Consider the following 56,674-nt stretch of genomic DNA (forward strand, 5'->3'; position numbering starts at 1 on the left):
TGGGCGTCCTGATGAAGCTCGAGCTTGCGGGCCGGGTGAGCTGTCTGCCGGGCAAACGGTATATTCTGCGCGGAGGAAGCGCAAGTTAAAGAGGAATAACCTCTCCGTCATCGCTGCGCGATGCCACCTCCCCTACGGAGGGGAGGCCTTGGCATATCGGAAAGCCTCGCCTCTTCGCCAGAGGCTCCCCTACTAGGGGAGCTGTCTGCGAAGCAGACTGAGAGGTTGTACGAAGGCGGGCCTGCCCGAGCAGCAGCGGCTGATGAGGATTTATATATAGGAGAAGAACGTAATGGCAAAACTCGTCATCGTGGAGTCGCCTGCCAAGGCGAAGACCATCGGCAAATATCTGGGCAAAGACTACGAAGTTACGGCCAGCATGGGCCACATCCGCGATCTGCCCGCCTCTCAGCTGGGCATCGACATCGAGCATGACTATGCGCCGCAATACATCAGCATCAAAGGCAAGGAAAAACTCATCAAAGAGCTGAAGAGCAAGGCCAAACACTCCGACGGTGTGCTGCTGGCGACCGACCCGGACCGTGAAGGTGAAGCCATCAGCTGGCATTTGGCCAACATCCTGGGCCTCGACCCCCACGAGCCCAACCGCGTGACCTTCGATGAGATCACCAAGAAGGGCGTGAAGGAGGGTATGGCCCACCCCCGCGCCATCAACGAAGACCTCTTCAACGCCCAGCAGGCCCGCCGTGTGCTGGACCGTCTGGTGGGCTATAAGCTGAGCCCCTTCCTGTGGCGGAAAGTCCGGCGCGGTCTGTCGGCGGGCCGCGTCCAGAGCGTAGCCGTCCGCATCATCGACGACCGCGAGAAGGAAATCGAAGCCTTCAAGCCCGAGGAATACTGGAACGTGGACGCTACTCTGGGTGTGGGCCGGAAGAGCTTTACGGCCCGTCTGGCCTCCGACGACAAGGGAAAAAAGCTCCTGCCGCACTCTGAGGCCGAGGCCCGCGCCATCGAAAAGGGCCTCGAGGGGGCCGAGTACACCGTGGGCGAACTGAAAAAGGGCAAGCGCGCGAAGCAGCCCACCCCGGCCTTCATCACCAGTACCCTGCAGCAGGAGGCATCCCGCCGTCTGGGCTTCACGGCCACCCGCACCATGCGGGCTGCCCAGACGCTGTACGAAGGCGTGGACATCGCCGGCCACGGCACCATGGGCCTCATCACCTATATGCGTACCGACAGCCTCCGCATCTCCGACGAGGCTGTGGCAGCTGCCAGAGAGTACATCGCCGGGGCCTACGGCGAAAGCTATATCTGCCCCTACAAGCGCACCTGGAAGACCAAGAGCGCCACGGCAGCGCAGGACGCCCATGAGGCCATCCGTCCCTCTGTGCCGGGCCTGACCCCCGACGAGGTGGATAAGAGCATCAGCGGCGATACCGCCAAGCTCTACCGGATGATCTGGAGCCGCTTCATGGCCAGCCAGATGGCGGACTGCCAGCAGGACACCGTGTCCGTCACCGTCTATGCCGGCGGCTACCGTTTCAAGGCCAGCGGCTACACGGTCACCTTCGACGGTTTCACCGCCCTGTACGAAGAGGCCACCGACGAGAAGGAAAAGAAGGAGACCAGCCTTCCTCCCCTCGAGGAGGGTCAGGTGCTCAAGCTGCGGGAGCTGAAGAGCGAGCAGAAGTTCACCCAGCCCCCCGCCCGCTACACCGAAGCCACCCTCATCAAGGCGCTGGAGGAGAACGGCATCGGCCGCCCCTCCACCTACGCCCCCATCATCACCACCATCATCGACCGCGGCTATGTGGAGCGGGAGCAGAAGAAGCTCAAGCCTACCCTGCTGGGCCGGGCCGTGGACGGCCTGATGCTGGAGCAGTTCCCCCACATCGTGGACGTGGATTTCTCGGCAGAGATGGAGAAGAACCTCGATAAGGTCGAGAGCGGCAAGACGGACTGGCACAAGACCGTGGACGACTTCTACAAGGGCTTCGCCGCCAGCCTCGAGCAGGCCGAGAAGAACATGGAAGGCAAGAAGGTCAAGGTGCCGGACGAGCCGTCCAGCGAGGTCTGCGACCTCTGCGGCCGTCCCATGGTCATCAAGGTGGGCAAGTACGGCAAGTTCCTGGCTTGCAGCGGCTTCCCCGAGTGCCGCGGCACCAAGCGCCTCGTGAAGGACACCGGCGGCATCTGCCCCAAGTGCGGCAAGGGCCGTATGCTGGAGCGCAAGAGCGCCAAGGGCCGCATCTACTACGGTTGTGAGCGCTACCCCGACTGCGACTTCATGACCTGGGATATGCCGGTGGCCGTCAAGTGCGAGAAGTGCGGCTCCACTCTGTTCCGCAAGGGCTCCAAGCTCTACTGCGCAAAAGAGGGCTGCGACTTTGAGATGCCGGTGCCGAAGAAAGACTAAATAAGGAAAAAATAAATGAGCAACTATAAAGTTACTGTTTTAGGTGCCGGTCTGGCGGGCTGCGAAGCCGCCCTCTGGCTGGCGGGAAAAGGCGTACAGGTGGAGCTCTACGAGCAGAAGCCTGCCCACTTCTCCCCGGCCCACAAGAGCGAGGGCTTCGCGGAGCTCATCTGCTCCAACAGCCTGAAAGCTGAGCGTCTGGACTCTGCCTCCGGCCTGCTGAAAGAGGAGATGCGCCGGATGGGCAGTCAGCTCCTGAACGCTGCCGAGGTGGCCCGCGTGGCCGCAGGCGGTGCGCTGGCCGTGGACCGCGACACCTTCAGCGCCGAAGTCACCCGGATGGTGGAGGCTGCGCCGAACATCACCGTTCACCGGGAGCGGGTGGAGCACATCGACGAGAGCACCCCCATCCTCGTGGCCACCGGCCCCCTGACGGACGGTGCGCTGGCGGACGAAATTGGCCGCCTGACCGGCGATGAGCGCCTCCACTTCTACGACGCCGTGGCCCCCATCGTGACGGCGGAGAGCCTCGACTATGAGAAGGTGTTTGCCGCCTCCCGTTACGACCGGGGCGAGGCCGACTACCTCAACTGTCCCTTCAACAAGGCCGAGTATGAGGCATTCCACGCCGCACTGGCCTCGGCAGAGCGAGCCCCGCTCCATGAGTTCGACGTGGGCGCCGAGCAGGGCGCACAGCCCGACCCCGATGCCCACGGCAAAAAAGCTGATACCGTTACGGTCTACGAGGGCTGTATGCCCATCGAGATCATGGCCGCCCGGGGTGCCGACACCATGCGGTTCGGCCCCCTGCGCCCAGTGGGCCTCATCGACCCCCGCACCGGCCACCGCCCCTGGGCCAACGTCCAGCTCCGGGCCGAAAATAAGGAGCGGACCCTGTATAACATCGTGGGTTTCCAGACAAACCTGAAATGGGGCGAGCAGAAGCGGGTATTCAGCATGATACCCGGCCTCGAGAACGCCGAGTTTGTCCGGTACGGCGTCATGCACCGCAACACCTTCCTCGACGCACCCCGGGTGCTGAGCGCAGGGCTCTGCCTCAAGGAGCACCCCAACGTCTTCTTTGCAGGCCAGATCACCGGCTTCGAGGGCTATATGGAGAGCGCGGCCTGCGGCCTGCTGGCAGCGCGGAACATTTACGCCCGTCTCGAGGGCAAAGAGCTGCCCGCACCGCCCATCGACACCATGTGCGGTGCGCTCATCCAGTATCTCACCACCGAGAACAGGCACTTCCAGCCCATGGGCGCGAACATGGGCATCCTGCCCCCGCTGCCGGAGGACCAGCGTCCCCGCGACAAGCGCCTGCGTTACATGGCCGTGGCCGAACGGGCCGTGGCCAGCTTCCAGCAGTGGCTGGATGAAAATTCTCTGTAAGATGGATAACCTCTCCGTCACGTCTGCGGCGTGACGGAGAGGTTATCCCCCAAGAAGGGAGAAAAACCTATGAAGATCATCGTAGATATGATGGGTGGCGACAACGCCCCCCTGGCCGTGCTGGAAGGCGCGGCTGCTGCCGTGAAGGAATACGGCGTCCAGCTCATCGGCGTGGGCGACGAGGCCCTTGTCCGCAAGACCGCCGCCGACAACAACATCTCTCTGGACGGCATCGAACTGGTGAACTGCACTGAGGTCATTGAGATGTGCGACGAGCCGGCCAGGGCCATCCGCACGAAGAAGGATTCCTCCATCGTCGTGGGTCTGAATATGCTCAAAGAGGGCAAAGGCGACGCCTTCGTCTCCGCCGGCAGCACCGGCGCGCTCCATGTGGGCGCAAGCCTCATCGTCCGCACCCTGCGGGGCATCAAGCGCCCGGCGCTGGCCACCATGGTGCCGGCCAAGAACAAGGCGTATCTGCTGCTGGACTGCGGCGCCAATGTCGAGTGCCGCCCCGAGATGCTGGCCGCTTTCGCTGTCATGGGCAGCTGCTATGTGAACAAGGTGGAGGGCCGCACCTCCCCCAGCGTGGCGCTGGCCAACAACGGCGCAGAGGAGAGCAAGGGTACCCCGATGCTCAAAGAAGCCCATCAGCTGCTCAAGACCATTCCGGGCATCCGCTTCGTGGGCAACATCGAGCCCCGTGATGTGCCGAACGGCGACGTGGACGTGGTCGTCTGCGACGGCTTCACCGGCAACGTCATTCTCAAGCTGACCGAGGGCGTCGCCAAGATGCTGCTGGGGATGCTGAAGGGAATGTTCCTCAAGAATCTGGGCGGCAAGCTGGCCTATCTGCTGCTGAAGGACAGCGTGTCTGACCTCAAGCACCAGATGGACAGCGAGGAGTACGGCGGCGCACCTTTCCTGGGCGCAAAGCAGCCGGTCATCAAGGCTCACGGCTCCTCCAAAGCCAAGGGCATAAAGAACGCCATCCGTCAGGCTAAAATTTGTGTGGAGAACGATCTGTGCGGCACCATGCAGGCTGCGCTGGACGAACTGAACACCACCAAGGAATAACATCGCAAAAGGGAGTAAAAAAACATGAGCCATCAGTTGGAAACAATTATTGGTTACAAGTTCAAGCACCCGGAGCTGCTGGAAACGGCGCTCACCCACACCAGCTACGCCAACGAGACCCGCCCGCCCGTCAAACACAACGAGCGGCTTGAGTTTCTGGGCGACAGCGTGCTGCAGATCGTCTCGGCAGACTACCTGTTCCACGCCTATGCCGACCGCCCCGAGGGCGATCTGACCCGCATCCGCTCCAGCCTCGTCAGCGAGGGCGCACTGTTCCAGTTCGCTCAGGAGATCAATCTCGGCGATTACCTGCGTCTGGGCCGGGGCGAAGAGCACTGCGGTGGTCGCACCCGCCCCAGCGTCGTGTCGGACGCCTTTGAAGCCCTCATCGCCGCCCTCTACCTCGACGGCGGCATGGAGGTGGCAAAGAACTTTATCCTGCCCTTTATCACCGAGGGCAAGTATGCCGAGGCCGACTACAAGACCCGTCTGCAGGAGATCGTCCAGCAGAACCCCGAAGAGAAGCTGAGCTATGTGGTGGAACAGGAGACCGGCCCCGACCACAACAAGCACTTTGTGGTGGCCGTCCGGTTCAACTCGGACTGCGTGGCCCGGGGCGAGGGCCGCAGCAAGAAAATGGCGGAGCAGCATGCCGCCCGCGAGGCCCTGAAGCTGTTGGGCGTCATCAAGGAAAAGTAATATGGTGTTCAAGGAACTGGAAATTCAAGGTTTCAAGAGTTTCCCCGATAAGGTCAAGATACGCTTCGACGAGGGCGTCACCGGCGTCGTCGGCCCCAACGGCTCGGGCAAGTCCAATCTGTCGGACGCGGTGCGGTGGGTGCTGGGCGAGACCAGCTCCCGCCAGCTTCGCGCTGCCGGAAAGATGGAGGACGTCATCTTCGGCGGCACCCGCCGCCGGGGAGCCATGGGCTTTGCCATGGTGCGCCTGACGCTGGACAACAGCGCCCACACGCTGGACATCGACGCCGACGAAGCCGTCATCGGCCGCAAATACTACCGCTCCGGCGAGAGCGAGTACACCATCAACGGCCAGCTCTGCCGCCTCAAGGACATCTACGAGCTGCTGCTGGACACCGGCATCGGCCGGGACGGCTACTCCGTCATCGGACAGGGCCGCATCGCGGAGATCGTCGCCGCAAAAAGCAGCGAGCGCCGCGAAATTTTCGAGGAAGCCTGCGGCATCGCCAAGTACCGTTACCGCAAAAACGAGGCGGAGCGGCGTCTGGCCGCGGCGGCAGAGAACCTCGAGCGTCTGCGGGACATCCTCGACGAGCTGGAAGCCCGGGTCGGCCCGCTGGAAAAAGAGAGCGAGAAGGCCCAGCGCTTTCTCGAGCTCAGCGCCCGGCGGAAGACGCTGGAAGTCACCCTCTGGACCGACGGCGTCCACCGCGCCCGGGAGGCCGTCCGCCGTCAGGTGCGGGACTATGAGACCGCTCAGGCCGAGTATGAGCGGTTTGACCGGGAGGCCAGAGCCGCCGAGGCCGAGGCTGAGAAGATCCGTATGCAGGCACAGCAGCTGACCATTGCCGTCGAGCGCCTGAATGGGGATATTCGCAGCATCACAGAAGAGCTTTCCGGCAGCGACAGCCGAATCGCCGTGCTGGAAAACGACATCGCCCGCAACGAGGAGAGCGCTGCCGCACTGCGGGAGGACATCGCCGCAGGCGAGCAAGACAGCACCGAGGCTGCCGCCGCGCTGGAACGCCACCGCGCCGTGGCCCGGTCCATGGCAGCGGCAGGGGAGAAGCTGGCCGCAGAGCTGGCCGAGCTGGACGCGGAACTGCTACGTCTGACCAGCGAGAACAACGCCAGCGGCGCCCGCCGGGACATCCTGAGGGCCGAGGTGGCCGACCTGACGGCGAAGCGTACCGAGGCACAGGTGGCGAAAGCCGCCGCCGAAGCCGCCGCTCAGGCCGCGCAGGAGCAGCTGCCCACCCTCGCCGAGAACACCGAGGCCCTCGAGGCCCAGCGGGACGAGGCAAAGCAGGACCTTGCCGATACCATCGAGTACCGGAAGATGCTGGCCGAGAACGAAAAGCAGCTGGCAAATGTGAAGGCCGGCGTGGAGCTCAAGCTGAAAGGCCGTCGCACCGCCCTCAATGAGGCCGATGCCGCCGAGCAGAAGCTTGGCCGTGAACTGGACGCCGCCCGTCAGCGCCTCGGCGTGCTGAAAGAGCTGGAAAAGAACATGGACGGCTACCAGAACTCGGTCAAGACGGTCATGCGGGCCGCGTCGGCCCGCCGTCTGCGGGGCATCATCGGGCCGGTGTCGTCGATTTTGAGCGTCGAGCCGGGGCGGGAAGTCGCCATCGAAACGGCATTGGGCGGTGCGCTGCAGAACATCGTGGTGGAGAACGAAGCCGCCGCCAAGGCCGGCATCGCCCTGCTCCGCAGCGAGAACGCGGGCCGCGCCACCTTTCTGCCGCTGGACACCGTTCAGCCCGGCTTTTTCCGGGGGAGTCTTTCCGGTTCGGCCCGGCTGGCGTCCAGCCTCGTCAAGGCCGACCTCCGCTATGCGAACATCGTGTCGAATCTGCTGGGCCGCATCGTGGTGGTGGACGACATCAACGAAGCCTCCCGTGTGGCCCGGGAGCTGGGCTACCACAACAAGGTGGTCACGCTGGACGGTCAGGTCATCAACGCGGGCGGCAGCTTCACCGGCGGCAGCGTCCAGCGGTCGGCGGGCCTGTTTACCCGCAAGCAGGAGATGGAAGAGCTGCGCGTCAGGGCCGCCAGGCTCCAGAAGGACTGCCTCGCGGCGCAGGACCGCACCGACGAGCTGAAAACGCAGGTGGATGCGCTGGCCGCAGAGCTGACCGCCACCGAGAGCGAAATCATTACGGCGGCCAATGACCGCATCCGCGCCGAGGCCGAACAGAAACGCCTCGAGGCGGCTGTGGAGCAGTCGGAAGCAGCGCTCGCCGGGCGTCAGGATGAGATGGAGCGGCGGAAAGCCCAGCTGGACGCCGCCCGCGCCCGTGCCGAAGACGCCGCAAAGCAGGAAGAAGCCCTTGCCGCCGACATCGAGACGCGGACGGCCGAGCTGGAACGCATCGCCGAGGGCGACGACGCCTTCCTTGCACAGCAGCGGAGCCTCGCCGAGCGCCTGAGCGCCAAGCGGATGGAGCAGCTGGCCCGTCAGAAGGACGCCGAGCTGGCCCGCAGCCAGATCGAAGCGCTGGAAAAACAGGCCAGAGACGCTGAGAGCCGCCGCGCCGCGCTGGAAGAGAGCCTCACGGCCCTCGCCGCCCGCAGCGGGGCCTGTCAGGAAGAGATAGAGGCTATCCGCCGGGCCAAGACTGACAGCACCGCGCTCATCGCGGCAAAAGAGGCCGAGATACGCGAGGCCACCGAGAAGCGCCTGCTCTGCCAGAAGGACGAGACGGAGGCACTTGCAAAAGGCCGCGCCGCCGCCGATGAACGGGAAGAGATGGGCCGCGAGATGGCCCGTCTGGCGGAGCGGAAAGCCGCCGCCGAGGGCGAATATGACCAGATGGCTGCGAAGCTCTGGGACGAGTATCAGCTGACCCTCTCTCAGGCCGAAGAGCTCTGCGTGGAGTTCGAGAACGTGAACGTCCTCCGGGCGCAGGTGGCCGACCTGCGGGGCAAGATACGCGCTCTGGGCAACGTCAATGTCAGCGCCATCGAGGAGTATCAGGAGGTCAAGGCCCGCTACGACACCCTCCGCGCTCAGGTGGAGGACGTCGAGGGCAGCAGGAACGAGCTGACCAGGATGATCACCAGCCTGTCGGGCCAGATGAAAGACATCTTCACCGACAGCTTCCGGGCCATCAACGAGAACTTTGGCCGCGTCTTCACCGAACTGTTCGGCGGCGGCGAGGCCAGCCTTGTGCTGGAAGATGAGAGCGACGTGCTCTCCTGTGGCATCGGCATCCGGGTGGCCCCGCCGGGCAAGGTCATCAAGAATCTGGAAGCCCTGTCCGGCGGCGAGCAGGCGCTTGTGGCCATCAGCATCTATTTCGCCATTCTCGCCGTCAACCCCGCGCCCTTCTGCATCCTCGACGAGATCGAGGCCGCGCTGGATGACGCCAATGTCGTCCGCTTCGCGCAGTATCTGCGCCGGGTGAGCGACAAGACCCAGTTCATCGTCATCACCCACCGCCGCGGCACCATGGAGGCCGCCAACGTCCTCTACGGCGTCACCATGCAGGAGGACGGCGTCTCCAAACTGCTCAAACTCGATTTGGAACAGGTTGACGCGGAACTGGTTTCGTAGGTATAATAAGATGGAATTGAACCTCTCCGTCAATGCTTCACGGACAGGCTTCCCTTCGTCCAACCTCTCAGTCTGCTTCGCAGACAGCTCTCCTGGTAGGGGAGGTGGCACGGCGTCAGCCGTGACGGAGAGGTTATCCCCCAACAAAACATATTAAGGAGAGAACCCATGGGACTCTTTGGATTTGGCAAAAAAGAAAAGGACAAAATGAAAGACGGCCTCGAAAAGACCCGCACGGGCTTTTGGGGCAACATCCTGAACACCCTCACCGGCAGCAAGATCGACGACGATCTCTACGATGAGCTGGAAGAACAGCTCATCCTCGCCGACGTGGGCGGCGACGTCGCCATGAAGCTGGTGGACGCCCTCCGCGACCGCGTGCAGGAAAAGGGCCTCAAGACCGGTGAACAGGCGGCTGACGCTCTGCGCGACATCATCGCCGACGAGATGCGCCCGGAGACCGAAATGGCGCTGGACGGCCATCCCGCCGTCATCCTCGTCATCGGCGTCAACGGCGTGGGCAAGACCACCAGCATCGCAAAGCTGGCCGACTACTACACCCGTCAGGGCAAAAAGGTCATGCTGGCCGCAGGCGACACCTTCCGCGCCGCTGCCAGCGAGCAGCTGGAGATCTGGGCGGGCCGCGCCGGTGTGCCGATCGTCAAGGCCGGCGAGGGCGCAGACCCCGCCGCCGTCATCTTCGACACCGTGAAGTCTGCCACCGCCCGGGGCTATGACATGGTCATCGCCGATACGGCCGGACGTCTCCACAACAAGTCGAACCTGATGAGCGAGCTGTCCAAGATCAGCCGCAGCGTCAAGAAGGCCGCTCCCGAAGCCAGCCTCGAGACCCTGCTGGTGCTGGACGCCATCACGGGCCAGAACGCCATCAGCCAGGCAAAGGAATTCTGCAAGGCTGCTGACGCCACCGGTATCATCCTGACCAAGCTCGACGGCACGGCCAAGGGCGGCTGCGTGGTGGCCGTCAAGCAGCGCCTCGGTCTGCCGGTGCGGTTCATCGGCGTGGGCGAGGGCATCGACGACCTCATCCCCTTCACCCCGGAGGGCTTTGTGGAAGAGCTCATCCCCCGCACGGGATGGAAGCATTAAGGAGCGATCTTATGAAGATTTGTGCAGCCACCGGCAACGCCGGAAAGCTCCGCGAGCTGCGGCGCATCCTCGAGGCTCAGGGCCACGAAGTGGTCAGCCAGAAGGAGCTGGGCATCACCATCGAGCCGGACGAGACCGGCACTACCTTTGAGGCCAATGCCCTCATCAAGGCCGAGACCATCTGCAAGGCCAGCGGCCTGCCCACCATCGCCGACGATTCCGGCCTCTGCGTGGACGCGCTGGACGGCGCCCCCGGAGTCTACAGCGCCCGCTACTGCGGCCACCACGGCGACGACGAGGCCAACAACGACAAGCTCCTCGAGAACATGAAGGACGTCCCGGTGGAGCAGCGCGGCGCGAAGTTCGTGGCGGCGGTCTGCTTCATCCTGCCCACCGGCCAGCACCTCACCTGCCGGGGCGAATGCCCGGGCCGCGTCGCCTTTGAGCGGCTGGCCGGGGACTACGGCTTCGGCTACGACCCGCTCTTCATCCCCGACGAGTGCGGTGTGGGCAAGACGGACAAGCGCCCCAACTCGGAGGGCCGCAGCTATGCCCAGCTGACTCCCGACGAGAAGGACGCCATCAGTCACCGCGGAAATGCGCTGGCGGAGATGGAGAAGGAGCTGCCGGAGTTTTTGGCGGAAAATTAACCTCTCCGTCATTGCTTCGCAATGCCACCTCCCCTACCGAGGGGAGGCCTTGGCATTTCGTGAAGCTTCGCCTCTTCGCCAGAGGCTCCCCTACTAGGGGCAACAACGACGACCGCCGCCAGTGGCGGAAGCAGGGAGTCATTGTTGGGGCCGCGGCCAGCAAGACGCAAGCGGAGCGCAGCGGATGCTGGGTGCCGCAACCCGGCCTTGTCTGCGAAGCAGACTGAGAGGTTGTACGAAGAGAAAACTTAGTAGAAAACAGAAATAAGCTGCAAATTAAAGGAGAAACTATTATGCTGACGAGCAAACAGCGCGCCATTCTGCGCGGCAAGGCAAACACCATGGATCCCGTTTTTATCGTGGGCAAGGGTGAGATCGACGAGACCATGATCCAGGGTGTGAAGGACTGTCTCGACGCCCGGGAGCTCATCAAGCTCAAGGTGCTTGAGAGCAGCATGTACAACGCCCGCGAGGCTTCTGTCAAGCTGGCCGAGGCCACCGGCGCCGACTGCGTGCAGGTCATCGGCTCCAAGTTCGTGCTCTACCTCCAGAAAAAGAAGGACAGCGCCTACGCCGACCTGCTGAAGTAATGCGTATCCTGCTTTACGGCGGCTCCTTCGACCCGCCCCACTACGGCCACCTGAACAACCTCCGCGCCGCCGCTGCCCGGGTCTGCCCGGACCGCGTGGTGGTCATGCCCGCGGGCGTCTCCCCCTTCAAGCAGGGAACATCCGCCCCCGGCCCGCTCCGGGTGGAGATGTGCGGCTGCTTTGCGGAGTTAGCCCGGGAGATGGGCTTCGGCCTCGAGGTCAGCGGCTGGGAGGTGGAGCAGGCGGAGCAGGGCCGGAAGAATTACAGCGTCCTCACGCTGGAAAAGCTGGCCCGGGAGAACCCCGGCGATGAGCTGTACCTCGCCATCGGCAGCGATATGCTGCTGAGCTTCGACGGGTGGCACCGCTGGGAGGACATCCTTCGTCTGGCCCATCTGGTGGTCACGAGCCGGAATGTCGGCGACGACCCGGCTCTCCACGCCAAGGCCCGGCAGCTGGACGCTTCCGGTGCGCGCATCCTGTTCGCGCCGGTGGAGGCTCTGCCCATGGCGTCCAGTGTTCTCCGCGCCCGCCTCGCCGCCGGAGAGGAATGTGAAAACGAGCTTCCGGCCTCGGTGCGCCGGGTCATCCGGCGCGAGGGGCTGTACACCAAAGGAGACGAAGTCACAAATGAATCAGAAACAGGCAAAAGAGCTTGTGCGCAGCCGACTGAGTGACAAGCGCTATGAGCACACCCTGAACGTGAAAAAAATGGCCGTTAAGCTGGCGAAGCGCTACGGTGTCGATGAGGACAAGGCTGCACTGGCCGCCCTGCTCCACGACTCGGCCAAGGAGATCTCCAAGGACGAGATGCGAGAACTGATGCGGCAGTATCCCCAGTACGCCGAGGGCGGGGAAGAGCGGCCTGCCTCCGTCTGGCACGGCATCTGTGCGGCCATCCTCGCCCGCACCCAGTGGGGCGTGGAGGATGAGGCCATCCTTTCCGCCATCGCCTGCCACACGGCAGGCAAGGCCGGGATGTCGAAGCTGGACAAGGTGGTCTACCTGGCCGACATGACCAGCAAAGAGCGGGACTGGCCGGGCGTTGGCAAGCTGCGGAAGCTGGAAATGAAAGACCTCGACGCCGCCATGCTGGCTGCGCTGAAACAGACCAACGATTTCGTCCTCTCCCAGGGCAAGCCGCTGGACCCCCAGTCCGTTGCCGCCTATGAAGACATCCTGGCCCATCAGAAGAAAGAATGCTGATTGCGAATCGTGGGGAAGAATGGTATACTAAAGAGTACAAAACCCTGAACAGGAGTTTTTCGGCCAACAGCCGACTCCCCAAAACGCTTGGAAGGAATAAGATGGAATGAGTCAGACTCCGCGTCATATCAAGACAGACCGTTCACTCAACCGCCCGACGGAGCGGCGGGCCGAAAAGGCTCCTGCATCCCGGCCCGTGCAGCCTGCCCAGCCGGACTTCTTTGCAGAGGAAAAGCCCGCCCCCGCAGAGCCTCCCCGCCGCGCGGGCGGCAGCGGCGGCGCAAAGCCGCCCCGCCGTTCGACCCCTGCGGGCGGCAATGAGCCTCCCCGCCGCCGCAAAAAGAAGAAAAAGACCCCGCTCTGGCTCCCGCTGGCTGTGACGCTGGCGGTGCTGGCCGTCATCTCGGGCGTGGTGGTGTATGCCGTCGGCATGGTGGGCAGGGTGGAAGAGAATCTCCGTCCGGAGGAGGACGCCCCCTCCATCACCGAGGAGATACAGACCCTCGAGGAGTACAAGGGCGATGTGGTCAACATCCTCGTCTGTGGCATCGACTATGAAGAAGGCCGCAACTACTCCAACGACCCCACCTCCAACGACGGCATGACGGACATGATCCTCTACTGCCAGTTCGACATCAAGGGCGGCGCGCTGCGGATGCTGCAGATCCCCCGCAACAGCCTCGTGTGTACCAAGAGCCGCAAAGTCACCCTCTCCAACGGCAAGACCTACGCCGCCACCAACTACCAGATCAACTCCGTGGCCCTCTCCAACGGCGGCAGCGTTGCCGCTCTGGCGGAGGTCATCTACGACCAGTACAAGCTGCCCGTCGATTACTACGTGACGGTGGATATGCAGGCTCTGGTGGAGATGGTGGACAACTTCGGCGGCATCGAGGTCTATATCCCCCACGATATGTCCTTTGCGGGCAGCGCCCTCAAGCAGGGCTACCGCAATCTGAACGGCGCATCGGCGGAGTTCTTTGTCCGCTGCCGCCACGGTCAGGGCTACTCCAACTCCGACATCGACCGCCTGAACATGCAGCGCTACTTCTACGCCGGCCTGTTCAAGCGGGTGCGCAGCATGGGCATCACCGATGTGCTCAACCAGCTGCCCCTCGTCTTCAACAACTATATCCACACGGATATGGACCTGACCACCATCGCAAAGATGCTGGTGTCCTTCACCCGCATCGACAGCGCCAACATCATGCTGGCACAGACCCCCGTTTTCATGGGTGTGCCGAACGTGGGCGTGACCGATACCTTTGACGGCTACTCCTGCGTGGTGCCGGACGCCGGCTCCATCGCAGAGCTGCTCAACACCTATTTCCGCAACTATACCGGCCCGGTGAGCGCCAGCGAGCTGAACCTCGTGACCAACGACTGGCCCCATGGCACCGCCTCCACCAGCGCCAACGTCCAGTTCGTGGGCCAGCTGGATAAGGAGTCGGACGACGCCATCCTCAGCGGCGACACCGACGTGGCGGGCGCTACCACCACCGACGGTCAGCCGGCCGGACAATGATAAGGAGAAAAATCTATGGATAAGAACATCGACAGCAAGACCCTTGCCATTGAGATCGCAAAGATCCTCGACAAGAAGAAGGCTCAGGACGTGCGGGTGCTCAAGGTGGACAGCCTGACCGTCCTCACTGACTACTTCGTCATCGCCTCCGGTACCTCCACCACCCAGGTGGGCTCTCTGGCCGACGAGGTGGAGTATGAGCTTTCCCAGAGCGGCATCGAGCCCCACACCACGGAGGGTTTTGACTCCAAGAACTGGGTGCTGCTGGACTATTCCAGCGTCATCGTCCACGTCTTCGTCCCCAACACCCGCACCTACTACGATTTGGAGCACCTGTGGGCCGACGGTGAGCCCATCGACATCTCGGAGTACCTGACCCCGGATAACAGTCTGTAAGAAAACAGCTCGGATGTGGAGATAACCTCTCCGTCACGGCTGACGCCGTGCCACCTCCCCTAACGAGGGGAGGCTTTGGCATTTCGGTAAACTTAATCTCTTCGCCAGAGGCTCCCCTCGATAGGGGAGCTGTCGAGCGAAGCGAGACTGAGAGGTTATCCACCGCATTGCTGAGTTTGTCATATATCATTGGTATTGTTTTAGAAAAAGTCTGGAGCTGATTACAAAAATGAAGTATGATTACAAGGCCGTGGAGGCCAAGTGGCAGAAGGTGTGGGAGGACGAAAAGACCTTCCACGTTGAGATCGACCACAAGAAGCCCAAGTTCTATGCACTGGTGGAGTTCCCGTATCCCTCAGGCGCGGGCCTGCACGTCGGCCATCCCCGCAGCTACACTGCGCTGGATGTCGTGAGCCGCAAGCGCCGCCAGAACGGTTATAACGTGCTCTACCCGATGGGCTGGGACGCTTTCGGCCTGCCCACCGAGAACTTCGCCATGAAGAACCACATCCATCCGGCCATCGTCACCAAGAAGAATGTTGACCACTTCCGGGAGCAGCTCAAGGCACTGGGCTTTTCCTTCGACTGGGACCGTGAGATCAACACCACCGACCCCGAGTATTATAAGTGGACCCAGTGGATCTTCCTGCAGCTGTACAAGAAGGGCCTCGCCTACAAGAAGGAAATGAACGTCAACTGGTGTACCGGCTGCAAGTGCGTGCTGGCAAACGAGGAAGTCGTCAACGGCGTCTGCGAGCGCTGCGGCAGCGAGGTCGTCCACCGCGTCAAGAGCCAGTGGATGCTGAAGATCACCGCCTACGCGGACAAGCTCATCGACGGTCTGGACGGTCTGGATTACATCGAGCGCGTTGCCACCCAGCAGAAGAACTGGATCGGCCGCAGCCACGGCGCAGAGGTCAACTTCGGCACCACCGCCGGCGACACCCTGACCGTCTACACCACCCGCTGCGACACCCTGTTCGGCGCTACCTACATGGTCGTCTCTCCCGAGCACGCCATGCTCAAGGAGTGGCTGGAAAAGGGCATCATCAAGAATGCCGACGCCGTCAAGGCTTATCAGGCCGAGGCTGCCCGCAAGAGCGACTTCGAGCGCAGTGAGCTGAACAAGGAAAAGACCGGCGTTCAGCTGGAAGGCGTCATGGGCATCAACCCCGTCAACGACAAGGAGATCCCCATCTTCATCTCCGACTACGTTCTGGCTACCTACGGCACCGGTGCCATCATGGCCGTGCCTGCCCACGATACCCGCGACTGGGAGTTTGCCAAGAAGTTTGGCCTGCCCATCATCGAGGTCGTCAAGGGCAACATCCCCTCCAACCTCGACGAGGCTGCCTTCACCGACGTGGCCACCGGTACGCTGGTCAACTCCGGCTTCCTCGACGGCCTGTCTGTCACCGACGCTAAGAAAAAGATGATCGAGTGGCTGGAAGCCAACGGCAAGGGCCGGGATAAGGTCAACTACAAGCTCCGCGACTGGGTGTTCAGCCGTCAGCGCTACTGGGGCGAGCCTATCCCCATGGTCAAGTGCGAGAAGTGCGGCTGGCAGCCTCTGCCCGAGAGCAGCCTGCCTCTGACCCTGCCCGACATTACCGACTTTGAGCCGGGTCCCGACGGTGAGTCTCCGCTGGCCCGCCACACCGACTGGGTCAAGACCACCTGCCCCTGCTGCGGCGGCCCTGCGACCCGCGAGACCGACACCATGCCTCAGTGGGCCGGTTCTTCCTGGTACTTCCTGCGCTATATGGACCCCCACTGCAAGGACGCCCTCGCTTCCAAAGAGGCGCTGGAATACTGGTCTCCGGTGGACTGGTACAACGGCGGCATGGAGCATACCACCCTGCATCTGCTCTACAGCCGTTTCTGGCATAAGTTCCTGTACGACATCGGCGTCGTGCCTTCTCCGGAACCCTACCAGAAGCGCACCGCTCACGGCATGATCCTGGGCCTGAACCCCCACAGCTTCGTCAACCTGCCCGCTGAGGAGCAGGAGAAGCTGCTGAAGGAGTACGGCAGCCAGAAGGCCGCCGAGAAGGCTCTGGAAGAGAAGTACGGTGAGATGGCCCGCCACCCCATCGTCAAGATGTCCAAGTCTCTGGGCAATGTCATCAATCCCGACGAGGTCGTGGACCAGTACGGTGCTGACACCATGCGTCTGTACGAGATGTTCATGGGTGACTTCGAGCAGGCCGCACCCTGGCAGACCTCTGCCATCGCCGGCTGCAACCGCTTCCTCGACCGCGTGTGGGCTCTGTCCGACAAGCTGGTGGAGGGCGAGGGCTATCGTCCCCAGCTGGAGACTCTGCTGCACCAGACCATCAAGAAGGTGGGCGCTGACATCGAGGGCCTGAAGATGAACACCGCCATTGCACAGCTTATGACTCTGGTCAACGCCCTGTACGACAACGGCGGCGCTACCAGGGCCGAGTTCGAGACCGTCGTCCAGCTGCTGAACCCGTTCGCTCCCCACATGACCGAGGAGCTGTGGGAGAAGCTGGGCCACAGCCACGACGAGCAGCTGGCCTACTACCCCTGGCCCAAGTACGAGGAGGCCAAGTGCGTTGAGAGCACGGTTGAGATCGCAGTACAGGTCAACGGCAAGGTCAAGGCCCGTCTGAAGGTGGCCGCAGACATCACCTCTGAGGACGCCATCGCCGCCGCAAAGGCTGACCCGGCTGTCGCCGAGGCTCTGTCCGGCAAGACCGTGGTCAAGGAGATCTACGTCAAGGGCCGTCTGGTCAATCTGGCCGTCAAGGGCTAAAGTTTTTTCAAAAAAACTTTCTGAAAAAGGTTGACGAACGCATGAAAATGCGCTATACTGTCTACTGTTAGTTACCATGTAACAACGAAATTCCTGCCTCACGGTCCAAGGGAGGGAATAAGATGTCGGAAATTCGTGTTAAAGAGGGCGAGTCGCTGGAGAGCGCACTGCGTCGCTTCAAGCGTAGCACTGCCCGCAGCGGTGTGCTCGCAGAGGTCCGTAAGCGCGAGGCTTACGAGAAGCCGTCTGTTAAGCGCAAGAAGAAGTCCGAAGCAGCCCGCAAGCGTAAGTTCAAGTAATTAACTGCTTGGAATCGCATTGTTGCTTTAGATTTCAAACGCGTTGCTAACGCCGATGTAGGGGAGCCTGTATTGCAGGCTCCCCTATTTTCATTGCAGGGAGAAATACTATGCTCATCACCCCCGAATATGTGTTCAAGGATGTTACCCACATCACCCCGGAGTTTCTGGCGGGCAAGGGCATCCGCGCCCTCGTGCTGGACATCGACAACACCCTGACAGCTGACCGCAGCCAGGAGCTGCCGGACGAAGTGGCCGGGTGGCTGGCTCAGATAAAGGAAGCCGGCATCGGCCTCACCATCGTCTCCAACGGTGCGGAGAAGCGCGTCCGGCCCTTCGCCGAGAAACTGGGCCTCGCGTACCTCTACCGTTCCGCCAAGCCTCTGCCCTTCGCGCTGATGGTAGCCCGCCGCCGGATGGGCGTGAAGCGGAAGCAGATGGCCATGGTGGGCGACCAGCTCTACGCCGACCGGATGGCGGCGGCCCTCTACGGCATCCCGGGCCTGATGGTCATTCCCCGCGGCCCCGACCTCGGCGCGCAGGTGGTGCTCAAGCGCAAGTGGGAAAAGCGCCACTGGCAGGAGTATTATGACCGGGGAGGGAAGACGCTGTGAGCGAGTGGCATATCCGGTTCGGCACTGCCGGCACCAGCGACAGCTTCGAGGCGAAGGGCTACAAGTCCAGCCTCGACATCCCCGCCTACACGGCAGAGATGGGACTGGACGCTTTCGAGTACCAGTGCGGCCACGGCGTCCGCCTCGGGGTGGACAAGGCCGGGAAGATGGCCGCAGACGCCGCAGAGCGGGGCATCCTGTTCAGCGTCCACGCACCTTATTATATCAGTATGTCCAGCCTCGAGGAAGAAAAGCGGCTGGGCAGCGTCCGCTATCTGCTCCAGAGTGCCGAGGTCTGCCGCGCGCTTGGCGGAAAACGCATCATCTTCCACTCGGGCAGCTGCGGCAAACAGAACCGCGAAGCCGCCCTCGAAAAGGCGCTGGACACCATGCGCCGTGCCGTGGAAGCGCTGGACGAAGCCGGTTACGGCGATATGACTCTCTGCCCGGAGACCATGGGCAAAATCGGCCAGCTGGGTACGCTGGACGAAGTATTGGCCCTCTGCGGGGTGGACAAGCGCATCACGCCCTGCATCGACTTCGGCCACCTGAACGCCCGGACCTTGGGCGGCATCCAGTCCAGGGCCGACTACGCCGCCATCCTCGACCGGATGGATGAGGTGCTGGGCGACGAGCGCGCCCGGCGGTTCCACGTTCACTTCTCCCGCATCGAGTTCTCTGCCGGCGGCGAGAAGCGCCACTGGACCTTTGCTGAGACCCAGTTCGGCCCGGAGCCCCAGCCCCTGATGGAGCTGCTGGCAGAGCGCCGCCTCGAGCCGGTCGTCATCTGCGAGAGCGCCGGTACGCAGGCCGAGGACGCACAGGCGATGCAGAGGATGTACGAGGCGGCGAGGGGGGAGCAACCTCTCCGTCAGCGCTGACGCGCTGCCATTGTCCGGGTTGCGGTACCCAGCATCCGCTTCGCTTTGCTTGCGTATTGCTGACCGCGGCCCCAACAACTCCTCCCTGTTTCCGCCACCGGCGGCGGTCGTCGTCGTTGCTCTACCGAGGGGAGGCTTTGGCATATCGGAAAACTTCGCCTCTTCGCCAGAGGCTCCCCTACCAGGGGAGCTGTCTGCGGAGCAGACTGAGAGGTTGTACGAAGGAAAACTTACCTTGTGTTCCACACTTTTTGTCATTTTCATCGTCTTTTTTACCGAAACCCCTTGCCAAATGGCGCGGGATTGGGTAAAATAAATAGAGATATGCGTAATGCATCTGAGACATTAAACTAATGGAGGAATTCCTATGATTTCTGCAGGCGAGTTTCGCAATGGCGTGACCTTTGAGCAGGACGGCCAGGTTCTTCAGGTCGTTGAGTTCCAGCACGTCAAGCCCGGCAAGGGCGCTGCCTTTGTCCGCACCAAGACCAAGAACGTCATCACCGGCTCTGTGGTCGAGACCAGCTACAACCCGACCGCTAAGTTCCCTCAGGCTTTCATCGAGCGCAAGGACGTGACCTACAGCTATGAGGATGGCGATCTGTACCACTTCATGGACAACGAGACTTACGATGACATCCCCGTCAACGCAAGCGACGTCCCCGAGAACTTCAAGTTCTGCAAAGAGAACGAGCTGTGCAAGCTGCTGAGCTACAAGGGCAAGGTCTTCAGCGTCGAGATCCCCAACTTCATCGAGCTGGAAGTCACCCAGACCGAGCCGGGTGTCAAGGGCAACACTGCCACCAACACCCTGAAGCCCGCTACCGTCGAGACCGGTGCTGAGATCCGCGTCCCCCTGTTCATCAACGAGGGCGACCACATCCGCATCGATACCCGCACCGGCGAGTATATGGAGCGCGTCTAATTTTCTGACGACGATAAGACCGGGCAGCGGGTGACCGTTTGCCCGGTTTTTTCTTAAAAAGAAGAGCTGTTTTGCGATAGGAGGTATTCCCTATGAAGGAAAAAGCTGCATACCTGAAGGGCCTGATCGACGGCCTCGGCATTGATGAGAACACCAAAGAAGGCAAGGTCATCAAGGCCATGAGCGAGCTGCTGAGTGAGATGGCAGAGACCGTGGACAGCATCGACGAGGATGTCACCCACGCCTACGACCAGATCAACGACCTGAGCGAAGAGCTGGAAGACCTTGAAGCAGACCTGTACGAAGACGAGGATGCCGAGGACGAAGAGGACGACTCCGACGACTCCGACGACGAGACCGAGTCAGACGACGATGACGACAACGCCGACGTGGCCGGTGAGCCTTATTATGAGGTGGCATGCCCTGCCTGCGGCAAGACCGTCTACGTGAGCGAGGACGACCTGGACGCCGGTGAGGCCATCTGCCCCAGCTGCAAGGTGGCTTTTGAGGTGGCTCTGGAAGACCCCGAGGACGACGAGGCCGCTGAGAACGACGGCCCCGTGCAGTACGAAGTGACCTGCCCCGCCTGCGGCGCCACCTCTGTGGTGGACGAAGAGGCCCTGCTGGACGGCGACCCTGTCTGCCCCAGCTGCGGCAAGCCGCTGGACTTTGAGGTAACGGAGGAGTAATTCTCCGCCTCCCGAAAGCACAAGACAAAAAGCGCCCCCGGAACTCAGATTCGAGTTCCGGGGGCGCTTTGCTTTTTATAAGGTACGGAGAAGCGGCTTACATCTTCTCAGGGACGTTGATCTTGAACATGGTGAGCACGTTGAAGATGACGTTCTTGACGCCGATGCAGAGGGCCAGACGGGCCTGCTGGACGGCGGGGTCTGCGCCCTGGATGCGGCAGCTGCCGTAGAAGCGGTGGAAGGCGCTGGCCAGGTCGATGACGAAGCGGTTGATGCGGCTGGGGTCGTACTTCTCGGCGGCCATGACGATCTCCTGCGGGAAGGCGGCCAGCATCCGGATGAGGTCCATCTCGGAAGGCTCGGTCAGCAGGGTGGCGTCGATGTTCTCAGCGCCTGCGAAGGCCACGCCCTCGCTCTCCATCTTCTTGAGGATGGAGCAGATGCGGGCGTGAGCGTACTGGACGTAGTAGACCGGGTTGTCGTTGTCGGTCTTGACGGCCTGGTCCAAGTCGAAGTCGATGCCGCTGCCGGCGTCGTGCATATTGAACAGGAAGCGTGCGCTATCGATGGGGACTTCTTCCAGCAGGTCGGTCAGGGTGATGGCGTTGCCGGTGCGCTTGGACATCCGGACGGGCTGACCGTCACGCATCAGGTTGACCATCTGCATCAGCACGACGTCCAGATCCTCGCCGTGGAGGCCGATGGCGTCCATGGCACCCTTCATGCGGGCGACGTGGCCGTGGTGGTCAGCGCCCCAGACGTCGATGGCCTTGGCGAAGCCGCGGGTGGCCAGCTTGTTGTAGTGGTAGGCGATGTCGGCGGCAAAGTAGGTGGGGATGCCGTTGGCACGGACGAGGACTTCGTCCTTGGCTTCCTCCTCGGTGCCGTCGTCGGTCTTCTTCTTGTTGACGGTGCCGTACTTGGCAGCGTACTGTGCGCTGCGGTACATGATTGCACCGTCCTCGGCCTTGTAGCAGGCACCCAGCTCCAGCAGCTTGTCCACCACGGCCAGCACAGCACCGGACTCGTGGAGGGTGCTCTCATGGAACCAGACATCGTAGTCGATGCGGTACTTGCCCAGGTCGCGCTTGAGGGCGGCGATGTTCTTGGGCAGGGCGTAGGCAACGAGGGCGTCCTTTAGAGCTGCGAAAGCCTCGCTCTCGAAGAGGGTCTCCTCGTCCATGCCTTTGCAGGAGGCAACGTATTTGTCGCCGTTCAGCTCAGCGAACTCACCGGCCAGCACCTTGATGTCGCCGCCCTGATAGCACTCGGCGGGCAGGGGATAAGCCTCCTCGCCGCAGTACTTCTGCAGGTAGCGGACAGCGAGGCTCTTGCCGAACTTCTGGATCTGGTTGCCTGCGTCGTTGATATAGAACTCACGGGTCACGTCGTAGCCGGACCAGTCGAGGACAGCGGCCAGGCAGTCACCCAGAGCGCCGCCGCGGGCATTGCCCATGTGCATGGGGCCGGTGGGGTTGGCGGAGACGAACTCCACGTTGTACTTGGCACCCTTGCCGTGGTCGGTGCGGCCATACTCCTTGTTGGAGCAGGCACCCAGCACGACGCCGGCCCAGAAGGAGGGGGCGAGGAACAGGTTGATGAAGCCGGGGCCGGCTACTTCGACCTTGGCGAAAACGCCGCCGTCCAGTGCGGGCAGGTGGGCGATGAGGGCGTCGGCGATCATCTTCGGGGCCTTGCGCCAGGTGCGCGCGCCGGCCATGGCGATGTTGGAGGCGATGTCGCCGTTCTTGACGTCGGCGGGGATCTCTACGATGAAGGCGGGCAGCTCGGCCTCGGGCAGGGTGCCGTCGGCCATCGCAGCCTTGGCGGCGGCGGTCAGCAGGGCGCGGGCCTCGTCCAGCGCGGTCTGCCGGGGGTTGTAGTTCTGGTAGGTCTTTTCAAAGTCGGTCATTTCAAGTGTCCTTTCGTGTTTGAGTGCGAAGCCCGCTTGCCGCAGGAGCCGCAGGCAAAAAACAATGAGAAGTCAGTTGACGTGCTGTACCGTCATTTCCAGCGTGTTGCGGCTGACGATGCGGGCGTCGTCGGCGTCCAGCAGGTAGCTGAACGCCGCGCTGCCGCCCTTCTCGGTCAGCTTGCAGTCGATGCCGTCGCCGGTGACGCCCAGAGTGAGGGAGCCCACCTCCGTCTCGTAGTGGCAGAGATTGCGGCGGTCCCGCTCGATGAGGAGCTGGCTGTTGGCCCGCCCGAACCGGAGCAGGGCCACTCGGCTGCCGTCCTCGGCGATCTTGATGGTAGTGGTGCAGCCCTCGAAGCCGATGGTCTGCGTCTCCTTATAAGAGATGTAGTAGCTTCCGTTCTTTTTGGTAAAGCTGCCCCGGGTCATCAGCTCGATGTGGTCGCGGTCCTCCTCGCGGATGACGCCCTCATTGTCGAACTGGTCGATGGAGCTCTTGATGCGGATGATGTAGTTTTCCAGTGGTTTGCTCACAGTTTTGCGTCCTTATCAGTATTTGTCAATGGCGATCTGGTCGATGAGCCCGCCCTTGTACTCCCCGAGGAAGAGGTCGGCGGTCTGGGCGAAGCTGTCCGGCACGTCGCTGACGTAGAAGTGGGCCTCGCCCTTTTCGTGGTTTCCCTTCAGGCCGTGCTCGCTGAGCGTCCGCTCCAGATGGTGGGCGGCGGTCTGGGCCGGGTCCACGAGGGTGACGTTCCTGCCCATGTACCAGCCTATCATCTCTTTGATGAGGGGGTAGTGGGTGCAGCCGAGGATGAGGGTGTCCACCCCGGCCTCCCGCACCTCGGCCAGATACTGGGCGATGACCAGACGAGTTACCTGCTGCTTGTCGAGGGCGCTGTGGTCCACATAGCCGGCCTCCACGAGAGGCACGAAGAGGGGGCAGGGCCGGGCCGTGATCTCCACGCCGGGAACGAGCTTGCGCAGGACGGTCTCATAGCTGCGGGAGCGGATGGTGGCCGCCGTGCCGATGACGCCGATGCGGCGGTTCCGGGTGACGAAAGCGGCCTCCCGCGCCGCAGCGTCCACGACGCCCAGATAGGGGACGGGGAGCTTTGCGGCCTCGGCGGCGGGGTAGATGCTGGACACCGTGCCGCAGGCGGCCATGATGCACTTGACATCCTTCGAGAGCAGGAATGCGATGTCCTGCCGTGCATACTGCAAAATAGTCTCAGGGCTGCGGCTGCCGTAGGGGACGCGGCCGGTATCGCCGAAGTAGACGATATTCTCGTTGGGGAGGCGCTTGCGCAGCTCCCGCACGCCGGTCAGACCGCCAAGGCCGCTGTCGAATACGCCGATGGGACGGTTATCCATGCTGCTTTTCCGTCCTTTCCAGAGCCAGAGCGATGAGGCGGTCGATGAGGGCAGGCACGGGGATGCCCTCATGCTCCATCAGCTTGGGGTACATACTGATGGGGGTGAAACCGGGGAAGGTGTTGATCTCGTTGATGAGGACGCGGCCGGTGTCCTTCTCCACAAAGAAGTCGCAGCGGGCCAGACCCTCGCAGCCCAGCGCCGTATAGGCCATGGCGGCGTAGGTCTTCACCTCGTCCAGCTTTTCCTCGGGCAGTTTGGCCGGAATGACCACCTGACTGACGCCGTTCTTGTATTTGTCGTCGTAGGTGTAGAACTCGGCACCGGCCAAGATCTCGCCCGGGCGGGTGGAGACGGCGGGGTCGGAGCCGATGACGGCGCACTCCACTTCGTGGCCGTCCACGAAGGCCTCGAACACCACCTTGCGGTCGTTGGCGAGGGCCAGCCGGATGGCGGCCTTCAGCTCATCGCGGTCATGGGCCTTGGTGATGCCCACGCTGGAACCGGCGTTGGCGGGCTTGACGAAGATGGGCCAGCCCAGCTTTGCGATGACGCCGTCGCAGACGCCGTCGGGGTCAGACTCGATCTCCCAGCGGGTGGCGGAGAGCCACTTAGTGTGAGGGATGCCGGAGGCGTCGAACATGGCGTTGGCGACTGCCTTGTCCATGCAGACCGCGCTGGCCAGAACGCCGCAGCCTACGTAGGGGATGCCGGCCAGCTCCAGCAGGCCCTGCACAGTGCCGTCCTCGCCCCACAGGCCGTGGAGCACAGGGATGACCACGTCCACATGGACCTTCTCCACCTGCCCGGCGGGGGTGAAGAGGATGAGGCCGTGGTCGGCACGGTCGGGGCTGAGCACGCAGGGCATATTGCCCGGCAGCTCTTCCCAGCTGCCGTCGGCCATCTGGGCCGAGTCGGCCTCGGTGTAGAGCCAGCGGCCCTCTTTGGTGATGCCAATGGTCAGCAGCTCGTACCGCTGGCGGTCGAGCTGGTCCACGAAGGTGCCGGCGGACACGCGGCTGACCTCGTGCTCGCTGGACATTCCGCCGAACAGGACGACCACACTCATTTTATGTTCAGAATCGGATAACATAATCGATCTCTCCTGATTTCAGGACCGCTGCGCGCGGCAGACAGCCCGAAGTTTTGTCTATATACATAGATATACTTATTATATAATATTTATGCCCGGGATGCAAGCGGTGCCGCGCAGTCGGGCGAAGAGAAAGAAAATACAAAAAACCTGAAAAAACGCAGATTCCCCGCTTGACGAATGGAAAAAGACGTGTTACAATGGTAACACCTCTTTTGCGGGGTTATTAAGTGCGCCTGTCGGACGGGTGCTCCCGCAAGCCGAGGGAGGTTCAAAACAACCGTTATAATGGAGGTGTCAACAAATGACCGTTAAAATCACTCTGGCCTGCACCGAGTGCAAGCAGCGCAACTACAACACCACGAAGAACAAGAAGAACAACCCCGATCGTCTCGAGATGAAGAAGTACTGCCGCTTCTGCAAGAAGCACACCGTTCATCGCGAAACCAAGTAAGAAAGGCGGACAACATCATGGCAGACAAAACCGAGAAAAAGCCGGGCTTTGTGGCCAGAATGAAGGCCGCCGTGAAGGGTTTTGCCGCAAATGTGGCAAAGTTCTTCCGCGACACGAAGAGCGAGCTGAAAAAGGTCGTGTGGCCGTCTAAGGCGGACATCAAGACCAACACCGTCGTGGTGCTCGTGACTGTGGCGATCGCCGCCGTCGTGATGATCGCACTGGACGCCATCTTCGGTGGCATCCTGGGCCTTATCATCGGCGCTTGAATCATCTTGAAACGGAGGGTCAACCAGAATGGAAGAGCAGTCCAATGAGGCGCTTTGGTATGTCGTGCATACCTATTCCGGCTACGAGAATAAAGTGGCAACGGACTTACAGACCATGGTGGAGAACCGCCGCCTGCAGGATCTGATCTGTGACATCAAGGTCCCGACCGAGATGGTCCCCGAGATCAAGGACGGCAAGGAGCGTATGGTGGAGCACAAGCTGTTCCCCGGCTACGTTCTGGTCAAGATGGTCATGAACGACGATACCTGGTATGTCGTGCGCAATACGCGCGGCTGCACCGGTTTCGTCGGCCCTGCCTCGAAGCCTGTCCCCCTGACCGCTGAGGAAGTGGAGAAGATGGGCGTCGAGAAGGCGGCTCCGCTGACCGTCGATTTCAACGTCGGCGATACCGTGCAGATCACCGCCGGCCCCCTGGAAGGCTTTATGGGCCTTGTGGAGGGCATCGATACCGAGAGCTTCAAAGTCAAGCTCAAGGTCAATATGTTTGGCCGCGAGACGCCCGCAGAAGTGGACATCGCGCAGGTCGAGCTGCCGTAACCAACCGGCATCCGTTCTACCAAGGTAAGACCGCAGTGCGGTTCTTATAGAGCGTGTACACCGCGTATGCGCTCGTGGGAGGCGCGGAGACACCGCGCCGCAACTCACCACAGATTTTTGGAGGTGCATTTACTATGGCACAGAAAGTTACTGGCTACATTAAGCTGCAGATCGAGGCCGGCAAGGCGACTCCGGCTCCCCCTGTTGGCCCTGCTCTGGGTCAGAAGGGCGTCAACATCATGGCCTTCACCAAGGAGTTCAACGAGCGTACCAAGAACCAGATGGGTTATGTCATCCCCGTCGTCATCACTGTCTACGCTGACCGCTCCTTCAGCTTCATCACCAAGACTCCTCCGGCAGCCGTTCTGATCAAGAAGGCCGCTGGCATCAACACCGCTTCCGGCAAGCCCAACAAGGAAAAGGTCGCTACTCTGACCGCCGCTCAGGTGGAAGAGATCGCTAAGACCAAGATGCCCGACCTGAACGCTGCTTCTCTGGAAGCTGCCTGCAGCATGGTCCGCGGCACCTGCCGTTCCATGGGCATCGTCGTCGAGGGCTGAGACATAAACAGTGGGAGGGCATAACACTGCCCGCATGACCACACAGGAGGATATACAATGAAACATGGCAAGCACTATGTCGACGCTGCAAAGCTGGTCGATTCTACTAAACTGTACGAAGTGAACGAGGCTCTGGAGCTGGCCTGCAAGACCGCTTCCGCCAAGTTCGACGAGACCGTCGAGCTGCACGTCCGTCTGGGCGTTGATGGCCGTCACGCTGACCAGCAGGTCCGCGGCGCTGTCGTTCTGCCCAACGGCACCGGCAAGACCGTCCGCGTCTGCGCCATCGCTAAGGGCGCTGCCGCCGCTGCTGCTGAGGCAGCCGGCGCTGACATCGTCGGTGATGACGAGCTGATCGCAAAGATCGCCGGCGGCTTCATGGACTTCGACGTTGTCGTCACCACCCCCGACATGATGGGCCGCGTTGGCCGTCTCGGTAAGGTCCTGGGCCCCCGCGGCCTGATGCCCAACCCCAAGGCCGGCACTGTCGCTCCCGATCTGGGCAAGGCAGTTTCTGAGGCCAAGGCTGGTAAGATCGAGTACCGTCTGGACAAGCAGAACATCATCCATGTCCCCGTGGGCAAGGCTTCCTTCGGTGCAGAGAAGCTGTACAGCAACCTGGATACCGTCATGAGCGCCATTGCAAAGGCAAAGCCCGCCGCTGCAAAGGGCACTTACTTCAAGAGCGCTACCATCGCTACCACCATGGGCCCTGGCATCCGTCTCAACACCCTGAAGTACGGTGTCTGATTTTTGAATTGAAGGAATAACCTCTCAGTCTCGCTGTCGCTCGACAAGGCCGGGTTGCGGCACCCAGCATCCGCTGCGCATTGCGCGCGTCTTGCTGGCCGCTGCCCCAACAACGACTCCCTGTTTCCGCCACTGGCGGTGGTCGTCGTTGTTGCCCCTAATAGGGGAGCCTCTGGCGAAGAGATTGGGCTTTGCGGTATGCCAAGGCCTCTCCTCGATAGGAGAGGTGGCAATGCGAAGCATTGACGGAGAGGTTTTTTTAAGAAAATTCAAAAAAGCACTTGACAATCCCGCACGTTTGCGGTAAAATAATCATGCTGTTTTTGAGACAGCAGGTGCTGGAGTCCAGCGTAAGGCTATGCCGCCTGCCGAGAAACGTGCGTAAAGTTGTTTTATGCCTCTTTCTCGGACCATGTGCGGGAAAGAGGCTTTTTTCGTTGCTCACCAGCTTTCGATATAAGTTTTTGAAACGAGGTGAAACCGAATGCCCAGTGCAAAGATTCTTTCTGAGAAGCAGGCTTACGTCGCTGATCTGAAGGCAAAGTTTGAGAGTGCGGTTTCCGGCTGCGTCGTCGCTTACGGCGGCATCAACGTCGAGAACGACACCAAGCTCCGTAAGGAGCTGCGTGAGGCAGGCGTCGATTACATGGTCGTGAAGAACACCATGCTGCGTCTGGCTGTCAAGGGTACTTCTCTGGAGACCCTGGCTGAGCAGTTCAAGGGCGATACCGCTATCGCTTTTGCTCACGAGGAAGACCCCATGTCCGCTGCCCGCATCCTGTGCAAGTACCAGGACGGCGATAAGTCCAAGAAGTTCGTCGTGAAGGCTGGCTTCATGGAAGGCAAGGTCATGGACGCTGCCGAGACCAACGCCATCGCAAAGCTGCCCAACCGCGAAGGCATGCTGTCCATGTTTGCAGGCGCCCTCACCAGCACTCTGTCTGGTCTGGCTGTTGCAATGCAGGCTTATGCCGACAAGCAGGAGGAGCCCGCTGCCTGATGGCCGCGTGACCGCTGCTTAAAAAACATCTGAAATCAACAAACAAACCATTTATATTGGAGGGTTACTACTATGGCTTCTGAGAAGATTACTGCCATCATCGACTCCGTCAAGGAGCTGTCCGTTCTGGAGCTGAAGGAGCTCATCGACGCATACTGCGAAGAGTTCGGCGTTTCTGCTGTTGCTGCTGCTGCTCCCGCTGCTGCTGGCGCTGCTGCTGCCGCTGAGGAAGAGAAGACCGAGTTCGACGTCATCCTGGTCGAGGCTGGCGCTGGCAAGATGGGCGTCATCAAGCTGGTCAAGGAGATCACCGGTCTGGGCCTGAAGGAGGCTAAGGCTATCGTTGACGGCGCTCCCAAGGCTGTCAAGGAGAAGGCTTCCAAGGCTGAGGCTGAGGACATCAAGAAGAAGCTGGAGGATGCCGGCGCTAAGGTTGAGGTTAAGTAATTTAACCCCCTTAAAGCTTGCTTCTTGAATTTCGATTCTTGAACAAAGAGGCGCTCTCGCTGCAAAGCGGGGGCGTCTTTTTTGTGCTTGACAAACCCGGCATGGGTGTGTTATCTTTTAGATGTTAGCTGATCCTTCTGCTGACGGATCTTGTGGAGCACCACAGTGCAGAAGGGGAGAGAAGCTTTAATGCCGACCGTCTGGGCAGCCTTGCGTCGTGGTGCGCAAAGCTGCCCTTTTTGTTTAAGGAGGATGCTGAATATGAAGTCTGACATCGAGATCGCACAGGAAGCCAAAATGAAGCCCATCGCCGACATCGCCGCCAGTCTGGGCCTTGCCGACGAGGACGTGATCCCCTATGGCCGCTATAAGGCCAAGGTAAACCACCGCCTCATCCATAAGGCATCGAAGCAGGGCAAGCTCATCCTCGTCACGGCTATCAGCCCCACCCCTGCCGGTGAAGGCAAGACGACCACCAGCGTGGGTCTGGCCGACGCCATGAACGCCATAGGCAAAAAGACCATGCTCTGCCTCCGTGAACCCTCCCTCGGCCCTGTCTTCGGCATGAAGGGCGGCGCAGCCGGCGGCGGCTACGCACAGGTGGTGCCGATGGAGGACATCAACCTCCACTTCACCGGCGACATCCACGCCATCGGTACCGCCAACAACCTGCTGGCGGCCATGATCGACAACAGCATCCAGCAGGGCAACCCCCTGAACATCGACCCCCGCCGCATCACCTGGAAGCGCTGCATGGACATGAACGACCGTCAGCTCCGCTTTATCGTGGACGGCCTGGGCGGCAAGGTCAACGGCACCCCCCGCGAGGACGGCTTCGACATCACCGTTGCCAGCGAGATCATGGCCATCTTCTGCCTTGCCACTAGCATCTCCGATTTGAAAGAGCGCCTCTCTAAGATCGTCTGCGCCTACACCTATGACGGCAAGCCCGTCACGGCTGGGGACATCGGCGCAGCCGGTGCCATGACTGCCCTGCTGAAGGATGCCCTCGACCCGAACCTGGTCCAGACCCTCGAGAACAACCCCGCCATCATCCACGGCGGCCCCTTCGCCAACATCGCCCACGGCTGCAACAGCGTCATGGCCACCAAGCTCAGCCTCTCGCTGGCCGACTATGTCATCACCGAGGCAGGCTTCGGCGCAGATCTGGGCGCAGAGAAGTTCCTGGACATCAAGTGCCGCTATGCGGGCATCGCGCCCAGCGCCTGCGTGCTGGTGGCGACTCTCCGTGCGCTCAAGAGCCACGGCGGCGTAGCCAAGGCCGACCTGAACACTCCCAACCTTGAGGCCGTCAAGAAGGGCGCAGCCAACCTCGTCCGCCACATCGACAACATGAAGAACGGTTTCGGCCTGCCCGTCGTGGTGGCCATCAACGCCTTCCCGACCGATACCGCCGAAGAGCAGGCTTACGTCGAGCAGGTCTGTGCCGAGCAGGGCGTCCCCTGCGTCCTGAGCGAGGTCTTCGCCAAGGGCGGCGAGGGCGGCAAGGCTCTGGCCGAGAAGGTGCTGGACATCATGGAGGACCGTCCCATCCAGTACACCTACCCGCTGGAAATGCCCCTCAAGGACAAGATCAACGCCATCGCCACCAAGATCTACCGCGCCGACGGCGTGAACTACAGCGCCGCCGCCAGCAAGACTCTGGCCGAGCTTACCGAGCTGGGTTACGGCGACCTGCCCGTCTGCATCGCCAAGACCCAGTACAGCTTCAGCGATAATGCCAAGCTGACCGGTGCGCCCACCGGCTTCACGATGGAGGTGCGCGAGGTGCGTCTGGCCGCCGGCGCCGGCTTCGTGGTGGTCATCTGCGGCAGCATCATGACCATGCCCGGCCTGCCCAAGAAGCCCGCCGCCGTGGGCATTGATGTGGACGCCGACGGCAAGATCACCGGCCTGTTCTAAACGAAAATTCGTTCCAGTTTTGCTCCTGCTGTCCCTCGGGATGGCGGGGGCTTTTTGTTATATGTTCCAAAAAGTTAGACGCTATTTGTGCATTCTGCCCCGAAATTGTGTACGAAGCGTGTGAAATCTGAGAAAAAAGTCTCCCTGCGGTTTACAAAAGTGTAACAAAATGGTATACTTTACAGCAGTGAATGAAAGATGAAGGGATGAGTCAAACGTGGAATGTGCGCCGCACCGGATCTGGAAAAAACTGATGGCCCTTGTGCTGTCGCTCGTGCTGATGGCAGTGATGTTGCCGGGAGCGCTGGCGGTGGACCTCAACGTGGACGCAGGATTTTACTTCAAGCAGAGCCGGGGCGGCACCTGTACGCTGGCCTCCGCCGCCATGATGCTCCGCCGCCGCGCTTTTCTGGACGGCTTGACCGACTGGACGGACGTGACCGAGAACAGCGTCCGCGGCAGTGCGTGGGCAGGCGGCCTCTCCCACAGCTTCAACTATAATGCGATGCAGGTGGGTTACTCCACGCTGCCGTCCAACAACGAGGAGAAGAAGGCAGTGCTCATCCAGCTGCTGGCAGAGCACCCCGAGGGCATCGTCCTCTACGACCGCCGCCAGCCCCACGCCGTTCTCCTGACAGACTACACCGACGGCGTGTTCTACTGCTCCGACCCCGCCGGCAGCGTCTCCTCGGGCCGTGTGCCGATCTCGGCAGCCAGCATCTCCATCGCAGGTGCTTCCTGCTACTGGTACATATCTTCCGACCATAACAGCGCCGTCGCGACGCTGGACAGCCTCCGTCTGGAAGGAATGCGCTACCCGGTCAACATCCGCACCGGCAAGGGCATGAGCGTGAGCGGCACTGCCGCCAGCGCATCGGGTACTGTGCTGAGCAGCGTGGAAGCGGCGATCCTCGACGCCAACGACCAGCCTGTTCAGAGCGCTGAGGCCGCGCCCAATGCGTCCAGCTGGTCTCTGAAGAACTTCGACAGCCAGCTCCGTTTCGGTGAGCTGCCCGAAGGCAGCTACACTTACATGGTCGTGCTGACCGACTCCAACGGCCAGACGCTCTGCTTCATGAGCGACTTCACCGTTTCCGGCAGCGCCAGCAGCACCGCGACTTACTGGACGGTACAGGATCCCTCCGGCACGAAGCTGGGTCAGCTCGTTCAGGAGACCGAAGAGGCTGTGGCTGAGGCAGTTGAGAGTGAAGCTGAGGCTGTGACCGGGACCGAGACGAAGAAGGGGATGTGGAGCTGGCTTCTGGGCTGAGCTTCCCCAAAATAAAAAGACACAGGGTGGTCGGCAATGCTGACCACCCTGTTTTTGTGTCATCGGCAGAGCTGCGTCCCCGGGAAATAGTGGGCGAGGATGACTTCGTAGGTCCAGCCCTGCTCGGCCAGCGCTTTGGCACCCCACTGGCTCAGGCCCACGCCGTGGCCGTAGCCTTTCGTCGTGATGAGGAAGCTGCCGTCCTGATACCGGATGGTGAAGCAGGCGCTCCGCAGCCCCAGAGCCCGCCGGAGGGCTGTTCCGGAGACGGTCTGGCCGCAGACGGGCAGAGAGGCCGCATAGCCCGAAGCTGTCAGGGTCGTCTCACCGAACCAGCGTTCCGGCGCGGCAGAGTCGGCGGCGATGCCCAGTCCCGAGGAAAGAAGTTGCTGTACCTGCGGGGCAGAAAGGGTGAGGGTGACTTCGTAGTTGTCGGCGGAGAGGTCGGTGCTGCTGTCCACCGGGACGAGGTAGGGGAGGGCGCTGCCCCAGACGTTCTCGCTGGCCTCGGTACGGCCATTGGAGATGGCAAAATAACTCGTCCCTGCCGCCGCACCGCCATAGCAGAGGACATCGCTGAGGACGGCGTCTACGAGGGCCGAGAGACGGGCATAGTTGGCCTCGTAGTCGGTCCCCCAGTAGCTGTGGAGGACGGCGTCGGTCAGATAGCCCTGCCGCCGTGCCGGGTCGGCAGAGAGCCAGCTGCCGTTGGCTGCAGAGGCGTGGTCGCGGCAGTAGAGCGCGTAGCTGTGGGCCGCGACGATTTGCGCCTTGAGGGCCTCGTCCGGCCATGTGAGGGGCATTTCAGCCGCTGCGGCCCCGATGAGATAGTCCCGCTTCGGCACCTGCCGCACCTCGCCGGTGCTCAGGTCTTCGATGAGAAAGACGTCTGCGTCTCCCTCGAAAGCGGCAGGCGCGGCTTCCGATGCGGCGGAGGTGCTGGACGCCGGGGCAGGGGGAACGGCTGCCCTGCGGCTCAGCACGGCCCGGGCCAGCCGGTAGCCTGCCAGCGGCAGGGAGCTGCCTAGCACGAGGAGCAGGGCGCAGAGGAGCAGAAAGGCTTTTTTCATGGGGCATATCTCCCTTCCGGACAGACTTTTGGACTCAGTATACCGGCCGCTGTCGGCAAAAAAGCACACAAGAGGGGAATGCCTTGCATTTCTGCCCAAAACGCGCTATCATACACTTATGATAATTCCCCCGAAAAGGGGATAGAGATTTGAGGATTACAGATGAACTTTTTTATCATGGTTTCGCTTTTCCTGAGCGCAGCGCTGGGCGTTTTCCGGGGCATAGACCTGGCCCTTCTCACCGACACGGAAACGGGCCTGTGCATCGTCGGCTCAGTCTGGCTGCGGTACGGTGCGCTGGCCGTGGCCGTCGGTGCCGCCGTAGCGGCGGGCCGCTGCTGTAAGCCGCAGACCGATGCGCTGCGGGGCCACTGTACGCTTTCCGGCGTCGTGGCACTGGCGGCGGCTGTCTGCTATGGAGAGGCTGCTGTGCTGCGCATCCTCTGGATGGGGAGCAGCGTGGCAATGCTTATCCGGGCTGCGCTGGAGGCGCTGTGCGCGTTCTGGATGATCGGTCTCGGTCTGAGCTGGCTGCGGAAGGACTGGAAGACCCCCACCCGCAGCCTGACGCCCGCCGTGCTGGGCAGCGCCGTGTTCTACTGGTGCGTGCTGGCCCGCTTTATGGAGAACAGCTCCAGCTGGCACCGGGTGGCCCCCACGGCGATGGTCTGGCAGCTGCTGGTGGGGCTGGTGTTCCTCTCGGCGCTGGCCCGGGCGCTCTACCTGCCCGGCACGTCGGATGGGCGCACCCTCTGCGCCGGCGGGCTGGCGGCGTTTGCCCTCTGCCTGTGCTGGGAGCTGCCCACCGTGCTGCAGACCCTTGTACAGGAGGGCGGCGGGGCTCTGCTGACGCCGACGCTGCTGTTCCGGCTGGGGCTGTGCTGTGTGGGCGTTTTGGGAGCCTTGAGCGCTGTGCGCTGCACAAGGACTGAGCAGGATGCATAAATGCGTCAGCAGTCGCTTGGTTGAATTGCTCAAAACAACACCCTATTCCCCGAGAAAATAGTACAAAAGCAAAAAAGTATGAAAACGACTTGTTAATTTTTTGGCAGGCACTTGAAAGTTTGGCCGTTTTGGTCTAAAATAAGAGTACCGTGAATTATCCGAATCAGGGTAAGAACATTTAGGAGGTACTATTAACATGGCTGTTAGAGTTGCTATCAATGGTTTTGGTCGTATTGGCCGTCTGGCTTTCCGTCAGATGTTTGATGCTGAGGGTTACGAGGTCGTCGCTATCAACGACCTGACCAGCCCCAAGATGCTGGCTCACCTGCTGAAGTACGATACCGCTCAGGGTTCCTTCTGCGGCAAGATCGGTGAGGGCAAGCACACCGTCGAGGCTACCGAGGACTCCATCATCGTCGACGGCAAGGAGATCAAGATCTACGCTGTTAAGGACGCAAAGGACGCTCCCTGGGGCGAGCTGAACGTCGATGTCGTTCTGGAGTGCACCGGCTTCTACACCAGCAAGGAGAAGAGCATGGCTCACATCCAGGCTGGCGCTAAGAAGGTTGTCATCTCTGCTCCCGCAGGCAACGACCTGAAGACCATTGTCTACTCCGTCAACGAGAAGACCCTGACCGCTGAGGATCAGGTCATCTCCGCTGCTTCCTGCACCACCAACTGCCTGGCTCCCATGGCCGACACCCTGAACAAGACCTACCCCATCGTCTCCGGCATCATGACCACCGTTCATGCTTACACCGGCGACCAGATGATCCTGGATGGTCCTCAGCGCAAGGGCGACCTGCGCCGTGCTCGTGCTGGCGCACAGAACATCGTCCCCAACAGCACCGGTGCTGCTAAGGCCATCGGTCTGGTCATCCCCGAGCTGAACGGCAAGCTGATCGGCTCTGCTCAGCGTGTGCCTGTTCCCACCGGCTCCACCACCCTGCTGGTCGCAGTCGTCAAGGGCAAGGACGTCACCAAGGAGTCCATCAACGCTGCTATGAAGGCTGCTACTTCCGAGTCCTTCGGCTACAACGAGGATCAGATCGTCTCCTCCGACGTCATCGGTATGCGTTACGGCTCTCTGTTCGACGCTACCCAGACCATGGTCGCTAAGATCGATGACGACACCTATCAGGTTCAGGTCGTGTCCTGGTACGACAACGAGAACTCCTACACTTCTCAGATGGTCCGTACCATTAAGTACTTCGCTGAGAACTGCTAATCACAGCTCTACGCTCAAAAGTGCTTGAGGTGCCCTGCTGAATAAGCGGGAAGACCAATCAGTGAGTTTGACACCCTTCCTTCTGCGGTACGCCGCAGGGGAAGGGTGTTTTTATTTGTCGATACTTGCCACCTCATCCGCTTCATGATACAATAAAGTCAATACCGCAGTTTATTGCATTTGTGTCGTAGGAGCGAAAGCCATGAAAGCATTCGAAAAACTGAACATCGCTGTCGCGGGTACAGGCTACGTCGGCCTGTCCATTGCTGTCCTGCTGAGCCAGCACCACCATGTCACGGCTGTGGACATCGTGCCGGAAAAGGTGGATCTCATCAACCAGAAAAAATCGCCCATTCAGGACGACTACATCGAAAAATACCTCACCGAGAAAGATCTCGACCTGACGGCTACGCTGGACGGGGAGACGGCCTATCGGGACGCTGACTTTGTGGTCATCGCGGCCCCCACCAACTACGACAGCCGGAAGAATTTCTTCGATACCTCGGCGGTGGAGGCGGTCATCCGGCTGGTGATGAAGGTGAACCCCGAGGCTGTCATGGTCATCAAGTCCACCATCCCGGTGGGCTTCACGGCCAGTGTCCGTGAAAAGTATCAGTGCGGGAATATCATCTTCAGCCCGGAGTTCCTGCGGGAGTCCAAGGCACTATACGATAATCTCTACCCGAGCCGCATCATCGTAGGTACGGATATGCAGGATGAGCGCCTCGTGGAGGCGGCACACACCTTTGCCTATTTGTTACAGGAAGGTGCTGTCAAAGAGAATATCGACACCCTCTTCATGGGCTTCACCGAGGCCGAGGCGGTCAAGCTGTTCGCCAACACCTATCTTGCCCTCCGCGTTTCCTTCTTCAATGAACTGGACACCTACGCCGAGATGAAAGGGCTTGATACCCGGCATATCATCGAGGGCGTCTGCCTCGACCCCCGCATTGGCACACATTATAATAATCCCAGCTTTGGTTACGGCGGCTACTGCCTGCCTAAAGATACCAAGCAGCTCCTCGCCAACTACGAGGATGTGCCGGAAAATCTCATCGAGGCCATCGTGGAGTCCAACCGCACCCGCAAAGATTTCATTGCAGACCGGGTGCTCCAGATGGCGGGCTACTACAGCTACGGGGAAGAGAACGAGTATAACGCGGCGGACGAGAAGCCCTGTGTCATCGGCGTCTACCGCCTGACCATGAAGGCCAGCTCCGACAACTTCCGTCAGTCTTCCATTCAGGGTGTCATGAAGCGTATCAAGGCCAAGGGCGCGACAGTTATCATCTATGAGCCGACTTTGGAGAATGGCACTACCTTCTTCGGCAGCGAAGTGGTGAACGATCTGGACGTTTTCAAAAAGCGCAGCCAGGCCATCATCGCCAACCGCTACGACAGCTGTCTGGATGATGTACAGGACAAAGTCTACACCCGCGACCTGTTCCGTCGGGATTAAAGTGGACAGTTTTAAGCGCCGCAGGAGGGGAGACCGCCTGCGGCGTTTTGGCAGCCGGGCCGGACTACTGTCAAAATAGACACAATTCCCGAATATCACAGGAAAAGTTTGTTAATAAATTATCCATCCCCCGTCCTTGCAATACACACATATTTTGTTTATAATAGTGTCATAGGGGCTAAGACCCCGAGAGTGAGCGAAATTCGATTCCGAAGAATGAATTGAGAGGAGAATAATCACTATGGGTTTAGGTAAAAAGACGATCGACGATCAGAACTACTGCGGCAAGAAGGTCCTTGTCCGCTGTGATTTCAACGTCCCCATGAAGGACGGCGTCATCACCAACGAGAACCGCATCAATGCGGCTCTGCCCACCATCCAGAAGCTGGTCAATGACGGCGCGAAGGTCATTCTGTGCAGCCATCTGGGCAAGCCGAAGAACGGCCCCGAGGCAAAGTTCAGCCTCGCTCCCGTTGCTGTGGCTCTGAGCGCAAAGCTGGGCAAGACCGTTGTCTTTGCTGACGACGACAACGTCGTGGGCGAGAACGCAAAGGCTGCTGTCGCTGCCATGAACAACGGCGACGTCGTCCTGCTGCAGAACACCCGTTTCCGCAAGGAAGAGACCAAGAACCTGCCTGAGTTCTCTCAGGAGTTGGCTTCTCTGGCAGACGCATACGTTGACGATGCCTTCGGCAGCTGCCACCGCGCACACTGCTCCACCGCAGGCGTCACCGACTACATCAAGGACACCGCTGTCGGCTACCTGATGGAGAAGGAGATCAAGTACCTCGGCAATGCCGTGAACGATCCCGTCCGTCCCTTCACCGCCATTCTGGGCGGCGCAAAGGTCGCTGACAAGCTGAATGTCATCTCCAACCTGCTGGAGAAGGTCGATACCCTCATCATCGGCGGCGGCATGGCCTACACCTTCATCAAGGCTCAGGGCTATGAGGTCGGCAAGAGCCTGTGCGACGACTCCAAGCTGGACTACTGCAAGGAGATGATGGCAAAGGCTCAGGAGAAGGGCGTCAAGCTGCTCCTGCCCGTCGATACCGCCTGTGTCGAGAACTTCCCCGACCCCATCGACGCTCCTGTCGAGACCACCGTCGTCCCTGTCACCGCTATCCCGGCTGACAAGGAAGGCTGCGACATCGGCCCCGAGACCATGAAGCTCTTCGCCGACGCTGTCAAGGCTTCCAAGACCGTCGTCTGGAACGGCCCCATGGGCGTCTTTGAGAACCCGACTTTGGCTGCCGGCACTCTGGCCGTGGCCAAGGCTATGGCTGAGAGCGACGCTACCACCGTCATCGGCGGCGGCGACAGCGCAGCAGCTGTCCAGCAGATGGGCCTGGGCGACAAGATGACCCACATCTCTACTGGCGGCGGCGCTTCTCTGGAGTACCTGGAGGGCAAGGAGCTGCCCGGCATCGCAGTCATCCAGAACGCATAATCACAGCATCATGAACGGTGCGGCGGCTGTTTCGCCGCCGCATCTTTTATTTATAAGGTAAATAAGGTAAGGAGAACGTATCATGGATAAGGCAAAGCGCAAGGCCATTATTGCTGGCAACTGGAAGATGAACAAGACCGCCTCCGAGGCTGCTGTTCTGGTGGACGAGCTCATCCCCGCCGTCAAGGACGCATCCTGCGAGGTCGTCATCTGCACTCCCTATACCGACCTGGTCACTGCTGTGGCAAAGACCAAGGGTACCAACATCCATGTCGGTGCCGAGAACGTCCATTTCGAGAAGTCCGGCGCATTCACCGGCGAGATCAGCGCTGATATGCTGGTGGATCTGGGCGTCGAGTACGTCATCGTCGGTCACTCCGAGCGCCGTCAGTATTTCGCAGAGACCGACCAGACCGTCAACAAGCGCGCTCTGGCCGCTCTGAACGCCGGCCTGAAGGTCATCATCTGCGTGGGCGAGAGCCTGCAGCAGCGTGAGGAGGGCGTCACCGAGGAGCTGGTCCGGATGCAGACCAAGATCGCCCTGCGCGATGTCACCGCTGAGCAGATGGCAAACGTCGTCATCGCCTACGAGCCCATCTGGGCCATCGGCACCGGCAAGACCGCTACTGCCGACCAGGCTGAGGAAGTCTGCGCTCAGATCCGCAAGGTCATCGGCGAGGTCTACGGCGAAGCCGTGGCCGAGGCTACCACCGTCCAGTACGGCGGCAGCATGAACGCCAAGAACTGCGAGGAGCTGCTGAGCAAGAAGGACGTGGACGGCGGCCTCATCGGCGGTGCTTCCCTGAAGGCTCCTGACTTTGCTGTCATCGTCAACGCTGCCACCAAGGGCTAAGCCCTGAGCGGTAAAAATCGTTCTCTCTGCGCCCGGCTGCGCCGCATTTCCGGCAGGGAGCCGGGCGCTGTTTGTTGAATTTTCAAAGGAGATCCTATTTTATGTCCAAGAAACCTGTTCTGCTCTGCATCATGGACGGCTTTGGCTGGACCCCCAACGAGACCTACGGCAACGCCGTGGTTGCAGCCAAGAAGCCTTTCCTTGACTCTCTGATGGCAAAATATCCTATGACCACCATCGACGCTTCCGGCATGGCTGTGGGCCTGCCCGATGGCCAGATGGGCAACTCTGAGGTGGGTCATACCAATATGGGTGCCGGCCGCATCGTCTACCAGCAGCTGACCCTCATCACCAAGTCCATCCGCGACGGTGAGATGCTCAAGAACCCCGTCCTCGTCAAGAACATGAAGGCTGCCATCGACGCCGGCAAGGCGATCCACCTGATGGGTCTGGTGGGTACCGGCGGTGTCCACAGCCACGCTGACCACTGGTTCGGTGTGCTGGAAATGGCAAAGCACATGGGGGCCAAGGAAGTCTACCTCCACTGCATCACCGATGGCCGCGACACCGACCCCCACTCCGGCAAGGGCTTCCTTGCCGACCTGCAGGCCAAGCTGGATGAGCTGGGCATCGGCAAGATCGCCAGCGTCTCTGGCCGTTACTACGCCATGGACCGCGACAATAACTGGGACCGTGAGGAGAAGGCTTACGCTGCCTTCGTCTACGGCGAGGGCAACCACGCCGCCAACGCTCAGGAGGCCATCGAGGCATCCTACGCCGACGACAAGACCGACGAGTTCGTTCTGCCCTGCGTCACCTGCGAGGGTGGCCGTGTGCAGGACGGCGACACCGTTATCTTCATGAACTTCCGTCCCGACCGCGCCCGTCAGATGACCCGCATCTTCTGTGACGACGCTTTCACCGGCTTCGAGCGCCGCGGCGGCCGCAAGCAGGTCCACTACGTCTGCATGGCCGAGTATGACGCCACCATGCCCAACTGCGAGGTCGCTTATCCTCCTGTTGAGCTGAAGAACGTCCTGGGCCAGTACCTGTCCGAGAACGGCAAGACCCAGCTGCGCATCGCCGAGACCGAGAAGTACGCTCATGTCACCTTCTTCTTCAACGGCGGTGTTGAGGCTCCCTACGAGGGCGAGGACCGCTGTGTCATCCCCAGCCCGAAGGTCGCTACCTACGACCTCAAGCCTGAGATGAGCGCCCCCGAGGTCGCTGACGAGTGCGTCAAGCGCATCGAGAGCGGCAAGTACGACGTGGTCATCCTGAACTTCGCAAACTGCGATATGGTCGGCCACACCGGCGTCTTTGAAGCCGCTGTCAAGGCCGTTGAGGCTGTGGACGCTGCTGTCGAGAAGGTCGTCACCGCTGTGCTGAACGCTGGCGGCTGCGCTTTCCTGACCGCTGACCACGGCAACGCCGAGAAGATGAAGAACCCCGACGGCACTCCTTTCACCGCCCACACCACCAACGTCGTGCCTTTCGTGGCCATCGGCTGCGGCGATGTGAAGCTGCGCGAGGGCGGCTGCCTGGCCGACATCGCACCCACCATGCTGCCCTATATCGGCCTGCCCGTCCCGGCAGAGATGACCGGCAAGAGCATCATCGCTGAGTAAACCTTTTTTGAAATAACGCAAGCGCCCCGCAGCTCGTAACAGAGCTGCGGGGCGCTTTTTGTGCTATTTGGCTTTTCAGCGCTCGACCCAGATGGACATCTTCGCACTGGTAGAGATGTCGCCGAGAAGGATGGTGTCCATCTTGATGCTGCAGGTCACGGCCAGCGCTTTGTTGGAATCGCTGCCGGTGAGCACTGAGGCGGGCAGGTTCTTGAGGGTCAGCACGGCGGTGCCGTCGGACAGGTCGCCGCTCAGAGTGCCGTCATAGTTCACCTCGCCGATGGCGATGCCGGTGAGACGGCCAGTCATGTTCATGGAAGAGAGCTGCTTGACCGGAAGCTCGAGAGTGAAGGTGCCGTTGGGCTGGCGGGTGAGGGTGGCTTCGCGGGTGGTGTCCACGGCACTGTCGGCCATCGACTCCTTGTCCCCGGACTCCCGCCAGAACCGGACGCCCACCGTCATCTTGACGGCGGCGGCACTGGCACTGACCGCCAGCATCAGGAGCAGCAGCAGCGAGACGAGGACCGCCCCGGTGCGTCTGCCCATATGCTTCAAAGAAATCGTCATATTCAAGAATCGACCTTTCCAGCCGCAGAGGCGGCTCTGTGCGTTCCAAAACGGAACGCGAAGGAATTTGTCACCGCAAAAATAACATATTCAGAAGAAAAAGTCAATCTGGCTTGTGAGGCTTTCACAAAAATGTTTCACATAAGACACATCTTATGGAAGAAAAGACGCAGACTTTGCCGAAGACACAAAAAAGCCGCCTCCCGGCGGACGGGAAGCGGCAGAAGTCAGGAAAACTTAGACCTCAAAGTTAGGGTCGTCCTTCAGCACGTGGATGCTGGTCATGAAGGGGCTCTGCTCGGGGTCCTGGAACGGAGCCTCCTTGACGTACTTGTTCAGGGCGACAGCAGTGCGGGTGGGGTCGGCGATGGTGCCGGCGCCGCCGATGCAGCCGCCGGGGCAGCCCATGCCTTCCAGCAGGTAGCCGTTGTACTTACCGGCCTTGGCCAGCATCAGCAGCTTCTTGCACTCGGCGAGGCCCTGTGCGGACGCGATCTTGACGTCCATATCGGGATGCCACTCCTTGACCTTGTCGGCGACAGCCTTGGCGACGCCGCCGGACTGTGCGAAGCCGCGGCCTGCGCCGGAAGCGTGGACCAGATCGACCTCATCGGGATCGACTTCGAGGTTGGCCACATCGATGTCCTTGGCCTCGATGATGCCGGCCAGTTCCTCGAAGGTCAGCACGAAGTCCACATCAGAGCGGACGGTGCGGCGGGAAGCTTCCAGCTTCTTGGCGGCGCAGGGTCCGATGAAGCACATACGGGCCTCCGGGTCGGCCTGCTTCATCATGCGGGCGGTAAAGACCATGGGGGTCATGGTCATGGAGATGTTCTTTGCAAGATCCGGGAAGGCGGTCTTTGCCATCATGCTCCATGCCGGGCAGCAGGAAGTAGCCATGAAGTTCAGCTTGTTGGGGACCTCCTCCAGGAAGTCGTGGGCCTCATCCACGGTACACAGGTCGGCACCGATGGCGACCTCCACGACGTCGTAGAAGCCCAGAGCCTTCAGCGCAGCCTTGAGCTTGCCGGTGGAGGCCAGGCCCGGGAACTGGTTGATGAAGGCGGGAGCGACGAGGGCGTAGATGCGGTCACCGCGGTTGAAGCCCTGAATGAGCTGGTAGATCTGGCCCTTGTCGGCGATGGCACCGAAGGGGCAGTTGACCAGACACTGGCCGCAGGACACGCACTTGCTGTAGTCGATCTCGGCGCGGCCCAGCTCATCGGAGTGGATGGCACCCATGCCGCAGGCAGCGGCGCAGGGACGCTCGGTCTTGACGATGGCGTTGTAGGGGCAGACGCCGACGCAGCGGCCGCACTTGATGCACTTTTCCTGGTCGATGGTGGAACGGCCGCTCTCCCAGGTGATGGCCTTCTTGGGGCAGACTTCCATACAGGGGTGTGCGAGGCAGCCCTGGCACAGGTCGGAGACCTTGACCAGCTTCTCGGGGCAGCGGTTGCAGGCAAACTTGATGACGTTCACCAGCGGGGGGTCATAATACTTATCGGCGATGGAAGCGTCCTCCAGACCGGAGACGACGCTGTTGTGCTCGTCCATGCGGCGGGTGGGCAGGCCCATGGCTAGACGAACGCGCTCCTCGACGATGGCGCGCTCAAGGAAGATGTCCTTGCGGAGCTTGCCTTCCTCACCGGGGATGATGGTGTAAGGGATCTTGCGCATCAGGTGGTTGGCCTGCTCGCCCTTGACGTTGGCGTAGGCCATCCGTGCCACCTCGGTAAAGACCTGGCGGCGGATCTGGATGACCGTCGTGTTGATTCCTCTGAAACTCATTCCAATCTCTCCTTGTTTTGAAACAACAGAACAAAAAACCGCTCCGACGCGGCTTTTCTCCGGGGCATTTGATACTGGGCTGCTGCAAACAGCCGGATGCCCCGAATAATCCACTTTTATTGTAGCATAAACCCTTCGGGAAGAAAAGGGAAAAACCTAAAATTTGTTATGAAATTCACAACTGGTATATCTTGCACAAATGAGAACAAATGGATTTGTACAAAACAGCAAAGAAACGGCTAAGATTTACACCATCTCGGCCCGGACACGCTCGCCGTCGTAGCTGCCCAGCCGGACATGGACGATCTCGCCGCTCTTATGGCCCGGGGCCGAGACCACGACGGGAACATACAGCCGGGTGTAGCCGGTGAAGAGGGTGCCGGAGAGGGGAGTCTCCAGCAGAACGTCGTCTTCGCTGCCCTCGCAGCCGGCCAGCACCTCGCGGCGGATGTCCTCGGCGATGGCGTTCATCTCCCGGCTGCGGGCCTGTTTTTCGCGCTCATGGACCTGGTCGGGGAAGTCGTAGGCGGGGGTGCCGCTGCGGCGGGAGTAGGGGAAGACGTGGACTTTCAGGAAGCCGATCTCCTTCAGGAACTCGCAGCTCTCCCGGAAATCTTCCTCCGTCTCGCCGGGGAAGCCGCAGATGCAGTCGGTGGTGAAGCTGACCGGGCGGTCACCGTAGGCGACGCGGAGCTGGCGGACCACCTCGGCGTACTGCTCGGCGGTATAGACGCGGCGCATCCGGCGCAGGGTGGCGCTGCAACCGCTCTGCAGGCTCAGGTGGTACTGGGGGCAGAGCTTGTCCACTGCCGCCAGCCGGGTGATGTATTCGGGGGTCAGCATATCGGGGTCAAGGCTGCCCAGCCGGATACGCTCGATGCCCTCCACCCGGGCGCACTTCTCCACCAGCTCCACAAGGTTGGTGCCGGTGTCGAGGCCGTAGCTGGGCAGGGAGATGGCGCTGAGCACCACTTCCCGGTAGCCGGAAGCGGCCAGCTGGCGCAGCTCGGCGAGGATGCTCTCTTCCGAGCGGCTGCGCACCGGGCCGCGGGCGCGGGGGATGACGCAGTAGGCGCACTGACGGTTGCAGCCGTCCTCTACTTTAATAAAGGCGCGGGTGTGGGTCTCGAACCGCTCCACCGGCAGTTCCTCGAACCGCTCGCCCTTCGCGTGGGGGGCGATGGCGACGATGCGCTCGTGGCCGTCCAGCAGCTTGAGCACATTATCGAGGATGGCTTTCCGGTCGCCGTTGCCGCAGACCAGGTCGGCCTCCATGAACTGGGCCGCTTCCTCGGGGAAAGCCTGCGGGTAGCAGCCGGTGAGGACGGTGACGGCGCCGGGGTTCTCGCGCTTGGCCCGGCGGAGCCACTTGCGGCTCTTCTGGTCGCCGAAGTTGGTGACGGTGCAGCTGTTTACCACAAAGACGTCGGCCTCTTCGCCCTCCGGCACGATGGTGAAACCGGCGGAGCGGAACATCTGTTCCAGCGCACCGGTCTCATTTAAGTTGACCTTGCAGCCAAGGGTATAAAAACAAACTCGCATGGGGTGTCCTTTCCAAAACCTCTCCGATTTGGCTCCCCTGTCGGGAAAGCTGGCTGCGAAGCAGACGGAGAGGTTATTACCTTATAATAAACCATCCTATTATAGCAGATTTTTCCCGGGGAGAAAAGAGCATTCCGGCCTCTTTTTTTGCATAGAATGCAATCAGACAGACATTGCGGGGAGGGACAAGGGATGGAACGAAAGAATTTTGCGGTGCTCTGCGCAGCCGTGCTCTGCTTCTGGCTGTTTGCACTGGCCCTTGGGACGGCGGAGGGCGTGGGCCTGCGGGCTGTCATGCACCCGGAAGAGCGGGCTGTCAGCGCCAACGTCGAGGAAGCGGCAGAAGGAATTCTGCTGCCGACTGCAGCCGCCGCGCCTCAGCTCGACCTCAACTGCCGCGCTGCCATCCTCATCGAGCAGGGGAGCGGACGGGTCCTCTACGAGAAGAACGCCGACGAGCGGGTCCCCATCGCCTCCATCACCAAGGTGATGACCCTGCTGCTTGCTTTCGAGGCTGTCCACGACGGGCGGCTGACCATGGAGACGCCGGTGCCGGTGAGTGAGCACGCCTACCACATGGGCGGCAGTCAGATCTGGCTGGAGCCGGGGGAGCGCTTTACATTGGACGAGATGATAAAGGCGATCTGCGTTTCCTCTGCTAACGACGCGGCAGTGGCCGTGGCCGAGCTGGTGGGCGGCAGTGAGCCGGCCTTCGTGGAGCAGATGAATGCCCGGGCCGCCTCGCTGGGGATGGAGCAGACGTCTTTCCGCAACGCCTGCGGGCTGGACGCCGAAGGCCATCTCTCCACGGCCCGGGATGTGGCCGCCATGAGCCGCACCATCCTGAACACCTGCCCCGAGGTGCTGCACTACACCGGCATCTGGACGGACACCCTCCGGGGCGGGGCAACCCAGCTGATCAATACGAATAAGCTCCTCCGCCGGTATGAGGGGATCACCGGCCTCAAGACCGGCACCACCGGCGGCGCAGGCGTCTGCATCTCAGCCAGCGCCACCCGGAACGGCCTCTCCCTCATCGCGGTGATATTGGGCGCACCATCCAGCGCCGACCGCTTCGACGCCGCCACGACTCTGCTGGACTATGGTTTCGGGGCCTATGAGGCCGCGCCGCTGCCAAAACTCGAGGCACAGCCGCTCCAGATCACGGTCAGGGGCAGCGCGGCGGGCAGCGTCCCGCTGGATTACTCGGCCCTGCCGGAGACGGTGCTGGTGGAGAAGGGGAGCGGGGCATCCCTGCATACCGAGCTGACCCTGCCCGAGGAGCTGGAAGCCCCGGTGGAGCAGGGCCAGACGCTGGGCAAAGCCGCCGTCTATCAGGGCGAAGCACTTCTGGAAGAGTACGAAGTGCGTGCTGCCACCGATGCGCCGAGGATGACCGTCCGGGATGCCATCGGCCTGCTGTGGCAGAGCCTCACCGGCGCGGCATGACCGAAAACTGCGCACTACCGGTCAAAAACGGTCAGCGAGGGCAAAGAATGGCTTGGACGTTTGTATAAAAGATGTAAGAGCATACAAAACAACACTATTAAAATTGTATGAAAAGCGAGGATTTTGGCCTTGACTTTGCCCGGCGGGAACGGTACACTTATACCAAGAAAAACCCTCGCCGGGCAAAGAGCCCGTAAAATGTTTTGGAGGTTTTGATAGAATGAGTCTCGCTCTGAATACAAAGCACCTCTCCAGTTTCATCAACGAAGAGGAATACAAGGCCATCTACCCCCAGGTAGAGGCTGCGCACAAGACGCTGGAAGCCAAGAACGGCCCCGGCAGCGACTTCCTGGGCTGGATGTATCTGCCCCGTGATTATGATAAGGAAGAGTTCGAGCGCATCAAGGCAGCTGCTGCCAAGATCCGTGAGGATTCCGACGTTCTGGTGGTCGCCGGCATCGGCGGCAGCTATCTGGGCGCACGCGCCGTCATCGAAGCCGTCAAGGGTATGTACCACAACGAGCTGGACAACGGCCTGAAGATCTACTTCTGCGGCAACAGCATCAGCCCCACCTATCTGAATGACATCATCGCGCTGTGCAAGGGCAAGCGCTTCTCCATCAACGTCATCTCCAAGTCCGGCACCACCACCGAGACCTCTCTGGCCTTCCGTGTGCTGCGCAAGCTGCTGGAAGACGAGATGGGCGTGGAAGAAGCCAACAAGCGCATCTACGCCACCACCGACCGCGCCAAGGGTACCCTCAAGCAGCTGGCTGACGCGCAGGGCTGGCCCACCTTCGTCGTCCCCGACGATGTCGGCGGCCGCTACTCCGTCCTTTCCGCTGTGGGCCTGCTGCCCATCGCTGCTGCCGGCATCAGCATCGACGACGTCATGAAGGGCGCAGCCGACGCTATGGAGCGCTTCTCCGTGCTCAGCCCCGACAACGACGCCTACAAGTATGCGGCCATCCGCAACATCCTGTACCGCAAGGGCAAGAGCATCGAGATCCTCGAGTGCTATGAGCCGAACTTCACCCTCATGAACGAGTGGTACAAGCAGCTGTTCGGTGAGAGCGAGGGCAAGGACAACAAGGGTCTGTTCCCCGCAAGCTGCATCTTCTCCACCGACCTGCACTCCATGGGTCAGTTCATCCAGGAAGGCTCCCGCACCATGTTCGAGACCATCGTGGATGTCAAGAAGCCCGCACAGGACCTCTTCATCGACAAGCTGGAGGGCAACTTCGACGGCCTGAACTTCCTGGCTGACCAGAATATGAGCGTGGTCAACCGCAAGGCCATGGAAGGCACCATCCTCGCCCACACCGACGGCGGCGTGCCGGAGGTGGTCATCGAGGTGGACGACCTGTCCGCTTATAATGTGGGCTACCTCATCTACTTCTTCTGGCGTGCCTGCGCCTGCAGCGGCTACCTGCTGAGCGTCAACCCCTTCAACCAGCCGGGCGTCGAGAGCTATAAGAAGAACATGTTCGCTCTGCTGGGCAAGCCGGGTTATGAGAACCTGACCGCCGAGCTGGAAGCAAAGCTGAAGTAAGAGCAAGCGGAACAAAAAACGATCTCCCGCCGTGAGGCGTGGAAAATACAGGAGGACAGAACTATGATTAAACTGATTGTTGGCACCAAAGGCTCCGGTAAGACCAAGGCTATGATCGACATGATCAACGATTCGGTCAAGACCTCCAAGGGCAACGTCGTTGTCGTCGAGAAGGGCATGAAGCTGACCTATGAGGTCCCCAACGCCGCCCGTCTCATCGACCTGGACGAGTACAAGATCGCCGGCGGCGAGATGCTGTACGGCTTCGTGGCCGGCCTGCTGGCAAGCAATTATGACATCACTGACCTGTACATCGACGGCATCCTGAAGGTGCTGGATCACGACATCAACCGTCTGGGCGTCGTTCTGGACGAGATCGCTGCTGCCGCCGGCGACTCCATCAAGGTCACCGTCACTGTCAGCGCTGACGAGGCTGCTCTGCCCCACGATGTGAAGAAGTACCTGTAAAATAACTCTGAAATTTCTGATTTGAAGCATCCCAGACAGGCAGGAAACCGGAGAATTTGAAATTTTTTCGGTTTTCTGCCTGTTTTGGTGTTGACAAAGGGCTGTGTTGGCGCTATACTAACAAAGCAGCCTTTTATGAGGTGTACTATGCAATTTGACCTGAGAAAGTTTATCGTATCCGGCACGAAACCTTACGCCGCAGAGTTTCAGTGTGATTTGTCTGCAAAGGATTTTGCCGGTGCAAGGATCGAGCAGCCTGTGACGGCCCGCTTTGAGGCGGTGCCGGATGGCGAGGAGATCCGGATGACGCTGCGGGCAAACGCATTGGTGCACGGAGAGTGCGCCCGCTGCCTCGACCCCGTCGAACGGGAAGAGACGGTGCAAGCAGAGTGGACGGTCAGGGAGCGCGATCTGGATGACCCGGATTTCGACCTGCCCCTCAACGAAAAAGGACATCTGGATGTGGATGAATGGCTCTGTCAGGAATTCATGTTCCAGATACCGACGGTGCTGCTTTGCAGCGCTGACTGCCCGGGCTTGTGTCCCCGGTGCGGGAAGAAGATGGCCGAATGTACCTGCCCTCCGGCAGAAGCTGAGGCCGAACCCGCAGACGCAAGGCTAGCGATACTCAAATCACTGCTGAACTGAGAAACCCATCAAGGAGGTGCAAAAATATGGCAGTACCTAAGAGACATCTTTCCAAGGCCCGCCGCGACAAGCGTCGCAGCAATGTTTGGAAGCTGGAGGCCCCCGCACTGGTCAAGTGCAGCAACTGCGGCTCTCTGAAGCTCCCCCACCAGGCATGTGGCAACTGCGGTTACTACAAGGGCGAGGAAGTCATCAAGAAGGGCTAATTTGCGCAGAATTGGTGGCACATTGGTGTTATGTACAGAAGGGGAGGGCGCAATGCCTTCCCCTTCTTGCTTTGTCTTGAAAACGAAATTGTGAGGTGAAAGCATGGCCATCAGGATCGACCGCGTAGACGCGGGCAGCGAGGCGGAAGCCCTCGGCCTCGCCGGCGGCGACGAGCTGCTGAGCGTGGACGGCAACGAGCTGAACGACACGCTGGACTATGATTTTTATACCGACAGCAAGAGCTTCCACCTCAAAGCGAGAGTGGCGGACGGCATCCGGGAGTGGGACGTCCGGCGGGAAGAGCGCGGCCCCTTCGGCTGCGACTTCTCCACCTATCTGGGCGACCAGAAGCACTCCTGCTCCAACCACTGCATGTTCTGCTTCATCGACCAGCTGCCCCCGGGAATGCGTGAGAGCCTCTACTTCAAGGACGACGACGAGCGCCTGTCCTTTTTGTTTGGCAACTATATCACCATGACCAACATGCAGGACCACGAGATCGACCGCATCATCAAGATGCATATCTCGCCCATCAACATCTCGGTCCACACCACCAATCCCCAGCTCCGCGTGCGGATGCTGGCGAATAAACGGGGCGGCGAGGTGCTGAAGTACCTGCCCCGTCTGGTGGAGGGCGGCATCGCCGTCAACTGCCAGCTGGTGCTCTGCCGGGGCATCAACGATGGCGACGAGCTCCGCCGCACCCTCACCGACCTGCTGGAGCTGACCCCGATGGTGCAGAGCGTGGCGGCAGTCCCCTGCGGCGTGACGGATTACCGCCAGAACCTCTTCAAGCAGACGCCCTACGACGCTGAGACCAGCGCCGCCGTCATCGACATCATGGAAGAGTTCGGCGACGAGTGCAAGCGCCGCCACGGCAAGCGCATCATCTATCCCAGCGATGAGTGGTATCTCAAGGCCGGCCGCCCCATCCCAGAGCCGGAGTTCTATGAGGACTACGACCAGCTGGAAAACGGCGTGGGCATGATGAGCCTCTTCCGGGAGGAATTTCTGGCCGAGCTGGAAAAGCCCCACCGCATCTATGGCACCAAAAAGATGGATGTCGTCACCGGCACCATGGCCGCGCCCCTCATCACCGAGATGATGGACGAGCTCCACCGCCAGTACCCCATGATAGAAGTAAAAGTCCATCCCATCAAAAATAACTTCTTCGGCGGCAACGTCGGCGTGGCGGGCCTCGTCACGGCGACCGACATCATCGCTCAGTGCGAGGGCCGGCTGTCCAGCGGTACCCTGGGCGTGCCTGCCGTGATGCTGCGGGAGGAGAAGGACACCTTCCTCGATGATATGACCATCGAGCAGCTGGGCCAGCGGCTCGGCGTAAAGGTGGAAGTCCTGCCCACCAGCGGCGGCGACGAGGCCAAGGCTCTGCTGCGCAGCGGCCTGCATATCGCCCGCCGGAGAAGACCGTAATTTTACCCCTTTTGTGAAAGGAGGAACCCCCTATGAGCAAACCGATCGTTGCTGTGGTGGGCCGCCCCAACGTGGGCAAGTCCACCCTGTTCAATAAGCTCTGCGGCCAGCGTCTGGCCATCGTGGAGGATACCCCGGGCATCACCCGCGACCGCATCTTTGCCAACTGCGAGTGGAGCGGCCACGAGTTCCTGCTGGTGGATACCGGCGGCATTGAGCCCAAGGCCACCGAGGGCATTCTGGCCCACATGCGCGAGCAGGCCCAGATCGCCATCGACACCGCCGACTGCATCATCATGGTGGTGGACGTGCGCAACGGCCTGACCGCCGCCGACGAGGACGTGGCCCATATGCTGCGCCGCAGCCACAAGCCCATCATCCTCGCCGTCAACAAATGCGACAATGTGGGCGAGACCCCCATGGAGCTCTACGAGTTCTATAACCTCGGCTTCGACGAAGTCATGCCCATCTCGTCCGTCCACGGCCACGGCACCGGCGACCTGCTGGACGCTGTCTGCGCCCACCTCGATTTCAGCGAGACCGTCGTGGAGGAAGACCGCATCCCCGTCGCCATCATCGGCCGCCCCAACGTGGGCAAGTCCAGCCTGACCAACCGCATCCTCGGTGAGAACCGCATGATCGTGGCCAACGAGGCCGGCACCACCCGCGACGCCATCGACACCCCCGTGGACAACGCTTACGGCAAGTTCATCTTCACCGATACCGCCGGTCTGCGCAAGCGCAGCAACATCACCGACGGCCTCGAGCGCTACATGGTCGTCCGCGCACTGGCCGCCGTCGAGCGCAGCCGCGTGGCCCTCATCCTCGTGGACGCCACCGTCGGCTTCACCGAGCAGGACAGCAAGGTGGCCGGTTACGCCCACGACCAGGGCAAGGCCTGCATCATCGTCGTCAACAAGTGGGACGCCGTGGAGGGCAAGGAGACCAACACCATGGAACTGCAGCGCCGGGGCTATGCCGAGTGCTTCAGCTTCATGGGCTACGCTCCCATCATCTTCATCTCGGCCCAGACCGGCTACAACGTCAACAAGCTGATGCAGCTCATCCGCGATGTGGACAGCCAGAACGGTGCCCGCGTGCCCACCGGTGTGCTGAATGAGATGCTGGCCCGCGCCACCGCTCGGATGCAGCCGCCCAGCGACAAGGGCCGCCGCCTGAAGATCTTCTACCTGACTCAGGCTTCCACCCGTCCGCCGACATTCGTGGCCTTCGTCAACGCAAAGCACCTGTTCCACTTCAGCTATCAGCGGTATATCATCAACCAGATCCGCGAGAACTTCGGTCTGGAGCACACCCCCATCCGCCTTGTCGTGCGTGAGCGCGGCTCCGGCGAAGTGGGAGCGAAGGACGTATAAGGAAGGGAGACTGGTTCTATGACCGCATTTCTCATTGTGCTGGCGGTCGCTGCCGAAGCCTATCTGCTGGGCAGCGTGGACACCGGCATCCTCGTCAGCAAGTATCTGTACCATGACGACGTCCGCACCCACGGCTCGGGCGCTGCCGGTATGACCAACATGCTGCGCACCTTCGGCAAGAAGGCCGCTGCCCTCACGGCGGTGGGCGATGTGCTCAAGGGCGTCGTGGCCGTCTGCCTTGGCCGGTGGCTGTTCGGCCATCTGCCCGCCGATGCTGCCGTCTCGCCCTATCTGGGCGTCTACCTCGCCGCCATCCTCGCCGTGGTGGGCCACTCCAAGCCCATCTACTTCGGCTTCAAGGGCGGCAAGGGCGTGCTGGTGGCTGCCGGTGCCATTCTGGCAGTCCAGCCGGTGCTGCTGCCAGTGCTGGCACTCATCTTCCTCGTCTGCCTGGTCCCCACCGGCATGGTGTCGCTGGGCAGCATCACCATGGCCGCGGCTTACCCGGTGCTGACGCTGGTGTACAGCCTCATGCGCGGCCTGCCGACTCAGGACGTGGTGGTCTGCACCGTCGGCGCTGCCATCATGGGCGGCATGGTCATCTGGATGCACCGTTCCAACATCCAGCGCATCCGGGACGGCAAGGAGTACCGTTTCGGCCAGAAGCACAAGAGCAACTAAGCATAAAAAATGCCCCGCAGGACGCTCGTTGAGAGCTGCCTGCGGGGCATTTTACGTTGTCAGGCTCATTTCGGGTCTGCTTCCAGCAGCGTGTCGGTGTTGTCCTCGTACTTGGGGTCTTCGATGGCGACTTCAAGCTCCGTGTTGGTGTCGTCATGATGCAGGTGCTTGCGCAGCCGGGCGGCGAATTCCTCTGACGGGATGCCGCTCTGGCTGGGGGAAAGGTCGGGTGCGGGGTGGCCGTCGGGCAGATGAGCGCCGAAGGCCGGCACGAAGAAGAACCTCCGCACGATGAAGATGAGGGCGATGGCGCTCACGCTCAGCAGGTTCTCCATGGCGGACTCGTGCCCCACCACCATGTGGCGGGCGATGGCGTAGAGCAGCACTTCGAGGCTGGAACCGGGGCTGTGCTTGGCCAGCATCTTGATGAACTCGATGCCGATGACGATGTCCAGCGCCCGCTGTAAGAAGATGCTCACCTCGACGTCGTTGCCGTCGAACAGCAGGCCGGGCATCCACTGCAGCAGCGGCACCATCGACAGCAGCAGGCCGATGAGGACGAGGCCGGACAACAGGATCTCGAGCAGGGTGGCTGCGCTGATGATCTTGTTGCGCAATTCGGCGCGGCTGTGGCTTTCAACACGGGAATTGGACATGGGCAGGGACCTCTCTTTCAAATTTGACCGGAAATCTTTTACAACAGTTCGATTCTATTGTAACAAAAGCGAAAAACGAAGTCAATTTCTCCGGCTGGGAAAGTTAACCAGCATGAAAAACTGGAATCGAAGGCAGACAAAAGGGGCCGTCCGCACCCGGAATGGAGTGCAGACAGCCCCTCTTTGTGCTGAAAAGGCGGCTTAGGCCTCAGCGATGGCTTCGATCTCACAGAGCACGCCCTTGGGCAGGTCTTTCACGGCCACGCAGCTGCGGGCAGGCTTGGAGGTGAAATACCTGGCGTACACCTCGTTGAAAGCGGCAAAGTCGGCGATGTCGGCCAGGAAGCAGGTGGTCTTGACCACCTTGTCAAAGCCCACGCCGGCAGCTTCGAGGATAGCGCCCACATTGCGGCAGCTCTGGTCAGCCTGTGCGGTGATGCCCTCGGCGACTGCGCCGGTGGCGGGGTCTACCGGGATCTGGCCGGAGGTGAAGACGAGACCGCCCACGGTGTAGCCCTGAGAGTAGGGGCCGATGGCGCCGGGAGCTTTTTCGGTGCTGATGATGTTCATATCGATTACCTCACATATCATAAATAGGGGAGTCTCCCGCCAAAAGGGGAGCCGATGAAAAAAGTCTACCACCAACTGTCCCCGCCGTCAACGGCCAGCAGGGAACGGTCCCGGAATTTCCGGAAAAAGGGAATGTAAAATTATTTGGAAAAATCTGTGCAAATCATCTTGACAAGAAATAAACTTTTATGATAAAAATAGAGCATGAAAGTAACATTTTTGCAGGAAAAACGCGGGCGCAGCGCAGGCAGGAAAGCCAGCTTTGCGCAGGCGCGTTTCTTTTTTGCAGAAAAAGCGAATTTCTGAACCCTCGGAAGGGGCAGAAAGGATAAGATATGTCGATTTTGGTAGATGATTCAAATAAAACAGCCTGCCGTGCAGCGGAGGCTGGACTGCAACAGAAAAACTGTGCTGCGCTGGTGCGTCCGGCGGGTACGGGCAAAGGCTGCATCGTGTGGGAGCTGCTGGACGCCCACCCCGAGATGCGCGTGCTCTGGGTGGTGTCCTGCGCTGCCCGTCTGGAACTGCGCCGCGCCCTGACAAAGCGGCTGGGCCGGACGCTGGGCGGCCGGGTGCGGCTGATGAGCTGTGAGCAGCTGGCCGTGCAGAATGCGCTGGGCTGGGTGGCGCTGGCTGAGTTCCGGCCCGGCCTGCTGGTACTGGACGGCTGGAGGGAGATAAGCGCAAAGGACTGGACCGACTGTGTCCAGCCTCTGTTCCGCCTCTGCCCGGGGGCAAAGCTGCTGGCTCTGGGGGAGCCGGACGCCCCGGGCGACAGCTGCCGCGCCGCCGAGGAGATGCTGGCCGACGCCATCGTGGAGCCGCTGGCGCTGGGCGGGGCGATGGCCGAGGGCCTGCTGCCCATGCCGGCCTCCTATACGGCCCTGCTCTGGCCGCTGGAAGATGCGATGGCCCGCCTCCGTGCTGAGGTGAAGAACCTCCATCTGCCGGGCTGCCCTGACCCCAACGCCGAGAAATATCAGGCTCTGAGCCTTGCCATAGAAAAGCTTCCGCCGGTGGAACAGCTGCTGGCGCAGTGGCTCCCGGATGCTGCCGGGCGCTGCCTCGTCCTCTGCGAGGATGATGCAGCGGCGGCGCAGACCGCAGAGCAGGCCGAGAAGCTGTTTGGTGCAGGAACACATATTTATAAGGATGCAGAAGGCTTTGCGGCCGATGAAGCGGCCACCCTCCGGCTGCTGGTCTGTGCCAACGGCCCGGCGGTGCAGGCTCCTCTGGCCGGGATCTCGGGCGTGGTGCTGGCGCGCCGCAGCGCTGAACCGACCGCATACCGGCAGATGCTGGCCCGCGCCCTTGCAGCCTGCGGCAGTGTGCCGGTGGCAGAGCTGAGCGCGGCCTTTGAGGCGCTGACCTGTGTGCAGCAGCTGCGGAAGGAGTGCAGCGCGGCGGGGGCAGAAGCCTTCCCGCTGGAAGAGCCCCTTTCTGCCTGCCGCCGGGCTTACCGGCAGCTCCGCCGCGCGCTGGACTCCGACTGGGAGCGCTATTATGCCGCCGCAAAGCAGATGACGGCAGAGGGAAAGACGCTGGACGTGCCTCGCTCCTACAGCTTCGGGGGCGTGGCCGTGGGCCGCTGGCTGGAAAACCAGCGCCTTGTCCGGGCCGGAAAGAAAAAGGGACGCCTCACCGCCGCGCAGGCCGCCCGGCTGGACAAAATCGGCATGAACTGGCAAAAGCGGCTCGAGCTGGCGTGGGAGAACGGCTGTGCTTCGGCCCGGCGGTACCGCGACAGCCACAGCGACCTGCTGGTGCCGGTCCATTATAAGGATAAGGACGGCTTTGCGCTGGGCGAGTGGATCGTCTATAACCGCCAGCGCTATCTGGGCGGGAACCTGCCGTCAGACCGCGTCGAGCGCCTCGAGGCACTGGGCATGGTGTGGGACACCGGCAGCATCCTCTGGGAGAAGAGCTATGCCGCCGCCGTCCAGTATTATCTGGAAAATCACACGCTGGAAATTCCCGTCAAGTATGTCACGCCGGACGGCATGGCGCTGGGCGTCTGGCTGGGCAGTCAGCGTGCCGCTTATAAAGAAGGTGTGCTGACCGACGCCCAAATCGAAAAGCTGGAAGCGCTGGGAGTGGATTGGACGAACCGGAACGACCGCAAGTGGCAGACCGCCTACGAGGCCGCCGTGAAGTACCACGCCGCCCACGGGAACCTCGACGTTCCCATCGAGTACATCGACGAAGACGGCATCCTGCTGGGCAAGTGGGTGTCCCGCCAGCGGTACGCATGGCAGAACCCCGAGCGCAGCAGCGCCCGGGTGACGCCGGAGCGGAAAGCCCTGCTGGACGAGCTGGGCATGAACTGGGAAAAGACCGACTCGTGGCAGCACCGCTACGAGCTGGCCGTGGAATACAAAAAGGAGCACGGCAGTCTGGCCGTTCCGGCCCAGTACCGGACGGAGGACGGCATCTGGCTGGGCAGCTGGCTGTCCCGTCAGAAGCAGATGCTGCGGGAGGGCAAAAAGCTCTCCGCCGAGCGCCGCGCGGCCCTGAAAGAGCTGTTCAAGGGCGAAAAAGGCCGACGCCTCAGCGCCCCGGTGCCGCCCGCGTGCAGCGTGCGGGAGCAGAACTGGCTGGATAACTACCAGAGCGCCAGGATCTACGCCGAGAAGAAGGGCAGCCTCCTCGTGCCTGCCGGATATGTGGACGAGAACGGCTTCCGTCTGGGCGTCTGGATCTCGAACCTCCGGGCTGCCC

At 61.2% G+C, this 56,674-nt stretch carries 53 protein-coding genes, 1 riboswitch and 1 other annotated feature (2 of these 55 only partly in view); of the genes, 43 read left to right on the forward strand and 10 right to left on the reverse strand.

The genetic code is table 11. The features are described 5' to 3' along the window. The 19 genes from dprA to J3349_RS04035 form a co-directional block, all read left to right on the forward strand. Positions 1 to 89 carry the 3' end of a DNA-processing protein DprA gene (dprA, locus tag J3349_RS03945; RefSeq protein WP_207676498.1) on the forward strand. 1,072 nt of this gene lie to the left of the window's left edge, so 89 of the gene's 1,161 nt are visible here — the last part of the coding sequence; its start codon lies off the left edge, out of view; it ends in the stop codon at positions 87 to 89. A gap of 203 nt (positions 90 to 292) precedes the next feature. After that, positions 293 to 2,377, forward strand: coding sequence for a type I DNA topoisomerase (topA, locus tag J3349_RS03950; RefSeq protein WP_149793862.1), 2,085 nt, complete (start codon positions 293 to 295; stop codon positions 2,375 to 2,377). A gap of 15 nt (positions 2,378 to 2,392) precedes the next feature. Continuing rightward, entirely contained in the window at positions 2,393 to 3,769 is a 1,377-nt protein-coding gene (trmFO, locus tag J3349_RS03955) for a methylenetetrahydrofolate--tRNA-(uracil(54)-C(5))-methyltransferase (FADH(2)-oxidizing) TrmFO (RefSeq protein WP_207676499.1), read from the forward strand. Positions 3,770 to 3,838: 69 nt separating this feature from the next. Beyond that, positions 3,839 to 4,846, forward strand: a complete 1,008-nt coding sequence (gene plsX / locus J3349_RS03960; protein WP_207676500.1) for a phosphate acyltransferase PlsX — start codon at positions 3,839 to 3,841, stop codon at positions 4,844 to 4,846. Positions 4,847 to 4,870: 24 nt separating this feature from the next. Beyond that, positions 4,871 to 5,545, forward strand: coding sequence for a ribonuclease III (gene rnc, locus J3349_RS03965; protein WP_158402365.1), 675 nt, complete (start codon positions 4,871 to 4,873; stop codon positions 5,543 to 5,545). Position 5,546: 1 nt separating this feature from the next. Then, the gene (gene smc / locus J3349_RS03970; protein WP_207676501.1) at positions 5,547 to 9,104 is read left to right on the forward strand and encodes a chromosome segregation protein SMC; all 3,558 of its coding nucleotides are present in this window, start codon (positions 5,547 to 5,549) and stop codon (positions 9,102 to 9,104) included. Between the two features lie 168 nt (positions 9,105 to 9,272). Beyond that, complete coding sequence (gene ftsY / locus J3349_RS03975) at positions 9,273 to 10,214, forward strand: signal recognition particle-docking protein FtsY (RefSeq protein WP_207676502.1); 942 nt, start codon at positions 9,273 to 9,275, stop codon at positions 10,212 to 10,214. An 11-nt stretch (positions 10,215 to 10,225) separates the two neighbouring features. Further along, positions 10,226 to 10,864 (forward strand): RdgB/HAM1 family non-canonical purine NTP pyrophosphatase, encoded by a 639-nt coding sequence (rdgB, locus tag J3349_RS03980; RefSeq protein WP_158402368.1) that lies wholly within the window; start codon positions 10,226 to 10,228, stop codon positions 10,862 to 10,864. Between the two features lie 293 nt (positions 10,865 to 11,157). Beyond that, a complete protein-coding gene (locus J3349_RS03985; protein ID WP_005932885.1) occupies positions 11,158 to 11,454 on the forward strand; it encodes a YhbY family RNA-binding protein in 297 nt (98 codons plus the stop codon). Further along, positions 11,454 to 12,131, forward strand: coding sequence for a nicotinate (nicotinamide) nucleotide adenylyltransferase (gene nadD, locus J3349_RS03990; RefSeq protein WP_207676503.1), 678 nt, complete (start codon positions 11,454 to 11,456; stop codon positions 12,129 to 12,131). Before J3349_RS03985 ends, nadD begins: the two co-directional genes overlap by 1 nt. Beyond that, on the forward strand, positions 12,085 to 12,660 hold the full coding sequence (gene yqeK, locus J3349_RS03995; RefSeq protein WP_207676504.1) for a bis(5'-nucleosyl)-tetraphosphatase (symmetrical) YqeK: 576 nt from the start codon (positions 12,085 to 12,087) through the stop codon (positions 12,658 to 12,660). Before nadD ends, yqeK begins: the two co-directional genes overlap by 47 nt. 106 nt (positions 12,661 to 12,766) lie before the next feature. Continuing rightward, positions 12,767 to 14,185: an LCP family protein gene (locus tag J3349_RS04000; RefSeq protein WP_207676505.1), complete on the forward strand. Its 1,419-nt coding sequence runs from the start codon at positions 12,767 to 12,769 to the stop codon at positions 14,183 to 14,185. Between the two features lie 15 nt (positions 14,186 to 14,200). Further along, entirely contained in the window at positions 14,201 to 14,581 is a 381-nt protein-coding gene (gene rsfS, locus J3349_RS04005; protein ID WP_149793852.1) for a ribosome silencing factor, read from the forward strand. 229 nt (positions 14,582 to 14,810) lie between these two features. Next, on the forward strand, positions 14,811 to 17,360 hold the full coding sequence (leuS, locus tag J3349_RS04010) for a leucine--tRNA ligase (RefSeq protein ID WP_207676506.1): 2,550 nt from the start codon (positions 14,811 to 14,813) through the stop codon (positions 17,358 to 17,360). Between the two features lie 122 nt (positions 17,361 to 17,482). Beyond that, positions 17,483 to 17,659, forward strand: a complete 177-nt coding sequence (rpsU, locus tag J3349_RS04015; protein WP_005928271.1) for a 30S ribosomal protein S21 — start codon at positions 17,483 to 17,485, stop codon at positions 17,657 to 17,659. A 110-nt stretch (positions 17,660 to 17,769) separates the two neighbouring features. After that, positions 17,770 to 18,273, forward strand: coding sequence for a YqeG family HAD IIIA-type phosphatase (locus J3349_RS04020; RefSeq protein WP_207676507.1), 504 nt, complete (start codon positions 17,770 to 17,772; stop codon positions 18,271 to 18,273). Continuing rightward, complete coding sequence (locus J3349_RS04025; RefSeq protein ID WP_207676508.1) at positions 18,270 to 19,154, forward strand: TIM barrel protein; 885 nt, start codon at positions 18,270 to 18,272, stop codon at positions 19,152 to 19,154. Before J3349_RS04020 ends, J3349_RS04025 begins: the two co-directional genes overlap by 4 nt. Before the next feature lie 367 nt (positions 19,155 to 19,521). Next, the gene (gene efp, locus J3349_RS04030; protein ID WP_022257704.1) at positions 19,522 to 20,079 is read left to right on the forward strand and encodes an elongation factor P; all 558 of its coding nucleotides are present in this window, start codon (positions 19,522 to 19,524) and stop codon (positions 20,077 to 20,079) included. A 92-nt stretch (positions 20,080 to 20,171) separates the two neighbouring features. After that, positions 20,172 to 20,768, forward strand: coding sequence for a CD1247 N-terminal domain-containing protein (locus tag J3349_RS04035; RefSeq protein WP_207676509.1), 597 nt, complete (start codon positions 20,172 to 20,174; stop codon positions 20,766 to 20,768). Between the two features lie 97 nt (positions 20,769 to 20,865). Here J3349_RS04035 and argS read toward each other — a convergent pair whose 3' ends face one another. The 4 genes from argS to J3349_RS04055 all read right to left on the reverse strand — a co-directional run bounded on the left by argS (position 20,866) and on the right by J3349_RS04055 (position 25,150). Further along, the gene (argS, locus tag J3349_RS04040) at positions 20,866 to 22,680 is read right to left on the reverse strand and encodes an arginine--tRNA ligase (protein ID WP_149793847.1); all 1,815 of its coding nucleotides are present in this window, start codon (positions 22,678 to 22,680) and stop codon (positions 20,866 to 20,868) included. 72 nt (positions 22,681 to 22,752) lie between these two features. After that, positions 22,753 to 23,217, reverse strand: coding sequence for a DUF1934 domain-containing protein (locus tag J3349_RS04045; RefSeq protein WP_158389536.1), 465 nt, complete (start codon positions 23,215 to 23,217; stop codon positions 22,753 to 22,755). 15 nt (positions 23,218 to 23,232) lie between these two features. After that, on the reverse strand, positions 23,233 to 24,057 hold the full coding sequence (gene murI, locus J3349_RS04050; protein WP_149793845.1) for a glutamate racemase: 825 nt from the start codon (positions 24,055 to 24,057) through the stop codon (positions 23,233 to 23,235). After that, positions 24,050 to 25,150: a D-alanine--D-alanine ligase family protein gene (locus J3349_RS04055; protein WP_207676510.1), complete on the reverse strand. Its 1,101-nt coding sequence runs from the start codon at positions 25,148 to 25,150 to the stop codon at positions 24,050 to 24,052. The genes murI and J3349_RS04055 overlap by 8 nt, the downstream gene beginning before the upstream one ends. Positions 25,151 to 25,454: 304 nt before the next feature. Between J3349_RS04055 and rpmG the strand changes: the two genes are divergently transcribed. The 9 genes from rpmG to J3349_RS04100 all read left to right on the forward strand — a co-directional run bounded on the left by rpmG (position 25,455) and on the right by J3349_RS04100 (position 32,382). Continuing rightward, the gene (gene rpmG, locus J3349_RS04060; protein ID WP_005920501.1) at positions 25,455 to 25,604 is read left to right on the forward strand and encodes a 50S ribosomal protein L33; all 150 of its coding nucleotides are present in this window, start codon (positions 25,455 to 25,457) and stop codon (positions 25,602 to 25,604) included. Between the two features lie 17 nt (positions 25,605 to 25,621). Then, the gene (gene secE, locus J3349_RS04065) at positions 25,622 to 25,873 is read left to right on the forward strand and encodes a preprotein translocase subunit SecE (protein WP_149793843.1); all 252 of its coding nucleotides are present in this window, start codon (positions 25,622 to 25,624) and stop codon (positions 25,871 to 25,873) included. Between the two features lie 28 nt (positions 25,874 to 25,901). Next, positions 25,902 to 26,432 (forward strand): transcription termination/antitermination protein NusG, encoded by a 531-nt coding sequence (nusG, locus tag J3349_RS04070; protein WP_015563687.1) that lies wholly within the window; start codon positions 25,902 to 25,904, stop codon positions 26,430 to 26,432. A gap of 134 nt (positions 26,433 to 26,566) precedes the next feature. Beyond that, complete coding sequence (rplK, locus tag J3349_RS04075; protein WP_149793842.1) at positions 26,567 to 26,992, forward strand: 50S ribosomal protein L11; 426 nt, start codon at positions 26,567 to 26,569, stop codon at positions 26,990 to 26,992. A gap of 57 nt (positions 26,993 to 27,049) precedes the next feature. Continuing rightward, on the forward strand, positions 27,050 to 27,742 hold the full coding sequence (rplA, locus tag J3349_RS04080; protein ID WP_015563689.1) for a 50S ribosomal protein L1: 693 nt from the start codon (positions 27,050 to 27,052) through the stop codon (positions 27,740 to 27,742). Positions 27,743 to 28,046: 304 nt separating this feature from the next. Next, positions 28,047 to 28,186 (forward strand) — a sequence feature (ribosomal protein L10 leader region). Positions 28,187 to 28,226: 40 nt separating this feature from the next. Further along, positions 28,227 to 28,742 (forward strand): 50S ribosomal protein L10, encoded by a 516-nt coding sequence (gene rplJ / locus J3349_RS04085; protein ID WP_015563690.1) that lies wholly within the window; start codon positions 28,227 to 28,229, stop codon positions 28,740 to 28,742. A gap of 72 nt (positions 28,743 to 28,814) precedes the next feature. Beyond that, the gene (gene rplL, locus J3349_RS04090; protein ID WP_149793841.1) at positions 28,815 to 29,189 is read left to right on the forward strand and encodes a 50S ribosomal protein L7/L12; all 375 of its coding nucleotides are present in this window, start codon (positions 28,815 to 28,817) and stop codon (positions 29,187 to 29,189) included. Positions 29,190 to 29,315: 126 nt separating this feature from the next. Continuing rightward, positions 29,316 to 29,402, forward strand: a riboswitch (ZMP/ZTP riboswitch). 48 nt (positions 29,403 to 29,450) lie between these two features. Further along, positions 29,451 to 31,112, forward strand: a complete 1,662-nt coding sequence (locus J3349_RS04095; protein WP_207676511.1) for a formate--tetrahydrofolate ligase — start codon at positions 29,451 to 29,453, stop codon at positions 31,110 to 31,112. A gap of 280 nt (positions 31,113 to 31,392) precedes the next feature. Beyond that, positions 31,393 to 32,382, forward strand: a complete 990-nt coding sequence (locus J3349_RS04100; RefSeq protein ID WP_242699493.1) for a hypothetical protein — start codon at positions 31,393 to 31,395, stop codon at positions 32,380 to 32,382. 59 nt (positions 32,383 to 32,441) lie between these two features. On the opposite strand, the gene J3349_RS04105 is transcribed toward J3349_RS04100, so the two are convergent. Beyond that, on the reverse strand, positions 32,442 to 33,452 hold the full coding sequence (locus J3349_RS04105; protein ID WP_207676512.1) for a SpoIID/LytB domain-containing protein: 1,011 nt from the start codon (positions 33,450 to 33,452) through the stop codon (positions 32,442 to 32,444). 162 nt (positions 33,453 to 33,614) lie between these two features. Here J3349_RS04105 and J3349_RS04110 point away from each other — a divergent pair, with 162 nt between their 5' ends. From J3349_RS04110 to gpmI, 6 genes are all read left to right on the forward strand, one after another. Continuing rightward, positions 33,615 to 34,397: a hypothetical protein gene (locus tag J3349_RS04110; protein WP_207676513.1), complete on the forward strand. Its 783-nt coding sequence runs from the start codon at positions 33,615 to 33,617 to the stop codon at positions 34,395 to 34,397. Positions 34,398 to 34,593: 196 nt separating this feature from the next. Next, entirely contained in the window at positions 34,594 to 35,625 is a 1,032-nt protein-coding gene (gene gap / locus J3349_RS04115) for a type I glyceraldehyde-3-phosphate dehydrogenase (protein WP_158396744.1), read from the forward strand. A gap of 202 nt (positions 35,626 to 35,827) precedes the next feature. Beyond that, positions 35,828 to 37,084, forward strand: a complete 1,257-nt coding sequence (locus J3349_RS04120; RefSeq protein ID WP_278251790.1) for a nucleotide sugar dehydrogenase — start codon at positions 35,828 to 35,830, stop codon at positions 37,082 to 37,084. A 241-nt stretch (positions 37,085 to 37,325) separates the two neighbouring features. Next, positions 37,326 to 38,534, forward strand: coding sequence for a phosphoglycerate kinase (locus J3349_RS04125; protein WP_158389552.1), 1,209 nt, complete (start codon positions 37,326 to 37,328; stop codon positions 38,532 to 38,534). 82 nt (positions 38,535 to 38,616) lie between these two features. Further along, complete coding sequence (tpiA, locus tag J3349_RS04130; RefSeq protein WP_015563698.1) at positions 38,617 to 39,387, forward strand: triose-phosphate isomerase; 771 nt, start codon at positions 38,617 to 38,619, stop codon at positions 39,385 to 39,387. A 101-nt stretch (positions 39,388 to 39,488) separates the two neighbouring features. After that, positions 39,489 to 41,015, forward strand: a complete 1,527-nt coding sequence (gene gpmI / locus J3349_RS04135) for a 2,3-bisphosphoglycerate-independent phosphoglycerate mutase (protein ID WP_207676514.1) — start codon at positions 39,489 to 39,491, stop codon at positions 41,013 to 41,015. A 75-nt stretch (positions 41,016 to 41,090) separates the two neighbouring features. On the opposite strand, the gene J3349_RS04140 is transcribed toward gpmI, so the two are convergent. The 3 genes from J3349_RS04140 to mtaB form a co-directional block, all read right to left on the reverse strand. Further along, positions 41,091 to 41,582, reverse strand: coding sequence for a pilin (locus tag J3349_RS04140; RefSeq protein ID WP_207676515.1), 492 nt, complete (start codon positions 41,580 to 41,582; stop codon positions 41,091 to 41,093). A gap of 237 nt (positions 41,583 to 41,819) precedes the next feature. Beyond that, complete coding sequence (locus J3349_RS04145) at positions 41,820 to 43,373, reverse strand: 4Fe-4S dicluster domain-containing protein (RefSeq protein WP_207676516.1); 1,554 nt, start codon at positions 43,371 to 43,373, stop codon at positions 41,820 to 41,822. Between the two features lie 246 nt (positions 43,374 to 43,619). Continuing rightward, a complete protein-coding gene (gene mtaB / locus J3349_RS04150) occupies positions 43,620 to 44,915 on the reverse strand; it encodes a tRNA (N(6)-L-threonylcarbamoyladenosine(37)-C(2))-methylthiotransferase MtaB (protein WP_207676517.1) in 1,296 nt (431 codons plus the stop codon). Between the two features lie 192 nt (positions 44,916 to 45,107). Here mtaB and J3349_RS04155 point away from each other — a divergent pair, with 192 nt between their 5' ends. The 8 genes from J3349_RS04155 (at position 45,108) to plsY (ending at position 52,730) form a co-directional block, all read left to right on the forward strand. Then, positions 45,108 to 46,364, forward strand: a complete 1,257-nt coding sequence (locus tag J3349_RS04155) for a D-alanyl-D-alanine carboxypeptidase family protein (RefSeq protein ID WP_207676518.1) — start codon at positions 45,108 to 45,110, stop codon at positions 46,362 to 46,364. A gap of 220 nt (positions 46,365 to 46,584) precedes the next feature. After that, the gene (locus tag J3349_RS04160; RefSeq protein ID WP_158400775.1) at positions 46,585 to 47,916 is read left to right on the forward strand and encodes a glucose-6-phosphate isomerase; all 1,332 of its coding nucleotides are present in this window, start codon (positions 46,585 to 46,587) and stop codon (positions 47,914 to 47,916) included. A gap of 63 nt (positions 47,917 to 47,979) precedes the next feature. After that, positions 47,980 to 48,384 (forward strand): ATP-binding protein, encoded by a 405-nt coding sequence (locus J3349_RS04165; RefSeq protein WP_158396790.1) that lies wholly within the window; start codon positions 47,980 to 47,982, stop codon positions 48,382 to 48,384. A 147-nt stretch (positions 48,385 to 48,531) separates the two neighbouring features. Beyond that, on the forward strand, positions 48,532 to 49,032 hold the full coding sequence (locus J3349_RS04170) for a YceD family protein (RefSeq protein WP_015563706.1): 501 nt from the start codon (positions 48,532 to 48,534) through the stop codon (positions 49,030 to 49,032). Between the two features lie 26 nt (positions 49,033 to 49,058). Continuing rightward, positions 49,059 to 49,238, forward strand: coding sequence for a 50S ribosomal protein L32 (gene rpmF, locus J3349_RS04175; RefSeq protein ID WP_015563707.1), 180 nt, complete (start codon positions 49,059 to 49,061; stop codon positions 49,236 to 49,238). Positions 49,239 to 49,341: 103 nt separating this feature from the next. Continuing rightward, on the forward strand, positions 49,342 to 50,673 hold the full coding sequence (locus tag J3349_RS04180; protein ID WP_207676519.1) for a DUF512 domain-containing protein: 1,332 nt from the start codon (positions 49,342 to 49,344) through the stop codon (positions 50,671 to 50,673). Between the two features lie 32 nt (positions 50,674 to 50,705). Beyond that, the gene (gene der, locus J3349_RS04185) at positions 50,706 to 52,049 is read left to right on the forward strand and encodes a ribosome biogenesis GTPase Der (protein WP_015563709.1); all 1,344 of its coding nucleotides are present in this window, start codon (positions 50,706 to 50,708) and stop codon (positions 52,047 to 52,049) included. Positions 52,050 to 52,067: 18 nt separating this feature from the next. After that, positions 52,068 to 52,730, forward strand: a complete 663-nt coding sequence (plsY, locus tag J3349_RS04190) for a glycerol-3-phosphate 1-O-acyltransferase PlsY (protein ID WP_207676520.1) — start codon at positions 52,068 to 52,070, stop codon at positions 52,728 to 52,730. Positions 52,731 to 52,795: 65 nt separating this feature from the next. Here plsY and J3349_RS04195 read toward each other — a convergent pair whose 3' ends face one another. Both J3349_RS04195 and J3349_RS04200 read right to left on the reverse strand, forming a co-directional pair. Then, on the reverse strand, positions 52,796 to 53,386 hold the full coding sequence (locus J3349_RS04195; protein ID WP_207676521.1) for a transporter: 591 nt from the start codon (positions 53,384 to 53,386) through the stop codon (positions 52,796 to 52,798). A 201-nt stretch (positions 53,387 to 53,587) separates the two neighbouring features. After that, positions 53,588 to 53,956, reverse strand: coding sequence for a RidA family protein (locus J3349_RS04200; protein ID WP_207676522.1), 369 nt, complete (start codon positions 53,954 to 53,956; stop codon positions 53,588 to 53,590). Between the two features lie 335 nt (positions 53,957 to 54,291). Here J3349_RS04200 and J3349_RS04205 point away from each other — a divergent pair, with 335 nt between their 5' ends. Further along, a protein-coding gene (locus J3349_RS04205) for a helicase associated domain-containing protein (protein ID WP_207676523.1) crosses the window boundary here: on the forward strand, positions 54,292 to 56,674 show its 5' portion. 308 nt of this gene lie beyond the right edge of the window; the window shows 2,383 of its 2,691 coding nt (coding positions 1-2,383); it begins with the start codon at positions 54,292 to 54,294; its stop codon lies off the right edge, out of view.

This window comes from Faecalibacterium sp. Marseille-P9590, assembly GCF_017377665.1.
Lineage (GTDB): Bacteria > Bacillota > Clostridia > Oscillospirales > Ruminococcaceae > Faecalibacterium.

Excerpts from the sequence above, each read along its gene's own strand:
- topA (WP_149793862.1), top strand. The coding sequence starts at position 293 with ATGGCAAAACTCGTCATCGTGGAGTCGCCTGCCAAGGCGAAGACCATC.
- trmFO (WP_207676499.1), top strand. The coding sequence starts at position 2,393 with ATGAGCAACTATAAAGTTACTGTTTTAGGTGCCGGTCTGGCGGGCTGC.
- plsX (WP_207676500.1), top strand. The coding sequence starts at position 3,839 with ATGAAGATCATCGTAGATATGATGGGTGGCGACAACGCCCCCCTGGCC.
- rnc (WP_158402365.1), top strand. The coding sequence starts at position 4,871 with ATGAGCCATCAGTTGGAAACAATTATTGGTTACAAGTTCAAGCACCCG.
- smc (WP_207676501.1), top strand. The coding sequence starts at position 5,547 with ATGGTGTTCAAGGAACTGGAAATTCAAGGTTTCAAGAGTTTCCCCGAT.
- ftsY (WP_207676502.1), top strand. The coding sequence starts at position 9,273 with ATGGGACTCTTTGGATTTGGCAAAAAAGAAAAGGACAAAATGAAAGAC.
- rdgB (WP_158402368.1), top strand. The coding sequence starts at position 10,226 with ATGAAGATTTGTGCAGCCACCGGCAACGCCGGAAAGCTCCGCGAGCTG.
- J3349_RS03985 (WP_005932885.1), top strand. The coding sequence starts at position 11,158 with ATGCTGACGAGCAAACAGCGCGCCATTCTGCGCGGCAAGGCAAACACC.
- nadD (WP_207676503.1), top strand. The coding sequence starts at position 11,454 with ATGCGTATCCTGCTTTACGGCGGCTCCTTCGACCCGCCCCACTACGGC.
- yqeK (WP_207676504.1), top strand. The coding sequence starts at position 12,085 with ATGAATCAGAAACAGGCAAAAGAGCTTGTGCGCAGCCGACTGAGTGAC.
- J3349_RS04000 (WP_207676505.1), top strand. The coding sequence starts at position 12,767 with ATGAGTCAGACTCCGCGTCATATCAAGACAGACCGTTCACTCAACCGC.
- rsfS (WP_149793852.1), top strand. The coding sequence starts at position 14,201 with ATGGATAAGAACATCGACAGCAAGACCCTTGCCATTGAGATCGCAAAG.
- leuS (WP_207676506.1), top strand. The coding sequence starts at position 14,811 with ATGAAGTATGATTACAAGGCCGTGGAGGCCAAGTGGCAGAAGGTGTGG.
- rpsU (WP_005928271.1), top strand. The coding sequence starts at position 17,483 with ATGTCGGAAATTCGTGTTAAAGAGGGCGAGTCGCTGGAGAGCGCACTG.
- J3349_RS04020 (WP_207676507.1), top strand. The coding sequence starts at position 17,770 with ATGCTCATCACCCCCGAATATGTGTTCAAGGATGTTACCCACATCACC.
- efp (WP_022257704.1), top strand. The coding sequence starts at position 19,522 with ATGATTTCTGCAGGCGAGTTTCGCAATGGCGTGACCTTTGAGCAGGAC.
- J3349_RS04035 (WP_207676509.1), top strand. The coding sequence starts at position 20,172 with ATGAAGGAAAAAGCTGCATACCTGAAGGGCCTGATCGACGGCCTCGGC.
- argS (WP_149793847.1), bottom strand. The coding sequence starts at position 22,680 with ATGACCGACTTTGAAAAGACCTACCAGAACTACAACCCCCGGCAGACC.
- murI (WP_149793845.1), bottom strand. The coding sequence starts at position 24,057 with ATGGATAACCGTCCCATCGGCGTATTCGACAGCGGCCTTGGCGGTCTG.
- J3349_RS04055 (WP_207676510.1), bottom strand. The coding sequence starts at position 25,150 with ATGTTATCCGATTCTGAACATAAAATGAGTGTGGTCGTCCTGTTCGGC.
- rpmG (WP_005920501.1), top strand. The coding sequence starts at position 25,455 with ATGACCGTTAAAATCACTCTGGCCTGCACCGAGTGCAAGCAGCGCAAC.
- secE (WP_149793843.1), top strand. The coding sequence starts at position 25,622 with ATGGCAGACAAAACCGAGAAAAAGCCGGGCTTTGTGGCCAGAATGAAG.
- nusG (WP_015563687.1), top strand. The coding sequence starts at position 25,902 with ATGGAAGAGCAGTCCAATGAGGCGCTTTGGTATGTCGTGCATACCTAT.
- rplK (WP_149793842.1), top strand. The coding sequence starts at position 26,567 with ATGGCACAGAAAGTTACTGGCTACATTAAGCTGCAGATCGAGGCCGGC.
- rplA (WP_015563689.1), top strand. The coding sequence starts at position 27,050 with ATGAAACATGGCAAGCACTATGTCGACGCTGCAAAGCTGGTCGATTCT.
- rplJ (WP_015563690.1), top strand. The coding sequence starts at position 28,227 with ATGCCCAGTGCAAAGATTCTTTCTGAGAAGCAGGCTTACGTCGCTGAT.
- rplL (WP_149793841.1), top strand. The coding sequence starts at position 28,815 with ATGGCTTCTGAGAAGATTACTGCCATCATCGACTCCGTCAAGGAGCTG.
- J3349_RS04095 (WP_207676511.1), top strand. The coding sequence starts at position 29,451 with ATGAAGTCTGACATCGAGATCGCACAGGAAGCCAAAATGAAGCCCATC.
- J3349_RS04100 (WP_242699493.1), top strand. The coding sequence starts at position 31,393 with ATGGCAGTGATGTTGCCGGGAGCGCTGGCGGTGGACCTCAACGTGGAC.
- J3349_RS04105 (WP_207676512.1), bottom strand. The coding sequence starts at position 33,452 with ATGAAAAAAGCCTTTCTGCTCCTCTGCGCCCTGCTCCTCGTGCTAGGC.
- J3349_RS04110 (WP_207676513.1), top strand. The coding sequence starts at position 33,615 with ATGAACTTTTTTATCATGGTTTCGCTTTTCCTGAGCGCAGCGCTGGGC.
- gap (WP_158396744.1), top strand. The coding sequence starts at position 34,594 with ATGGCTGTTAGAGTTGCTATCAATGGTTTTGGTCGTATTGGCCGTCTG.
- J3349_RS04120 (WP_278251790.1), top strand. The coding sequence starts at position 35,828 with ATGAAAGCATTCGAAAAACTGAACATCGCTGTCGCGGGTACAGGCTAC.
- J3349_RS04125 (WP_158389552.1), top strand. The coding sequence starts at position 37,326 with ATGGGTTTAGGTAAAAAGACGATCGACGATCAGAACTACTGCGGCAAG.
- tpiA (WP_015563698.1), top strand. The coding sequence starts at position 38,617 with ATGGATAAGGCAAAGCGCAAGGCCATTATTGCTGGCAACTGGAAGATG.
- gpmI (WP_207676514.1), top strand. The coding sequence starts at position 39,489 with ATGTCCAAGAAACCTGTTCTGCTCTGCATCATGGACGGCTTTGGCTGG.
- J3349_RS04140 (WP_207676515.1), bottom strand. The coding sequence starts at position 41,582 with ATGACGATTTCTTTGAAGCATATGGGCAGACGCACCGGGGCGGTCCTC.
- J3349_RS04145 (WP_207676516.1), bottom strand. The coding sequence starts at position 43,373 with ATGAGTTTCAGAGGAATCAACACGACGGTCATCCAGATCCGCCGCCAG.
- mtaB (WP_207676517.1), bottom strand. The coding sequence starts at position 44,915 with ATGCGAGTTTGTTTTTATACCCTTGGCTGCAAGGTCAACTTAAATGAG.
- J3349_RS04155 (WP_207676518.1), top strand. The coding sequence starts at position 45,108 with ATGGAACGAAAGAATTTTGCGGTGCTCTGCGCAGCCGTGCTCTGCTTC.
- J3349_RS04160 (WP_158400775.1), top strand. The coding sequence starts at position 46,585 with ATGAGTCTCGCTCTGAATACAAAGCACCTCTCCAGTTTCATCAACGAA.
- J3349_RS04165 (WP_158396790.1), top strand. The coding sequence starts at position 47,980 with ATGATTAAACTGATTGTTGGCACCAAAGGCTCCGGTAAGACCAAGGCT.
- J3349_RS04170 (WP_015563706.1), top strand. The coding sequence starts at position 48,532 with ATGCAATTTGACCTGAGAAAGTTTATCGTATCCGGCACGAAACCTTAC.
- rpmF (WP_015563707.1), top strand. The coding sequence starts at position 49,059 with ATGGCAGTACCTAAGAGACATCTTTCCAAGGCCCGCCGCGACAAGCGT.
- J3349_RS04180 (WP_207676519.1), top strand. The coding sequence starts at position 49,342 with ATGGCCATCAGGATCGACCGCGTAGACGCGGGCAGCGAGGCGGAAGCC.
- der (WP_015563709.1), top strand. The coding sequence starts at position 50,706 with ATGAGCAAACCGATCGTTGCTGTGGTGGGCCGCCCCAACGTGGGCAAG.
- plsY (WP_207676520.1), top strand. The coding sequence starts at position 52,068 with ATGACCGCATTTCTCATTGTGCTGGCGGTCGCTGCCGAAGCCTATCTG.
- J3349_RS04195 (WP_207676521.1), bottom strand. The coding sequence starts at position 53,386 with ATGTCCAATTCCCGTGTTGAAAGCCACAGCCGCGCCGAATTGCGCAAC.
- J3349_RS04200 (WP_207676522.1), bottom strand. The coding sequence starts at position 53,956 with ATGAACATCATCAGCACCGAAAAAGCTCCCGGCGCCATCGGCCCCTAC.